This window comes from Kribbella solani (assembly GCF_014205295.1).
GTDB lineage: Bacteria > Actinomycetota > Actinomycetes > Propionibacteriales > Kribbellaceae > Kribbella > Kribbella solani.
The window spans coordinates 4,294,542-4,352,212 of sequence record NZ_JACHNF010000001.1; the positions used below are offsets into that span (position 1 = coordinate 4,294,542).

The following is a 57,671-nucleotide window of genomic DNA, read 5'->3' on the forward strand; positions in this document are numbered from 1 at the left end:
GGCAACCCTCCGCCGCCATCCGCCCCAAACCGGTTTGGGGCGGATGCCGACGTAGAGCGGGGAGGGTTGTGCCCCTGCAATGGGCAGTTAGGCACCCCAAACCGGTTTGGGGGGGGTAACGGGTGGGGGTGCCGGCTACGGCGGCTGGGGTCGCGGAGTGCTCGGTTTGCGGGCCGGGCTGCCGGGGTGTCCCGTTTGAGCTGGCCGGCCGATGGCCGGGGCGTCACGTTTCGGGCTAGCGGGTCGGGCCGCCGGGGATGTCGCGTCTGGGGCCAGCGCCTCGATCAGTTCTTGCCTGGTCGCCGGCTCGTCCGGGCGTGGTTTGGACGCCGCCCGGTCGCGGGATCGCCGGGTCGTTCGCGAACCTCGCGGCCGGATCGTTCGCGACGGATGCGGCCGGATCGTTCCCGGCGGACGCGCCCTGCTCCGGAAGCAGGTCCGCCGGGTTCGGCGGGTTCACCTCGAACGTACGGACCGCTGCCATCGTCTGATCGCCCAGCCCCGCCCCGAACCGCTCCGCCTCGCGACGCACGTGGGCGTCGGCGCCTTCGAGCCGCCAATCGGCCAGCCGGGCAGGAAGTTCGTTGAAACCCTCGGTCAGCATCGTCACGATCGCTGCCTTCGCCGCGGGCCGGCTCTCCGGCGGGATCGACGACCGCGCCATCATCGTCTCCGCGGCCGGCCCCATCACGGCGTCCGGCGACCCCAGCTGGTCGTTCCGCAGCCCGGTATCGGTGTCGGCATGGTGCTCCACCCGGTCCACGAGCCATCGCGCCACGATCGCCTGGATATCGTCAAGCCGTTCATCTGCCACGAGCGGCAGCGTAGCGGCCGGGCGAGTCAGCGGCGTTGCGGCCGACGTCACAGGCAGCGAGGCCTACTGACGCGTAGGCTGCCGGTTCATGGGAGAGACGGTGAACATCCACACCACCGCCGGGAAGCTCACGGACCTCGAGCACCGGCTGGACGAGGCCGTACACGCCGGGTCGGAGCGGGCGGTCGAGAAGCAGCACGCGCGCGGCAAGAAGACCGCCCGGGAGCGGATCACGATGCTGCTGGACGAGGGTTCGTTCTCCGAGCTGGACGAGTTCGCCCGGCACCGGTCGACCAGTTTCGGCCTGGACGCGAACCGCCCGTACGGCGACGGCGTGGTGACCGGCTTCGGCACCATCGACGGCCGTCAGGTGTGCGTGTTCGCCCAGGACTTCACCGTCTTCGGCGGCAGCCTCGGCGAGGTGTTCGGCGAGAAGATCGTCAAGGTGATGGACCTGGCGATGAAGATCGGCTGCCCGCTGATCGGGATCAACGACTCCGGCGGCGCGCGGATCCAGGAGGGCGTGGTGAGCCTCGGCCTGTACGGCGAGATCTTCCGCCGCAATGTCCGTGCCTCCGGCGTGATCCCGCAGATCTCGCTGATCATGGGCCCGTGTGCCGGCGGCGCGGTGTACTCCCCAGCGGTGACCGACTTCACCGTGATGGTGGACGAGTCGTCGTACATGTTCATCACCGGCCCGGACGTGATCAAGACCGTCACCGGCGAGGACGTCAGCCAGGAGGAGCTCGGCGGTGCCCGGACGCACAACACCAAGTCCGGCAACGCGCACTACCTGGGCAGCGACGAGGAGGACGCGATCGAGTGGGTGAAGGCGCTGGTCGCGCATCTCCCGCAGAACAACCTCGAGGACCCACCGGTGTACGACGCGCCGGCCGATCTCGAGCCGAACGAGACCGATCTCGCGCTCGACACGCTGGTACCGGATTCGCCGAACCAGCCGTACGACATGCACGCCGCGATCGAGGCGGTCGTCGACGACGGCGACTTCCTCGAGGTGCACGCGCTGTTCGCGCCGAACCTGGTCGTCGGTTTCGGCCGCGTCGAGGGCCGCCCGGTCGGCGTGGTCGCGAACCAGCCGATGCAGTTCGCCGGCACCCTGGACATCGACGCGTCCGAAAAGGCGGCCCGCTTCGTCCGTACCTGCGACGCGTTCAACCTGCCGATCCTGACCTTCGTCGACGTCCCCGGCTTCCTGCCCGGCACCGATCAGGAGTGGAACGGCATCATCCGCCGCGGCGCGAAGCTGATCTACGCGTACGCGGAGGCGACCGTGCCGATGATCACGGTGATCACCCGGAAGGCGTACGGCGGCGCGTACGACGTGATGGGGTCGAAGCACCTCGGCGCGGACATGAACATCGCCTGGCCGACCGCCCAGATCGCGGTGATGGGCGCGCAGGGCGCGGTGAACATCCTGCACCGCCGCGAACTCGCCGCCGCCGAGGACGTCGACGCGCGCCGCCAGGAGCTGATCACCGAGTACGAGGATCACCTGGCGAACCCGTACGTGGCGGCCGAACGCGGTTACATCGACGCGGTGATCAAGCCGAGCGAAACCCGCGCCGAAATCGTCCGCGCACTACGGCTCCTCCGCACCAAACGCGACACCCTGCCGCCGAAGAAGCATGGGAACATTCCCCTGTGAAGATCATCAAGGGCGATCCCACGCCGGAGGAGCTGGCTGCTCTGGTCACGGTCCTGGCTGCCCGCGCCGGCACGCCCGGGCCCAGCCCGGATCCGCAACGGGCCAACAACTGGGCCACCTACTGGCGCAACGCCCGCCAGCCGCTCCACCCCGGGCCCGGCCAATGGCGCGCGTCCGCCCACCCGTAGGCCAACCGACCCCTACCAGGCCCCCGGCCAACCGTCGCTCGCCGCATTGCCCCGCCCGGTCCAGGTGCCCCGCCCGGTCCAGGTGGTTCGGCCGGTCCAGGTGGTTCGGCCGGTCCAGGTGGTTCGGCCGGTCGAGGTGGTTCGGCTAGTCGAGGTCGTTTGGCTCGTCGAACCAGAGGTCGGCGGGGACCCGGTCTTTGAGCTCGCCGAGCAGTTGGTCGGCGCCGCGGAACATGGCGGCGCCTAGCGGGATCGCGCACCCGTTCAGACCGAACACGACAGTGGGTTCGTCGCCCTGGCCGCGCATCACTCCGGCGACCTGGTCCCAGCGGACCTCGTGCACGCCGTCCTCGTCCCGCAGCACCAGCGCGTCGTTCGTACGCACCCACTGCATCGACCGGCTCGCCTTCACGAAGGCGCGCGCGACCATCGGCGGCTTGAAGGCGCGGCCGGGCGGAAGCTCCGCGATCACGGGACAGGTGGACGCGCGCGTGAAACCGGCGTCCGCCCAGAGCTCCGCGGCGCCGTCGAACGCATACCCGATCGCGGTCGGCAACGCCTCCTTCAGTACGGCGGCGATCTCCCCCGCTGCACGTTCGCCAAGCGGTCCCTGTCGAGCGGCGGGCACTCCGGTTCGCCGAACCTGCTGCCCATCTCGTTGGCGAACGTCCTGCGCAACTCCGGATCACCGGTCGCGAGCTGCTCGCCGACCCGGTCGAAGTGGTAGCTGAGCTCCGCCGGCGTCGGTCCGTTCTCCGCGAGGTCGGTGAGCGCCTCGACGACCGCGCGCGACACCGCGGCCTCGCTGCCGTCACGTGCCTCGGCGTACACGACCCAGTCACTCGTACCGTCCGGACCGGCAATCAGGTCGGCCGCGACCTCGTAGCTGTGCCCGCCGACGTGGCGGCACTGCTCCTCGATCCGGTGCTGGAGCACCTCCATCGCCAGGGTCGGCAACCGTACGTCGCCGTCGGGCGGCATCGTGAGCAGGACGCCGGCCGCGGGGATCGCGAACTCCACCACTGCCGGACCGTCGAAGGACCGACCCGCCGGCAACACCCGGCTCGGCGCCGGGCCGGACGGCAGCTCCAGCGCGAGGTTGTCCGGGAGCGGACCGCTCACCTGCAGCACCGCGTTCGCCGGTACGAACCACTTCCGCGCGAATGCGATCAGGTGCTCCGGCTTCAGGCCGTCGTACCCGGGTCCTTCCAGCCACTCGAGTCCGGGACCCTTGGCGCCGTACCGCACGTTGAACAGCATCGCGACCACCGGGTGCGCGGCTGCTCCCTCCTCGGCGGTCAGCACGCCGGCCTCCAGCTTCAGCCGGTCGATCGGTGGGTCGGCGAGCCCGCGACATACCCGGTCGAGGAACTCGCCCACGCGCGCCGCCGAACCCGAGGCGACGAAGGTGGTCGTCATCAGGTCGACCTCGGCGTTGACGTCGATCGGCAGGTCACGGACGCCGTGCATCACCAGATGCTCAAGCGCGTGCGCGACACCGATCGTACGCAGCGTCTCGTCCCGGGCACCGACGGCGAACGTCAGGGTGACGTCGGTGTGGTCCTGCTGGCCGGGGTGCCGCAGCACCCGCACGCCATTGATGTACTCGCTCACCCGCCGAACGCTAGCTGGTCAACCCCGTCGACAGCACCACGGTCACTCATCACGCCGCCCCGGCCACCCGACGCTGGACAACTCACCCCGGTCAGCCTTGCCCGACGGCTCGCCCGGTCCGCCCCGCTGGACGGCTCGCCCGGTCCGCCCCGCTGGACGGCTCGCCCGGTCAGCCCTGCCGAACAGCTCGCCCGGTCAGCCTTGCTGGGCGGCTTGTCCCGGTTGGGCGTTGCCGGCTGATCTGGACTGTCCGGCCCGGTCCACCTGCGCAGCCTGCGCGCCGCCACCCGTCGGCGCGGCATCTGCCGGGCCTTGCCCGGGCTCGGCGACCCCGATCCGTGGGTCCATGATCCGCGCCTCAGGCGCCCGCTCCGGCTCAACCCGCGCGTCGAGCGCGAGCTCCTGATGCGCGATCAACTCCGCCGCCAGCGTGGCCACCCGGCGCCCACCATCGGCCGATTGCGCGGCAGTATCGACGTCGTGCGTATGCACCATCCCGGTCCCCTGCACCTGCCGCAGCCTCGCGAACTCCGTACGTATCAACTCGGACACCTCCCCTTCAAGCGCGGCGTACGCGCCGGGATCGTCCTCGAACAGCTCAACCATCCGATCCGACCCGCGCATCATCAGCCCAGCAGCAACCTCAGGCGTCTTGTGCGGCGGCGCGTTGTTCAACCAGTGCAACGTACGCTCGCCCGACATCCCCGCCCGCCGGCCAACCTCCTCCGCGAACGCGTACCCGGCAGGCGCCTGATCATCAACCCGCGCCAGCAACTGCTGCCGCTCAGCCGAATCCGCCTCCGCCCACCCCAACGCGAGGTACTCGGCAGTCCCACCAGGCACTTTCCCGCTGCCTTCCAGATCACGAAGTACGCGGTCATAATGCGCGGCCGTCCACGCGGCCGCCACAGCCGTCTTCATCCCGGCGTCCCGTACCTCACGCACGGCCGGACCGTTCAGGTAACTCCGGGATTCCGCCAGCTCGGCCACGGCCCGCAACGCACCGATCATCGTGCCCCGCCGGATGTTCCGGTAGTCGTACTGCTCCTGGCGCCGCGCCTCGTCACCACGCGCGCGCAGCCCGATCCGCTTCCCCACCCCCGGCGCGATCAGATCCTTCAGCGCGCGATGCTCCTCCGCGCCGAACACCGGAATCCCCGGCCCACCCGGCCCCGACGTGATCACCCCACGCCGCTCGGCATCAACCCGGGCCCGATCCATCGTGGTCCGATCCGGCTGCCCACCGCCGTAGAACTTCCCGACCTCACGCATCGAAACCTGCAGTTGCCGCATCAGCTCGTCCACCTTCTGATGCACGAACGGCAACCGACTGACGCTCAGCCCACGATCCATAACCCAACGCTTCCAGCCAACCAGCTCACTCCCCCAGCCCAGAGCTCACCTCACCAACAAATTCACCCACCGTTCAGCCCGGCCTTGGTGCTCATACCCGGCGGAAGCGGATCAGTGGGTACAGCGGGGAATCGCCGGTGTTGCGGGGTGGGCCTTGGAAAGTGGTGGCGCTGTCGAGGGCCAGGTCGTGGCGGGCGGCCGCGGCTACCAGGTGGGTGAAGGCGTCCTGGGAGCGACGGTCGTCGGAGCCGCGGCCGTCGGCGTAGCGGGTGGCGTCGGATTTTTCGGTGGTGGTGATGAAGACGCCGTCGGTACGAAGGACGCGGGCGGCCTCGGCGATCACCGGCTCGCTGTCGTCCAGGAGGTGCAGCAGCCAGACCGCGACGACCGCGTCGCAGCGGCGGTCGTCGATCGGCAGCCTGGCCGCGTCCGCGGCGGCGACGTGGCCCGGGAGGCGTACGTGGGCGTGCTGGAGCATCGCCGGTGACAGGTCGACGCCGTGCACCAAGTTGCCCATGGCAACCAGCTCGGCGCCGACAATGCCCGTACCGACAGCGAGTTCGAGTACGCGGCCGCCCTTGGGCAGCAGCGCGTCGACCGCGCGGGCGGCGGCTTCGGCGCGGGCGGAGCCGCCGCGGGTGTCGTCGTACGCCGCCGCGACCGCCTCGTCGTACCGATAGGGCGCCGTGGTTGTCCACAACTCCGGCCAGGCGATGCCGACCTCGGCGAGCATCCGGCGCAGCAGCGGCAGCGACAGGCCGACGACGTTGTGGTAATCGCCTTCGATCGAGCTCACGAACGGTCCGCCGAAGCCGTCGACCGTGAACGACCCGGCCACCACCAGTGGCTCGCCGGTGGCCACGTACGCGTCGATCTCCGCGTCGGTCATCTCCGCGAAGTGCACCGTCGTCGATGCGAGCTCGCGCAGTTCCTGCTTCGACGCGGTGTCGATCAGGCAGTGACCGGTGTGCAGTACGCCGCTCCGCCCGCGCATCATCCGCAATCGCTCGCGGGCAACCTCCGGCGTACCAGGTTTGCCGTACGCGACTCCGTCGAACTCCAGCACCGAGTCACAACCGAGCACGGTCGCGTGATCGGTCAGGTTCGCGATCACGGCCCGCGCCTTCAGCGTGGCGAGCAACCGGGCCAGCTCGCCCGGGCTTTCCGCGGTGATGTGGTCCTCGTCGACCCCGGACACGATCACGATCGGCTCGATGCCCGCGCCGCGCAGCGTCTTCAGCCGCGCCGGGGACGCCGACGCCAGGACGAACCTCACAGCTTCGCCAGCGCCCGGCGCAGTGGGTCCAGACCGATCGACCCGAGGTTCAGCGCGTCCCGGTGGAACGCGCGCAGATCGAACGCCGATCCCTTCCGCCGCACGGCTTCCTCGCGCGCCTGCAGCCAGATCCGCTCGCCGACCTTGTACGCCGGCGCCTGCCCCGGCCAGCCGAGGTACCGGTTCAGCTCGGCCTGCAGGAACTCGGTCTCCATCCGGCAGTGCGCGCGCAGGAACTCGAAGCCGAGCTCGGCGTTCCACCGCTCCCCCGGCCGCCAGCCGAACGGATTGTCCCGCGGCACTTCCAGCTCCAGATGCATGCCGATGTCAACGATCACCCGGGCCGCCCGGAACCCCTGCGCGTCCAGCATGCCGAACCGGGCACCCGGGTCGTCCAGGTAGCCCAGCTCCTCCATCAGGCGTTCCGCGTACAGCGCCCAGCCTTCGCCGTGGCCGGACACCCAGCAGGCGATCCGCTGCCACCGGTTCAGCAGGTCCGTACGCAGCATGGTCTGCGCCACCTGAAGGTGATGCCCCGGCACGCCCTCGTGGTACACCGTGGTGACCTCGCGCCAGGTGGCGAACTTCTCCACGCCGGCCGGCACCGCCCACCACATCCGGCCCGGGCGGGTGGTCAGGTCCTCGCTCGGCTGGGTGTAGTAGATCGACCCGTCGGAGGTCGGGGCGATCATGCACTCCAACGTACGGATCTCGTCGGCGATGTCGAAGTGCGTACCGCCCAGCTCGACCACGGCCGAGTCGGACAGCTGCTGCATCCAGTCCCGGAACGCTTCCTTGCCGTGGATCGTCCGGTCCGGATCGTCGTCCAGCAGCGCCGCGGTCGCCTCGATGGTGCGGTCGCCACCGTTCAGCCCGGCGGCGATCTGCTCCATCTCGGACTCGATCCGGGCCAGTTCCTCCCAGCCCCAGGCGTACGTTTCCTCGAAGTCGATGGACGCGCCGAGGAAGTGCCGCGAGGCCAGCTCGTACACGTCGCGGCCGCACGCGTCCCGCTCCGGCGCGCGCGGCGCCAGGTCGGTGGTCAGCCACTCCCCGAACTGCCCGAACGCCTTCCGCGCCGACGCCGCCGCGGCCTCGACGGCCGGCTTGACCGGCCCCTCCGGCGCCTGCGCGGCCAGCCCGGCGAAGAAGTCGTCGCCGTCGGCACCGGTCCAGCTGGCGATCCGCTCGGCCAGCCCGTGCACCTGCCGGACCGCCGAGACCCGGCCGTGGTCCGCCTGGTCGAGCAGGGTCTCGCGGTACCCGTCGAGGGTGGTGCCGAGCTGGTTCAGCCGGATCGCGACGTTCTCCCAGTTCTCGGCGGTCGCGGTCGGCATCAGGTCGAACACCTGCCGCAGGTACGCCGGGACCGACGAGATCGCGTTCAGCTGGTACTGCGGGACGCCCGCCTCGTGCCGCTCGAGCTCCAGCCCGAGCCGCTCCAGCAGCGCGTCCTTGGCGACCTCCTCACGCGGACTGCCCGGCTCGATCGTGCCGGCCTCCGCGACGGTCCGCCGGATCAGCTCCGCCGGCGCCTCGAATCCGGCCGGGGTGTAGTCCGGCAGCTCGTGGTCGTGGCCGGCGACACCCATCTCGGTCGCCGCGATCGGGTCGAGGACGAAGGACTGCTCGAGGTACCGGTCGGCGAGCTGGTCGATCGGGCTGGTCGGCGTACTCGCCGAGCTGTGGACATCGGTCACCTGGCCGACCCTACCTGCCGGGCCGTCCGGAACTGACCTGATTGTTGCCGATACTGTGGCGGTCGCGGTATCGCACTTTTGCTTTCGCTGTTGAGCTATGAGAGGACCGGCGTTGAGCCAGCCACCCTTCGGGCCCCCCGGCCAGAACCAGCAGTACCCGCCGTACCAGCCGGGGCCGCAACAGGGTCAGCCCGCCGGCCCCTACGGTCCGCCACAAGGTCAGTACGGGCCGCCACCGCAGGGTTCGCCGCAGCCTGGGCAGCCCCAGTACGGACCTCAGTACGGACCGCCTTCGCAGGGCCCCGGCTTCGGCTGGGGCCCGAGTTTCGGTGGTCCTGGCGGACCGGGTGGTGCCGGTGGTCCTGGTGGGCCGGGGTGGCAGCCGCGGCGGCCGCGGAAGAAGTCCAAGGCCCCGCTGATCGTGATCCTGTCGCTGGTCGGCGTCGCGGTCGTCGGCGCCGGCCTCATCGGGATGCTCCGCCAGGCAGCCAAGAGCGAGACGCACCCGCCGGTGATCCCGACCCGGTACACGCCGAAGCCGACCACCGAACCGACCGGCGCGCCGACCGAGGAGCCGACCTCGACCTCGACCGAGTCGCCGACGTCCGAGCCGAAGGTGAACGACGCGACCGTCGTCTCCAAGAACGCGATCTACAAGGTCGGCCAGATGCGTACGGCGAACTGCCGCGAGCCGAAGGTGCGGCCGACCAACGCCCGCAACGCCGCCGCGTACTGGGCCGCGATCAAGCCGTGCCTGGACCGGTCCTGGGGGCCGTTGGTGACGAAGGCCGGCTACAAGTTCCAGCCGCCGTCGATGTCGTACTGGTCCGGTAGCAGCACCACCACCCCGTGCGGCAGCGGCGTGGTGAACGTGCCGTTCTACTGCTCCTCCAACAACAACCTGTACATGAAGGTCGACGTCTTCGTGAAGTCGTACACCCAGTACCCGGACGCGGAGTCCAAGGCGTACGCGCGGATGTGGTACACCCGGTCCGTCGCGCACGAGTACGGCCACAGCGTGCAGAACATGACCGGCATCCTGCAGGCGTCGGACAACCTGCGCTACGAGCTGAGCGACTACGACGACCGGCAGCGCCAGACGCGCCGGATGGAACTCCAGGCGAACTGCTTCGCCGGTGTGTTCCTGGCGATGAACAAGAAGAGCTACCCGATCAGCGGTGAGCTGCTGTACGTCTGGAACAAGTGGGTCGTGACCGCGGGCGACAAGCCGGAGGACGGGGACCACGGCAGCGTGGCGAGTCAGCAGCGGTTCATGGGTACGTCGTTCAAGACCGGGAACCCAGCCAGCTGCAACACCTTCGCGGTGTCGCCGAGATACGTCAGTTAGCTAGCTCCGGTGGCGCCACCTGGCGCCAGGAGTCGGCCAGGATGTCGTGCAGTTCGTCGGCGTCCTCGAGCGCGGCGAGGCGGGCCCGAACCCAGTTCGAGCCCGCCTCGTGCTTCGGTACCCAGAACTTCTCCGGCTCCGCCGCGATCAGCTCGTCCCGCTCCAGCCGCGGACAGCGCACCGCGAACGAGCTCTGGTCGTCCGGCACCGTGACGAACATCCGCCCGGCCACGTCGAACGTCGGGTGTCCCCAGCGCTTCTTCTCCACCGTCTCCGGGAAGGACAGGGCGATCCGGCGTACGTCGTCTGCGTCCAGCACGGTCACACTGTAGATCGTCCACGTCCGGGCAACAGCAGGGCGACCAGTGCACCGACGGCGACCACCGCCGCGCCGGTCCAGACCGCGGGTACCAGTCCGTCCGCGTACTTGGCCGGCGACTCGTACGACCCGGCCGACGCGAACACCGAGGCCAGTACGGCGACACCCATCGCGACACCGACCTCGCGGATCGTGTTGTTCGTACCGGATGCGACACCGCGATCAGCATCGGCCGCACTGCCCATCACCACGCTCGCACCGGGCGCGAACGTCAGGCCCATGCCGACACCAGCCAGTACGAACGGCACGACCAGGTCGGCGTACTGCATCGTGGGCGAGGTGATCAGTGCGATCCAGCCGAGTGCAACGGCCAGTAGTACTTGTCCGGCCGTGATCAGTGTGCGCGCACCTACGCGGTCGACGATCAGTCCGGCGATCGGTGCGACCACCAGCGGCGCGGCGGTCCACGGCAGCGTACGTACGCCGGACTGGTACGGCGAGTAGCCCTGCACGACCTGGAAGAACTGCGCGAGCAGGAACACCGAACCGAACACACCGACCGCAAAGGTGAACGAGACCACGTTCACCACGCTGAACGAACGGACCGAAAACAGCCGCAGCGGCAGCATCGGCGCGGCGGTCCGGCGCTCCCAGCCGATGAACGCGGCGAGCAGGACGACACCGGCGACCAGCGTGCCCAGTACGCCGGCGGAGGTCCAGCCGTCGTCGGCGCCGTGGATGACGCCCCAGACGATCGACAGTACGCCGCCGGCCGCGAGTACCAGGCCGGCCAGATCCAGCTTCTTCGCCGTACCCTTCGACTCGGTCAGGACGCGCGCGGCGAGCAGCACGGCGGCCACGCCGACGGGGACGTTCAGCCAGAAGATCCACTGCCAGTTCAGCCCGTCGACGACAGCGCCACCGACCACCGGGCCGACCGCGACGCCGAGGCCGGAGATCCCGCCCCAGATGCCGATCGCCGCGCTGCGCTGCTTCTCCGGTACGGCGCCCGCGAGCAAGGTCAGCGACAACGGCATCACGGCCGCCGCGCCGACGCCCTGGACCGCCCGGGACGCGATCAGCATCCACGACTCGGTCGCCAGCGCGCAGGCGGCCGAGGCCAGCGTGAACAGCGCGATGCCGGCCAGGAACATCCGCCGCCGGCCGAGCCGATCGCCGATCGCGGCCGCGGTCAGCAGCAGCGCCGCGAACGACAGCGTGTACGCGTTCACGAACCAGGCCAGGTCGCCCAGCGACGCGTTCAGTTCGGACTTGATCACCGGCAGCGCGTTCGTCACCACCAGGTTGTCCAGCGTGACCATGAAGGTCGGAATCCCCACCGCGGCGAGCACCACGCCCAGCCCACGAGGCCCACGGCCCGGCTTGGGTTGCTGCCCCACGTCCCTGCCGCCGAGAGCGGTCGCTGTCATCTCGCACCCCTTGTTGTAATTGACTGATAACAAGCTCGATCACGAGAGTATGCATCGACTGATAACATGTCAAGGGACGGAAGGAGAGCGGATGGCGACCAGGGTCAGACTGACCGCGAAAGAGCGTGGCGACGAGGTACTGCGGGCGGCCGTCCGCGCCTTCGCCGCGACCGGCTACGAAGGCACCAAAACCGACGAGATCGCCCGGCTGGCCGGGGTCTCGCAGCCGTACGTGATCCGGCTGTTCGGCAGCAAGCAGCAGCTCTTCCTCGCCGCCGTCGAGTCCGTCTGCGCGCGGATCGAACAGATCTTCCGCGAGGCGGCCGAGGAACGCCCTGACCTGGAAACCCTCGGCCGCAACTACGACCGCCTACTGGCCGAACCCGAACTGCTCCGGGTCCTCCTGCACAGCTTCTCCGCCAGCAGCGACCCCATCATCGGCGACTGCGTCCGGCACCGCTTCGGCAGCATCTACGCCCTGGTCCGCGACCTCACCGGCGCCACCCCTACCCAAGCCCGCGAATTCCTCTCCGCCGGCATGCTCCTCACCGTCATGTCCGCCATGCAGGTAATCGGCCCCAACCCCATCCCCCTCCCCTGGTCCCAAGAACTAACCCAAACCTTCGGCAACGGCTAGTCGTGGTTGGGGGATTGGGTGGTGGTCAGCCAGATGGTGGTGGCTGTCAGGAGGGTGGCCGTGGTGGTTATTGCCAGGGAGCCGGGGAGGTTGGCGTGGTGGATCAGGGCGGTTGCGAGGGCTGTGGTGGGGGCTAGGACGGCGGCGATTGTGGTGGGGAGCCACCAGCGGCGTAGGGACTTGGGGGTCAGGCGGGCGTAGGACGGGAGTTGTGCGGTGAAGGCGGTTGCCAGGTGGAGGACTACTAGGGCTACCGCGGTGATGGCCACGCCGGCGGTGAGGGTGGCTGGGGCTCGGATCAGCCAGCCGATGGCTACTACCAGCAGGAACATCAGGCCGGCGAAGGAATCCGGTAGGACGACGGTGGTCAGCAGGAGAGGGACGCCGAGGATCGGTACCAGGTCCAGCTGGTCCCAGGGTTGGATTGCGGGTACGACCAGCGCGATGGTGCCGGTCGCCGCGATCACCAGGCGTGCGTAGACGACGGCACGACCGGATGAACGTACCTGCGCCAGCCAGACCGTGATCTTTTCTGATGCTGTCATGAGCGGATCCTCGGGGCGGCAGAGAGGCGGGCGGCGTCGCGGAGGACTTCGTCCAGGGTGCCGGAGCCTTGCCAGGGGACGGTGGGGACGCCCAGGTCGCTGAGGCGGTCCAGGTCGCGGCGGCGTTCCAGTAGGCGCAGGCGCCAGGCGAGCGGCCAGGAGCGGGCGTCGTGGGCTGCTGGGTCCAGCACTGTGGCGATGTCCGGTGGAAGCGTGTCGACCGCGATCACGGTGCAGCCGGAGTGTACGAGCGTGACGATGTAGCCGAGCATCGCCTGTCGTAGCAGTGGACTGAGTACGAGCACCAGGCTGTCCGAGCGGACCCGGTTCCGCCGCGCCAACTGCTCTTCGTCCTGCTGCCGGCTGCGCCGATCCGCGTGTACGAGCGTGTCCAGGATCCGGCGCAGGTGCCCGCGCCCGCTGCCGGAGCGTACGCCCCGGAACACGCTGCCCGTATCGATCAGCCGCACCCGGTCGCCGTTGCGCAGGTAGTGTTCGGCGATCGCGGCGGCCGCGCGGACCGCGGTGTCCAGGCTGCTGGATCGCCCGTCGATCCCTTCGCTGATCCCGATTTCGCCGCCGGTGTCGACCAGGATCACGACCTCGGTGTCGCGGTCCGACCAGGTCGAGGTGACGTGCAGTTCGCGGGTCCGCGCCGAGACCGCCCAGTTGATCCGCCGCAACCGGTCGCCGGTACGGAACGGGCGTACGCCGGCCAGCTCGGTCCCCTCACCCGGACGCCGGGACCGGTGCAACCCGACCAGCCCGGCCGGCCGCGGCACGGCATCGACCGCTTCGAACCCTTCCCGCAACGGCAGCGTCGTCACGGCTTGCGGCTGCGCGGACAGCACCGGGATCCGGTACGCGCCGAGCGCCGACGTCGCGACAACCGTGGGTCGCTCCAACGACCGCAGTCCCCAGCGTTGCGACCGGACGCCGACTTCCAGCGTCACCTCGCCGGCGGCGACCGGCCCCGCGATCGCGGCCTGCGGTGGGTCGTACTGGAACCAGGCCGTCCGCGGCAACGCGGCCACGATCAGATCGATATCCGGATCAGCACCCGAAGGAACGCGCAGCCGGTACGTCGTCGCCTGCCCTTCGAACAACACGTCCGCGTCCAGCTCGGTGCGTACCTCCGGTTGCTCACGCGGCCGGAAGAACCGGCCCCACGCCGCCAGGAACGCCAGCGGCAACCCGAACACGGCCGCGTCCGGCCGTCGCAGCAGCACGGCGGCGCCCAGCAGCACCGCGGCCGCGCAGATCGCACGGATCTGCGCGTGCGTCGGACGCCACTTCATGCTTGCGCCGCACCGACCACAGTGGGCGGCGCGGCGACCGTACCGAGCACGGTGCGAACGACCGTCGCCCCAGTGACCTCGTGCAGCCACAACTCCGGCCGTACGGTGATCCGGTGCGCCAGCGCTGCAACCGCTACCGCCTTCACATCCTCCGGTACGACGTAGTCGCGACCGTTGATCACTGCGTACGCCCGCGCGGTCAACAGCAACGCCAGCGAACCGCGCGGAGACGCACCTACTAGTACCTGCGAGTCCCGGCGAGTAGCGGCTGCGAGATCAACGCAGTACTGACCGACTGTGTCGTCGACTGTCACTGTCTCAACAGCACGTTGCGCAGCAAGCAGTCCGGCGGCGTCAGTCACCGCGTCTACTGTCTGGTCCTCGCTACGACGACTCATCCGGCGGCGCAGCACCTCCCACTCCTCTGCAGGCGTCGGGTACCCGAAGCCGATCCGCAGCATGAACCGGTCGAGCTGAGCCTCCGGCAGCGGGTACGTGCCCTCGTACTCCACTGGGTTGGCTGTAGCGAGTACGTGGAACGGAGTGGGCAGTGGGAACGTCTGGCCCTCCACGGTGACCTGGTGCTCCTGCATCGACTCCAGTAGAGCCGCCTGCGTCTTCGGTGGCGTCCGGTTGATCTCATCCGCCAGCAACAGCCCGGTGAAGATCGGTCCGGGCCGGAAGACGAACTCCGACTCCTTCTGGTCGTACACGAATGCACCGGTCACATCCGACGGCAGCAGGTCCGGAGTGAACTGCACGCGGCGGAACTCCAGCCCGAGCGCCTGCGCGAACGATCGCGCGGCCAGTGTCTTCGCCAGCCCTGGGTAGTCCTCCAGCAGCACATGCCCGCCTGCCAGCACTCCAGCCAGTACGAGCTCCAGTGCCTCGGCCTTCCCGACCACTGCCTGGCTGACGCGGTCCAGCACCCGCCGGCTCAGCTCCGACACCTCAGCCAGCGTCAGCTCGCCATCAGTCACAGATTCCCTCACAGGTTCTCGATGGTGTGGATCGCGGCCTCGATGTCGCTGAGGGACGCGGTGCGTTTGTCGTCGCTGGTGATCAGCTCCCAGAGCCGGTCGCCGGTGATCGCCCGTGCCCGGTCCGGCTCGCGCTCCGGGTCGACGCCGTGGCGGTGTACGAGCCGGTCGGTGGCCAGCTCCAGCAGCAGCGGCCGGACTCTGCGGACGAACGTCTGCGAACCCTCACCGGCTCGTCGCTCCCGACCGGCCTCCTGCACCCAGGTGGCAAGGAACTGGGTGCGGTTGTCGTTGGTCCGCGTCCGTAGCGCGGCCAGCTTCTCGTCGTGCCGGCCGGGCCAGCTCGTCTCCATTACCTCCGGCAGTACGAGCCGGATCGCCAGCGACGCGATGCCGATGCCAAGCGCGGCCGCCACGAACCACAGCGGGCGCGGCGCCATCCCAGCCAGTGCGAAGATCACGACCAGCGCCAGGCTGACCAGTACGGCGATGCCGACGTGTTGCAACAGCAGCTTGTACGGCCAGGGCGAGCGCTTCTTCTTGACCTCCGGCAGCGGTCCCTTCTCCTCCAGCGGAGCCCACCGGTACGAAGTCATCGCACCGTCTCCGCCCCGGACTCCTGCCCGCCCGGCGCCGCCCGTTCGGCGCTAGCCGCCAGCTCGTCCCGGAGGCTTTCCAGGGCGGCCCTAGCTTCGGTGCGAGCCTGCTCGGTGGAGCCGTGGGTCGAGTAGCGCGCCTCGCGGTACAGCTCCCCCAGCCGGACCAGCTGCGGCTCCGAGATGCCGCCGATGCCGAGCACCCGCACGGTGAACTCGGCCGGCGTCTCCGACGCTTCCCGCGGTACGCCGGCCGACGCGGCGGCATCCTCCAGCGCGACCCAGCACGCAATCACCGCATCGGTCGCCGTACCCGTGTCGATCCGCGCGAGCCCGCTGTCCACTGCCTCGGCCAGCCGCTCGGCCTTCACCCGCTCCCAGTCCGTACCCTCAGGCTCTGCCTGTGGAAGCTGCACCTTCCGGATGAGCCGGTAGAGCAGGAGGCCGAGCAGCACCGCGGCAGCCGCGATCACCAGGTAGATCAGCGCCTGCCACAACGACCTCAGCCAGCCCGGCATCTCGGTCTGCTTGATCGGTCGGCCGGACCGTACCGGCGGTGGCGTCTGCGCCGACTGGGTCGGCGTGAACGTCGGCAGCGGTTCCGGGCCGGCTTTCAGCGTGCTCTCGCTGACCGGCCGGACCGGTCCGCTCGCGGACGCGAGCACGACGAAGCCGGCCGCCACGACCCCCACCAGCAGGACGGCGGCCACCGTCAGCGCGCCCCGGCGCTGCGTCTGCATCTCGGCAGGCTACCCCCTCAAAAGCCCGTGTCGAGGAAGGGAAGCCGGATTGTGGAAAACGCTTCCGACGCGACCGCCAGCGCACCCGCCGTGTGCTCGTCGACCAGACCGGCCCGGCCGAGCCCGGCCAGCGACGGCCGGCCGAGGTACACGGCGGCCAGGTCGCGGACGTGCAGCGTGAGGTCGGCGTCCCGCGAGGCCTGGGTGCAGGCGGCGCCGTCCGGCCCGCCGATCAGGTGCCAGCGACCCGCGTTCCAGGGCAGGAAGTCGTCGATGACCTCGATGACCACGTCCACGTCTCGCGCGTACGTACGCCCGGCGAGCGCCGCGGCGACGTCGACCGTCCGGAGCCACAGACCGTCCCGGGTGGTCGCCGACGGCGCCCGCGGGTCGAGCAGCAGGTCCAGCAGCGGGTCGTCCGACGGGAGCGTGTCGCAGCGCGTCTCGCTGAGCAGGTCCGGCTCGAGCAGGTAGCGCCAGAGCGCCGCATGCGAGGCGAGATCGGCCGCGTGCACCCGCTCCACGTTGACGTACGCCTTGTCCGCGCGCCGCGTCCGGTAGTACGCGAAGCCGGTCAGCTCACCGTCACGCTCGGCCACGACACAGCGCAGCTTCGAGGCGTTCCCGGCGTTGCTGGACATCGACGTGCCGATCTCGGCCTGCTGCCAGGTCTCGTTGTGCTGGAACATCCCCGGCTGCTCCAGCGCCAGCTTGTTCCGCAGTCCGGCGCAGCGGGCCAGGTACTCGCGGGCGTCCACGAAGCGGATGCGTACGTCGTCGATGCCGGCCACTGGCCGCAGCGCGCGGGATGCCTTGGGTACGACGACGGCCTGGTGATCCGTCGCGAGCCCGTACCCGAACCGGGGGTAGATCACCGGCTCGCTCGCGGTCAGCCCCGCCAGCGGTTCACCGGCCTCGTGCAGGTCGGTCAGCTGCGTATGCATCAGGTCGCGCAGGATGCCGCGCCGGCGGTGGGTCGGCCGGACCGAGACCATCGACACGCCCGCCATCGGCAACTGACCGCCGGGCACCGACACCTGGAGCGAGAACGAGCCGGTGTGACCGACGAGCTGGCCGTCGTCGACCGCGGCTGTGCTCCGGTCGAACTCCATGACGCCTCGCACGGCCTCGTACTGCTCGTCCGTCCAGGGCGCCGCGAACGCCAGGTCCAGCAGCTCTACCAGCTCTTCCCACTCACTTTTGAACCGCTCGATCTCGATCGTCATGTGCACTGCCTATCAGACGATCGGTGTCCGGCACCTCCGACTTTCGGCTGGCCGATCGGCGGCGCGAGGACTGGACTGATGAAAATCGTTTTCATATACTGTGGCTATGACCGCCCGAGCGAAAACCCCGTTGTCCTTGCTGGTGGGGCTGTCCACGACGTTGCGCGAGCCAGTACTGGAAGCGATGACCGACGCCACCACAGTGGTTGTGTCAGTGGACCAGGACGAGCTGCCCGGCCGTGGCGTACTGGGCTGGCGCGTGTCCGACAGCTCTGGTCCGATCGACGCCGGCGAATTCACGGTCGGCGACAACTGCGGTGCGTGCCAGCTGATCGAGTCACTGATGCCATTGCTGGAGACACTGGTCGACCGCGGGCACTGGGACCACCTGGTGCTCGCAACACCACCTGCGATGGAGGCGCGGCCGCTGGTCAGCACACTGGTCTCCGTACTGCCTGAGATCGTCGTAGACACGGTTACGTGCGTTGTAGATGCAGTACTACTGGTCGAGCAGTTGTCCGGTGACGAGCTACTGGCTGAGCGTGGTCTGGCACTAGGCCTCCCCGATCGGCGGAACGTTGCGGAACTGACCGCTCGCCAGATCGAGTACGCGGACGTGTGCGTACTCGCCAACGCGCACCGCACGACCAAGCTCGAGCGGCTGGAGCACCTGTTAGTACATCTGAACCCACGGACCAGTGTGGTGACAGCGGACGCTACTGGCGTACCGACTGGAGCTGTCGCGCGCACTGCACGGTTTGACTTCGACGCTGCCGAAGCGTGGGCCGGTGAGCTAGCGCCGTCCGACCGCGTACAGCCGAGTGACGACGGTGTGACCACGGTGCTGTGGCGGTCGACCAGACCGTTGCACCCGGCGCGGCTGAACGACGCGCTGGAAGACATCGTCGATGGAGTAGTGCGCAGCCGCGGCGTGGTCTGGCTGGCGAACCGCCCGACCCAGCGAGTGCGGTGGGAGTCTGCCGGCTACAGCGCGTCCCTCGGTACGCTCGGCGAGTGGTCGGACTCGAACCACCTTGCCGAATGCACTGTCGTCGCAACAGGCATGGGACTGGACCCGGCCCGGCTGCAAGCAGTCCTCGACGCGTGTCTACTCACCGAGTCCGAGCTGGCCACTCTCGACTGGAGTAACCTGGACGACCCGTTCGCCGGAGTGTTCTGACCGACCGGAGCGTTAACCGAACAGTGGGAGCCGGCCGGCGTGCGGGCCGAGCATGTCCAGGTCGTCCTCGTCCAGCGGCAGGCGGCCGGTCGCCTTCAGTACGTACGTGGTGGTGTCCCAGCCGATCACGTCCCACGCCTCCGGACCGAACAGGCCGTCCAGCGTCCGCGCCGTGACCTGCAGACCCTCCGGGTCCGGCTCGGGCGCATCCGGCAGCCCGACGATCAGGTCGAGGTGATGAACGGTTGCCTCCAGCACCAAAGTCGCGACGAAGTCGGACGCGTCCAGGACATGGCCCTGGGTCTCGATCCGGTGCCCGTTCGCGGACGTACCGGCCGCGGCGGCCCGGACTGCCGCCTCGGACACCTCCCGCCAGTGCTGCACGAGCACACCGGGCCGGCGGTACGCGGCGGCGATGTTCTTGACGAAGCTCGTGTCCGACTCCGGTCCGGGCGGGAAGTCACGCCAGTACGAGACGAAGTCCCGGTCCGGCTCGGCAACGGCCGGGCTGGCGAAGGCGATCAGCGCCCGCTGCGCGTCGTACAGAAGATGCACCAGCAGCGGCCCGACCGGCATCCCCGGGCAGCGCGTCTCCAGCGCGAAGTCCGCGTCGCTCAGCCCCTGCACCGTCTGCGTCAACCGCCCGTAGACCCGCCCCAGCGTCGCCGCCAGCCCCCGCGGCAGCGCGCCGCGTTCGGGTGCCTTCATTCCCGGCCTCCTCGATGTGCTCCTCCCCGAAGGTAGTCCGCACCCGGCCGGGGCACCAACCCAGGATCTAGACCGGAGGTACGCCGTGGCGCTTGTGGCTGAAGGTGCGGTCCTTGGACTGGGCGGCGGCGAGCCGGGCGATCAGGTCGGCGCGCAGGTTCTCCGGCTCGACGATCGCGTCGATGACCAGGTCGGCGGCCAGGCGGAGGATGTCGATGTCGGTCTCGTACTCCTCCCGCAGCTTGGACACGTACTCGACCCGCTCGGTCTCGTCCGCGATCTCCTGGATCTTGTTGTAGTACACGGCGTTGATCGCCGCCTCCGGGCCCATCACGGCGATCTTCGCGGTCGGCAGCGCGATGCACGCGTCCGGCGAGAAACCGGGTCCGCACATCGCGTACAGCCCGGCGCCGTACGCCTTGCGGACGATCACCGACACCGTCGGCACGGTCGCCTCGGAGACCGCGGTGATCATCTTCGCGCCGTGCCGGATGATCCCGGCCCGTTCGACCTCGCTGCCGATCATGAAACCGGGTACGTCGCAGAGATAGACGAGCGGCACGTTGAAGGCGTCGCACAACCAGATGAACCGCGCCGCCTTGTCCGCCGAGTCGACGAACAGCACGCCGCCCTTCACGGCCGGCTGGTTCGCGACGATGCCGACCACCTGCCCGGCGAGCAGGCCGAACCCGACCACGAGCTCGGGCGCGTACGCCGGCTTGATCTCGAAGAACGTGTCCGCGTCCAGCACCGCGTCGATCACGTCGTGGATGTCGAACCCGACGCTCTCCTCGGCCGGTACCAGCTCGCGGGTGAAATCGCGGCCGGCGTCCGTGGCGTCGTACGACGGTGGGCGGGACCGCCACGAGCCGGGCAGGTAGGAGAAGTACTGCCGGGCCAGCTCGATCGCCTCGGTGTCGTCGCTCGCGAGCAGATCCCCGCAGCCGGACACGCTGGTGTGCATCCGGGCGCCGCCCATCTCCTCCAGCGTGACCTTCTCGCCGACGACCATCTCCGCCATCCGCGGCGAACCCAGGTACATGGACGCGTTCCCGTCGACCATGATCACCAGGTCGCAGAAGGCCGGGATGTACGCGCCACCCGCCGCCGACGGACCGAACAGGCAGCAGATCTGCGGCACCTTGCCGGACAGCGCGACCTGGTTGTGGAAGATCCGGCCGGCGCCGCGACGGCCCGGGAACAGCTCGACCTGGTCGGTGATCCGGGCGCCGGCGGAGTCGATCAGCCAGAAGATCGGCAGCTCGTCGCGGAGCGCGACCTCGGTGATCCGGACGATCTTCTCCACCGTCCGGGCACCCCAAGAGCCCGCCTTCACGGTCGGGTCGTTGGCGACGATCAGCCCCGGCCGGCCGTCGATCAGCGCCCGGCCGGTGACCACGCCGTCCGCGGGCAGCCCGGGGTTCAGCGCGTTCGCCAGCTGCGCCTCCTCGACGAAACTACCCTCGTCGACGAGCAGCGCGATCCGGTCCCGTACGTACAGCTTGTTCTGACTCTTGAGCTTCGCCGCGGCCTTCTCCGGCGGAACCAGGGTCGCCTCACGGGCAACCTTGACCTCGGTCCAGTGGTCGTGGGTCATACGGTCATCATTCCACTGGGAGGCCGAGTGACCGGGCAATCAGCATGCGCTGTACTTCGGAGGTGCCCTCGCCGATCTCAAGGATCTTGGCGTCGCGGTAGAACCGGGTCACCGGGTATTCCTCCATGAACCCGTACCCACCGAACACCTGGGTCGCGATCCGCGTCGCGGTCACCGCGGACTCGGTCGCGTACAGCTTCGCCACCGACGCGGCCTGCTTGAACTCGGCCACCGACGCGCCGGCGTCCTTCAGCGCGGCGGCCCGGTAGATCAGCAGTTCGCTCGCGTCGGCCATCACCTTCAGGTCGGCGATCTGGAACGCGACACCCTGCTTGCGGCCGATCGGTCCGCCGAAAGTCTGCCGCTCGCCCGCGTACTGGACCGACAGCTCCAGGCAGGCGCGGATGCAGCCGAGCGCGACCGCCGCGATCGCGACCCGTCCGTCGTCGAGGGTCGCCAGGAACTGCCCGAAGCCCTTCCCGCGCTGACCGAGCAGGTTCGCTTCGGGTACGCGGCAGCCGACGAACGACAGCGGGTGCGTGTCACTCGCATGCCAGCCGAGCTTGTCGTACGCCGCTTCCGCCGTGAATCCGGGCGTACCGGCCGGGACGATGATCGTCGAGATCTCCGCCTTGCCGTCCGGCTTCGTGCCGGTCCGGGCGGTCACCGTCACGCACGACGTCATCGCCGAGCCGGAGTTGGTGATGAACTGCTTCGACCCGTCGATCACCCACTCGTCACCGTCCAGCACCGCGCGGGTCCTGGTCGCGCCGGCATCCGATCCGGACTCCGGCTCGGTCAGCCCGAACCCGGCCAGCCGCCGGCCCGCGACCAGGTCGGGCAGCCAGGTGGCCTTCTGCTCGTCGGTGCCGTAGGTGAGGATCGGGTTGATGCCGAGCCCGACCGCCGCCTCGAGCGTGATCCCCATCGACTGGTCGGCCCGGGAGATCTCCTCGATCGCCACGCACAGGCTGGTGAAGTCACCGCCGGCGCCGCCGTACTCCTCCGGCGCGGTCAGCCCGAACAGGCCGAGCGCACCCATCTTCCGCACGACCTCGACCGGGAAGTAGTGCTTGCGGTCCCACTCCGCCGCGTACGGCGTGATCTCCGCCTCGGCGAACTCCCGGACACTGTGCCGGAACTCCCGATGCTCCTCGGACAACTCGAACATGCCGCACTCCTCCGTGCTTGACGCTTACGTAAACGTAAAGCACGCTGGCAGCATGCACAAGGCTGCGCGGACCTGGTCGATCGCCGAACTGGCGGCCGAGTACGAGGTCACCCTGCGCACCATCCGCTTCTACGAGGACCGCGGGCTGCTCACCCCCGAACGCCGCGGCACGGTCCGCGTGTACCACCCCCGCGACCGGATCCGGCTGGCGCTGATCCTGCGCGGAAAACGCCTCGGCTTCTCGCTCGACCAGATCGCCAAGATCGTCGACATGTACGACGCCGAGCCCGGCGAGGAGGGCCAGCTGGTCTACCTGCTCGACCAGATCACCCACCGCCGCGCCGAACTCGAACAACGCCGCCAGGACATCGACCAGACCCTCGCCGAACTCGCCGAAGTAGAGTCCCGCTGCCACGCGGACCTCCACACCCTCCGCACCACCCAACCACCCACGGAGGCGTGAACCTCCCCCACCACCGCGGCACCCCCGCACCCCCGCCGACCGCCATTTCAGAGGTGAACGTCCCCGCTTGCCCGTTCACCCCCGGCATGCGGGTGGTGAACGGACAAGCGGGGAGGTTCACCTCTCAAACGGCGGCGGTGGTTGGGCCGGACAGGTCGGCGGTCGCCTCGGACGCCAGCTGGCTGTCCGGCTCGTACGCGGTGACCGTGTAGGCGGACGGGATCGCCCGGCCGGCCGGACCGGCGACGCGCTGCCGGTACGTCACCCCTGGACCGATCGGGCCCCCATCGAAGAACCGGCTACGTGCGCTTGCGGCGCCCGTACACCCAGTAGGCGATCGGCGCGGCGCCGACCGAGTTCACCAGAGTGATGACGACCGCCCAGAGAGCCTTCGGGCCCTTGACCCCGGCCGCCGGCCGACGGGCCAGATCCACCAGGGCAGCCACCTTGAGTACGCCCTCGACGGCCGCGCCGATCACGATCAGCCGCTTGTACCTGGGGCTCAGGTCGGCCCACTTCTTCCCGCTCACCCCACCACGATGCGCCCCGGCGGCCGGGATCCGCAAGCACCCACGCTCACTGTGCGTACTCGCGCCAGTTGCTGTGCTTCGTCGAAGCGGTGGAGGGCGAGGGTTGCCAGGCGAGGGTCGGCGCCGAGCGGGGCGGCGACCGGGTACGGGCCGGCCAGGCGGCGGGTGCGGTCGGCGAAGAAGCCGGGCGCGAGTAGGTAGGTCGCGACGGCGAGGCGGGGGCCGGCGCCGGCGTGGCGGGGGTTGGTGTTGGCGAGGCGGGGGTTGGTGTTGGCGAGGCGGGGGTTGGTGTTGGCGAGGCGGGGGTTGGTGTTGGCGCGGTGGTGGTTGGTGTTGGCGCGGTGGGTGTTGGCGCGGGCGAGGACGGATTGGAGGGGTTCGCCGGCGCCTGAGAGGTAGCCGACGGTGACTGGGCGGTTGATGCGGGCGCTCAACAGCTTGGCGGTTTGCTCGCAGTCGCGCAGGGCGCGGGGGTCGGAGGAACCGGCAGCGGCGAGCACCACCTGCTCAACAGGCAGCTCCTGATCAACAGGCAGCTCCTGATCAACAGGCAGCCCGGCGACATCAGGCAGCTCGGTGGCATCAGGCAGCTCGGTGGCATCAGGCAGCTCGGTGGCGGGGTGCTTGATGAGGCGGGTGGTGAGGCGGTCGGCCAGGATGTCCGCGACGACTGGGTCGGGTCCAAGGGCTGGGGCGGTGTGGATGCGGTTGTGGCGGTCGGCCTCCGCAGCTATGTCGACGTACACGTGATACCCGGCACTCAGCAGCAGCGGCACCACAACTGCTTCATCAGCATCGGTGCTGATCCGGCGTACGAGAGACGGCAGCGCTGGTTCGAGCAGATCCACGAACCCCAAGGAGATCGCCAGCTCCGGCCGCTCCACCGCCATCATCCGCACCAGCTCATGCACCACCCGGATACCAGCCGGATCAGCAGTCCCATGAGCAACCGCAACCAGATCCGCCGTGGAGGTCACGTGCGTACTCCGGCCGGCTCGGTGGACAGGCGGTAACCGCGACGAACAACTGTCCGGATCAGTTCTGGCTGCCCGACTGCCGTGCGAAGCCGGTTGACTGTCACCTCTACCGCGTGGACATCCTCCGCGCCAGGGAGAACAGCCAGGAGCTCTGGCCGCGAGACCACATCACCACCTGCCGCGACCAGTGCAGCCAGTACGGCACGCGGTCCGGGACCGAGCGGGAGCACAGCACCGTCCAGCACCGCGGCCCCGCCCCGGATCACCAGTAGCCCGAACTCGGTCTCGATCGACCGCGCGTTGTCAGCCGTCAACCGGTCGGTGACGATCCGGATCAGCGCACCCAACCGGTACCGGTCCGGCACCAACGGCTCCAACCCCAACGCGACAAACGGTCCGGCGGTCACCGGTCCGACACACGCGTTCAGCACCCGCCCAGTACGCAACGCCGACACCAGTGCGTCGTACTGCCCGCCCAACGCCGCCGCGTCGAGCATCGCCTGCGCACCCGGCGCGGACGTGTGTACGACGGCATCGACCGTCCCCGCGCAGAGCTGACCGATCATCCGCTCGACCACCACCGGGTCCGGCGCCGGCCCCCATCGGTACACCTCCAGCCCGCGTACGGACGCGCCCGCCGCCCGCAGCGCGTCCTGCAGCGCCGGGTCGGACAACCCGTGCAGCTGGACGACGATCTTCCGTCCACGTACGCCCTGCGCGCGCAGCCAATCCACTACCTCGGCCGTCGTCTCGGACCGCGCCGACCAGTGCTCGACCAGCCCGGCGGCCCGGATCGCGCCGCGTGCTTTCGGGCCGCGAGCGAGGATGCGGGACTGTTCGAGCGTGCCGAGCAGCTCCGCGGCCAGTCCGGCCGTGTCGGCCGCCTCGATCCAGCCGCGGAATCCGACCGCGGTGGTGACCACGACGTCGTCCGGCGGATTCGCGATCACCCGCCGGGTCGCCTCGATCAGCGCCTGGTCGTCCGCGACCGGCACGATCTGCAACGTCGGCGCGTGCACGATCTTCGCCCCACGCCGCTCGAACGAGGCGATCAGATCCTCCGCGCGCCGATGCGCCGTGACCGCGATCGTGCAGCCGTTGAGCGGTCCGGACCTGGTCATCACCGCGACCGTACCAAACCGTTTGGTATGGCTGGTGCGGTATCACAACGTAGGACGACCACCTGCCCGTCGACCAGTTCCACCGGATACGCCGGCAGCACCACGTCCGGATCGTCCAGACACACCCCGGTCCGCAGATCGAAGACCTGCTTGAACATCGGCGACGCCACCGTCGGTACGTCGCCCCGGCTCCCGACGATCCCCCGGGCCATCACGTTCGCCCCACTGAACGGATCTTGGTTGCCGACAGCAAACACCTCCCCCGCGTGCGTACGGAACAAGGCGATCTGTACGTCCCCCAGCAACGCGGCGGCACCGCGCTCCGGCAACAGCACGTCGTACGCGCAGACCGTGGTCCGGCCAACCGCCGTGATGCTCATCCGCGAACCTCCAATCGGGGACCGGCCAGCAGGACCGGCTCGAGCTGGTCGCGCTCGGACGACGAGGCCGGGCGCGGCTGATTGCGCTCGACCACGTACCGCAGGTCGGCGTCCGGCTGATCCGGTGCGTTCACGAACGACACGAACCGTGCCAGTTTCGCCGGATCGTTCAGCGTCGCCTGCCATTCGTCCACGTACGAGTCGACGTGCAATGCCATCGCGGCATCCAGATCGGCCGCGATGCCGAGGCTGTCGTTCAGTACGACGTCGCGGACCTGATCGAGCCCGCCTTCGAGCTCCCGCATCCACACCGACGTACGCTGCAACCGGTCGCCGGTGCGAATGTAGTACATCAGGAATCGGTCAACGGCCCGGAACAGCTCTTCGTCGGTCAGGTCGGACGCGAGCAGCTCGGCGTGCCGCGGCGTCATCCCGCCGTTCCCGCCCACGTACAGGTTCCAGCCCTTCTCGGTCGCGATCACCCCGACGTCCTTGCCGCGCGCCTCGGCGCACTCCCGCGCGCACCCGGACACGCCGAGCTTCAGCTTGTGCGGCGAGCGCAGCCCGCGGTACCGCAGCTCCAATGCGATCGCCATCCCGACCGAGTCCTGCACGCCGTACCGGCACCAGGTCGACCCGACGCACGACTTCACCGTCCGCAGCGCCTTGCCGTACGCGTGTCCGGACTCGAACCCGGCATCCACCAACCGTTTCCAGATCGCCGGCAGCTGCTCGATCCGCGCGCCGAACAGATCGACCCGCTGCCCGCCGGTGATCTTCGTGTACAGCCCGAAGTCGCGCGCCACTTCGCCGATCGTGATCAGACCGGCCGGCGTGATCTCACCGCCGGGGATGCGCGGTACGATGGAGTACGTCCCGTCCTTCTGCAGATTCGCCATCACGTGGTCGTTGGTGTCCTGCAGCGCCGCGCGCTCGCCTTCGAGGACGTGACCGGCCGGGTCCAGACTGGCCAGGATCGACCCGACCACCGGCTTGCAGATGTCACAGCCGCGCCCGCTGCCGTGCCTCTCGACGATCTCGCTGAACGTCCGCAACCCGGTGACGCGGACGACGTCGAACAGCTCGGCCCGGGACAGCGTGAAGTGTTCGCACAACGCCTTGCTGACCTCGACCCCGGCCTTGCTGAGCTCGGCGTTCACGAGGTTCTTGACGATCGGCAGACAGGAACCACACGAAGACCCGGCCTTGGTCCGGCCGCACACCGACTTGAGGTCCGTGCACCCTTCGTCGCGGACCGCACACCGGATCGTCCCCGCGGACACGTTGTTGCACGAGCACACCGGCGCATCGTCGGGCAGCTCCAGCCGCACCGGCGCGGCGCCTTCCGGCAGCAGGAAGGCGGCCGGGTCCGCGCCCAGCTCCCGGCCGACCATCGGCCGCAACCCGGAGTACGCCGACGCGTCGCCGACCAGGATGCCGCCGAGCAGCGTACGGGCGTCGTCGGACAGCACCAGCTTCTTGTACACGCCGGCGACCGGATCCGCGTACACGATGTCCAACGCGCCTGCGGTGGCACCGAACGCGTCGCCGAAACTCGCCACGTCCACGCCGAGCAGCTTCAACTTGGTCGACGTGTCCGCGCCCGGGAAGGTCGCCTCGCCGCCGAGCAGCCGGTCCGCGACGATCTCGGCCATCGTGTACCCGGGCGCGATCAGGCCCCAGACCCGCCCTTCGATACAGGCGACCTCGCCGATCGCCCAGACGCCGGGGACCGACGTCCGGCAGGCCTCGTCCACCACGACGCCGCCGCGCTCGCCGAGCTGCAGACCGGCGGCGCGGCCGAGGTCGTCGCGCGGACGGACGCCGGTCGCGAACACGACCACATCGGCCGGCAGATCGGGGCCGTCGGCAACAGCCATCGCACGGGCCGCCCCCTGGGAAGTGAGTTTGACCCGCTGGCACTGGGTCGCGGTCAGTACGTCGACGTCGAGTCCTTCGATCAGCCGCGCCAGCGCGGAGCCGCCGCCCTCGTCGACCTGCAGCGGCATCAACCGTGGCGCGAACTCGACAACCTTGGTCGCGGCACCGAGCGCCCGGAGCGCGCCGGCCGCTTCCAGACCGAGTAGACCGCCGCCGACCACGACCCCGTTGACCTGCTTGCCCTCGGACCTGAGACGCTCCACGTACACACGGAGTGCTGCTACGTCATCAACGGTCCGGTAGACGAAACAGCCTTGTGCGTCGTTGTTCTTGACCGGTGGGATGAAGGCGGACGAGCCTGTGGCCAGTACCAGTTCGTCGTACGCGACCTGTTCACCGCGGGCCGTGGTGACTGTTTTGGCGGTGGTGTCGATCGCGGCGACCTGGACGCCCTTGCGGAGGTTGACCGCCGGGTCGTTCCACAGGTCGGGGTCGCCGAGGGACAGGTCCTGTGGGTCGCGACCGGAGAAGTAACTGGTCAGTGCGACCCGGTCGTACGGCAGCCGCGGCTCCTCGGCGAACACCGTGATCCGATGGCTGGTACTGGTGTCGCGCTGGCGGAGGGCCTCTACCAGCCGGTGGGCGACCATGCCACCGCCGACCACCACCACGTGCCTGGCCTTGCTGAGCTCTGCCATCGTCGCCCTCCTGCTGCTCGGGACTGGTTCGGTCTCGCCACGCCGGAGGCGGTCGAGCAGTTCACCGACGGCGCCGGTGCAACTGCCGCACCCGGTCGTCGCCCGGGTGGTGGCGGCGATGCCGTCGACGCTGTCGGCACCCCCACGCCAGGCCGCCTCGATCGCGGCCCTGGTGACCCCGTTGCACCTGCACACGGTCCCCACTCGCTTCGTCGGTACGACCGGCGGCGCAAGCAGCCCGTCCGCGACAACCGGGGTCCCCCGGTCCGCCAGCAGCACCAGCTCGGCCGCTACGTCCGGTGCGCCTACTACGACCGCTGACTTCACCACACCGTCCCGCAGCACGGCCCGTACGTACCGGTGCTCGTCCTCGAGCCGCACTACTTCCCCGGCCTCGTCCTGTGCGCCCAGCACCAACACGTCCATCCCACCTGCTGTAACGCGAACCACCTCGACCACCGGCACCGGTGTGGGCAACTCAGCGGTCGGAGCGGGCTGGTTGACGGTCAGCTTCGGCTGGTTGCCGGTCGGCGTGGGCTTGGTAGTCAGCGTGGGCTTGGTGGTCGGCGTGGGCTTGGTGGTCGGCGTGGGCTCGGTGGTCAGCGTGGTTGCCAGGGCTTCGGCGTGGGACCAGGCTGCAGCGACTGTCCCGGTCCGGCGACCACCTACTTCGGCGCAGTCGCCTATCGCATGCACTCGCGGGTCATCCGGACTGGTAAGTGTTTCGTCCACCACAATGCCGTCGCGGACAGTCAGACCATCCGCCAAACCAGTCCGCGCTCGTACGCCACATGCGACGACCAGCAGCTCCCCGTACACCTGTCGCCTGTTCTTCAGCTCAGTGTTGAGCAGTACCTCCACGCCGAGCTGCCGGACTGCCCGGGTCACTCGCCGCCCGGCGGAAGCCCGGATCGTCTTGTCCAGCAGGGTTTCCCCGTCATGTACCAGCGTCACCGCGACACCACGCTCTCGCAGCGCGCAAGCAGTCTCGACTCCCAGTACGCCGCCGCCAAGCACTACAGCTCGCCGTACCTGCTTGACGGCAGCGACGATCGCCTGTGCATCCGCTGCGGACCGCAGTACACACATCCCATCCGCCGCGACCAGCTCGGCGGGTACTACTGGCGCGGCGCCGGTCGCGAAGACCAGGTGGTCGTACAGATGCTCACGGCCGTCCGCATCGGTCACCACCTGTCGTACGCGGTCCACTGCAACCGCAAACGCGACCGGCTCATCTCCTAGTACCACCTCGCTCCGGCCGGCGATGTACTCGGTCAGCCGACTCCGGTTGTACGACGGCTCGTCGCCAAGCACAGTCACCTCGTACGAGGGCAGCAACGAAGCCAACCGCCGGCCGGCCATGCCACCGCCGATGATCACCACCTTCACGCGGACACCTCCGCCACCGGCAGACTCGCCGCACTGACCTGCACCGCGCAGGCCTTGAACTCCGGCATCCCCGACACCGGGTCCAGTACGTCGTTGGTCAGCTCGTTGACCGCGCCGACTCCACCGAAGTGGAACGGCACAAACACCGTGTCCGGGCGTACGTCAGTAGTGACCCGCGCAGGCAGCACCATCGAGCCACGCGCCGTACGCAACCGCACCGGGCGACCGTCCGCGATCCCCAGCTGTGCCGCGACCCGCGGATGCAGCTCGGCGAACACCTCCGGCTCCGCCTCCACCAGCTCCGGCACCCGACGCGTCTGCGCCCCACTCTGGTAGTGCTGCAGCAGCCGCCCGGTCACCAAGTACATCGGCGCACCCGCGTTGAGATCATCCGCCACCGGCCGGTGATCGACCGGAACCACCTGCGCTCGCCCGTCCGGCGTAGCGAACCGATCCGCGAACAGGCGCGGCGTACCTGGATGCTCTACGTGCGGCACCGGCCAGAACAGCGCCTCACCGGCGTCCAGCCGATCCCAGGTGATCCCCGAGTAGTCCGCCCGCCCACCAGCACTCGCCAGCCTGAGCTCCTCGAACACCTCCTGCGGGTCTTTCGAGAAGCCCGCCACCCCTAGCCGATCCGCCAGCCCAGCGAACACCGCGAGATCACTGCGTACCTGGCCGGGCGCTGCTACTGCGGTACGACGCCGCAGCACCCGCCCTTCGAGCGATGTCATCGTGCCGTCTTCTTCAGCCCATTGCGTCACCGGAAAGACCACATCCGCGAGTAGCGCGGTCTCCGACGGTACGACGTCAGCCACCACCAGGAGGTCCAGTGCAGCCAGCCGATCCCGTACCGATGCGAGGTGTGGCGCGGACACGAGTAGGTTGCTCCCGTGTACAAGCAGCGCCTTCGGGCCGGCGTCCGTGCCTAGGGAGTTGATCAGCTCGACCGCACTCTTCCCAGGGCCAGGCAGGTCCTCCGGGCGTACGCCCCAAACCCCTGCCACGTAAGCACGTGCGGCCGGGTCCGAGATGCTCCGGTAACCAGGGAGCTGATCGGCCTTCTGACCATGCTCCCGACCGCCCTGACCGTTCCCCTGCCCGGTGATGCACCCGTACCCGCTGCCGAGCCGCCCCGGGAGGCCTAGCGCCAGTGCGAGGTTGATGCAGGCAGTGACCGTGTCGGTGCCCTTGCTGTGCTGCTCTGCACCACGTCCGGTCAGGATGAACGCACCAGCGCCGCCGTGCACCGGAGCGGCCGCCGCCAAGACCCGTGCGGCCCGGCGGATCGTTGCTGCGGGTACACCGGTCACCCGCTCCGCCCGCTCGGGCCACCAGGCGGCTGTGGACCGGATCAGTGCATCCGGATCATCGGTACGCTCCCGCAAGTACGCGGTGTCGGCCAGGCCCTCCTGCAACACCACATGAGTGAGTGAAAGCACCAGCGCCAGGTCCGTACCCGGCGTCGCCTGCAGGTGGAGCGCACCGGACAGTGCCGCTGTCGCCGAGCGGCGCGGGTCGACGACCAGCAGCCCGCCTGCGTCCCGTGCACTCTGCAGATGCGCTACGGCCGGCGGCATCGTGTCGGCGAGGTTGCTACCAACGAGCAGCACCGCACCGGCACCACCCAAGTCCGCCAGCGGGAACGGCAGGCCCCGGTCGATGCCGAACGCCCTGTTCGTCGCAGCCGCCGCCGACGACATACAGAACCGTCCGTTGTAGTCCACATTCGCCGTACGCAACGCCACCCGCGCGAACTTGCCGAGCGCGTACGCCTTCTCGTTGGTCAGTCCACCACCACCGAACACCGCCACCGAATCACGCCCGTACGCCAACTGCAGCGACCGAATCCGATCAGCTACGAAGTCCAGTGCGGTGTCCCAGCTCGCCTCCACCAGTACGCCGTCAGCGTTGCGGACCAGCGGCGTGGTGAGCCGGTCCGGCGCTGTCAGTACGTCAGGAGCTGTCCAGCCTTTGCGGCACAGTCCGCCTTGATTGGTGGGGAAGTCGCGCGGCCGTACCTGCAACGCCCCTGGCTGCTCAACCAGGTGCGTTGCGCACTGCAGCGCGCAGTACGGACAGTGCGTGGCTACTGGAGTCACACGCGCTCCCGGCTGAGCGGGCCACCCTTGCGCAGGTAGCAGAAGTACGTGACGAGCAGACAGAGCACGTAGAAGCCACAGAAGACGTACAGCGCCGGGATCAGTGAACCGAAGTGGCTGGTGGACATCGCGAACCCACGCGGCACCAGGAAACCGCCGTACGCGCCGACCGCCGACGCGATCCCGATGCACGCCGCCGCCTCCCGCCGCGCCCGGCCCGGGTCGTCCGGCGTGGTGAGCCGGAAAACAGCCGGGATCATCCGGTACGTCGACCCGTTCGCGATCCCGCTGGCGACGAACAGGACCAGAAAACTGCCCAGGAACGCCGCGAAGCTCTCCGCCTTCAGCGCGAAAACGGCGGACAGGATGCCGAGACCCATCACCACGAACGAGCACACCGTCACCCACGCGCCGCCGACCCGGTCGGCCAGCTTGCCGCCGAACGGCCGCGCGACCGACCCGACCAGCGCCCCGAGGAAGGCGTAGTGCGCCGGCGTGACGTCCACGAAGGTGGTCTTGATCAGCAGCGGAAACGCCGCGCCGAACCCGATGAACGAGCCGAACGTGCCGATGTACAGGAACGAGATCACCCAGGTGTGCGGCCGCTTCGCCGCCGCGATCGACGTGCGGAACGACGAGTTCGCCACCGACAGGTTCGCCATCGCCTTCCAGGCCCAGACCGCGGCCAGCGCGATCAGCGGCAGCCACATCAAGCCGGCCCGGTTCAGCGTCAGACCGGCCCCGGCGACGACGATGATCGGTACCAGCAATTGCACGACGGCGACACCGAGGTTCCCGCCGGCCGCGTTCACGCCGAGCGCGAAGCCCTTCTCCTTCTCCGGGTAGAAGAAGGAGATGTTGGTCATGCTGCTGGCGAAGTTGCCGCCGCCGACGCCAGCCGTCGCCGCGACCAGCGCCATCAGCCAGAACGGGGTGGCCGGCTGCGTCATGAAGTACGACAGCCCGACCGTCGGTACGAGCAGCAGCAACGCGGAAACCACCGTCCAGTTCCGCCCACCGAAGCGCGGTACGGCGAACGTGTACGGCAGCCGCAGCGTCGCGCCGACCAGACTCGGCAACGCGACCAGCCAGAACAACTGGTCGGTGCTGTAGGTGAAACCGGCTTTCGGCATCGACACCACGACGATGCTCCACAGCTGCCAGACCGAGAAGCCGAGGAACTCGGCGAAGATCGACGGCCACAGGTTCCGGCGCGCGACCGCCCGGCCCTTACCGGCCCAGAAAGCGCTGTCCTCCGGATCCCAGACGTCGATCCAGCGCCCGCGCCGCGGCGCCTCGACCGTACCGACCGCGCCGCTGCCGTCGCGGTGCGCGACGGCGGCCTGTCCTGCCTCGAGCGTCATCGCAAGTCTCCGATCATCCGGCCCCACTGATTAGGCCTGGAACGTATGACCGGGGTGTTTCCGCGTAGTCATCTTGTTGTTACGCCGCCGAAACGGCTCCCGCACACCGGTCGCGGATGAGTGAGAGATCAACCGGTAGTGTCGTCGTACCGACGGCGAGGGGACGATCGTGAAGCGGTGGATGTGGCGGACGGGGATCGCCGCGGTACTGATCATCTGGCTGGTGCTCGGCTCGCTCGGCGGCCCGGCCGTCGGCAAACTGAGCGAGGTCCAGCAGAACGACAACGCCAACTTCCTGCCGAAACAGGCCGAGTCGACCCAGGTCGCGAACGAGGGGGCCAAGTTCACCGACTCCAAGACCCTGCCGTACTTCGTCCTGGTCGAGCGTGACTCCGGGATTACCGCCGCGGACCGGGCCAAGGTCGCCGCGTTCGTCGCGAAGATCCCGGCGCTGGACCTCGGCGCCGGCAAGAAGCTCAGCGACTACCTGGTCGCGCCGATCGGTCCGCCGGTGCCGTCAAAGGACGGGAAGGCGTTGCTGATCACCGTACAAACCAACAGCGACCGCGCCGACGAGGTGATCAAGCAAGGCGAGACCGCGCTGTACGCCGTCGCGGACTCATTGCGCACCGACATCAAACAGGACCTCACCCCGACCGGACTCCAGGTGTACGTGACCGGTCCTGGCGGTGTGTTCGCCGACTTCGTGGTCGCGTTCAGCGGGATCGACGGCATCCTGCTCGGCGTCGCGCTGGCCGTGGTGTTCGTGATTCTGCTGATCGTGTACCGGAGCCCGATCCTGCCGATCGCCGTCCTGCTCACCGCCGTGTTCGGGCTCGCGCTCGCCGCCCTGGTGGTGTACCCGCTGGCGAAGCACGGCGTGCTCCAGCTGAACGGGCAGAGCCAGGGCATCCTCTTCATCCTCGTCGTTGGCGCGTCCACCGATTACGCGCTGCTGCTCGTCTCCCGTTACAAAGAGGAACTGCACGACTACGAGAGCAAGTACCAGGCGATGCGGGTCGCTTGGCGGGCATCGATCGAGCCGATCGCGGCCAGCGCGGCGACCGTCATCCTCGGTCTGCTCTGCCTGCTGCTCTCCCAACTCGGCAGTACGAAGGGCCTCGGACCGGTCGGCGCACTTGGTATCGCCGGAGCATTCGTCGCGGCGATGACGTTCCTGCCGGCGATCCTGCTCGCGTTCGGGCGACGGATCTTCTGGCCGGCGATCCCGCGCCTCGACCACGTACACACCCGCGACCAGGTCGGCGGCCGGCGGCTCTGGGGCCGCATCTCCGGTCTCGTCGGGCGACGCGCCCGCCGGGTCTGGGTCGTGACCGCGCTGGCGTTGCTGGCCTGCGCCGCGTTCCTGCCGACCTTCAAGGCCAGCGGTACGTCGCAGGAGGACCTGTTCCTGAACAAGGTCGAATCGGTCACCGGGCAGGAGCAACTCGGCAAACACTTCGACGCCGGCGCTGGTACGCCGGTGGAGATCCTCACACCGGTCGCAAAGGCCGACCAGGTCGTACAGACCGCGACGAAGGTGAACGGGGTCGGCGCAGCGTCCGCTTCGGCGGCTCCCGGCGTACCGCCGAAGGTTGTCGACGGCAAGGTTCTCGTCCAGGCCACCCTGACCGTACCGGCCGACTCACCAGACGCCACGCAAGTGGTCAAACACCTGCGATCCGAGCTCGACAAGGTCAGTCCGGACATCCTGGTCGGCGGCAACACCGCGATCAACCTCGACGTACTGGACGCGTCGCAACGCGATCTGCGCGTCATCATCCCGACCATTCTCGCGGTCATCTTCGTCGTACTCATGCTGCTGCTGCGCTCGCTCGTCGCCGCCGTACTCCTGGTGATTGCCAACGTGCTGTCCTTCGGCGCCACCATCGGCGTCAGCGCACTGGTCTTCAACCACCTCTTCGACTTCCCCGGCGCCGACCCAGGCATCCCGCTCTACGCCTTCGTCTTCCTGGTTGCCCTGGGCATCGACTACTCGATCTTCCTGATGACCCGGGTCCGCGAGGAATCCCACACCGAAGGCACCAGACCCGGCATCCTGATCGGCCTCGCCGTCACCGGCGGCGTCATCACCTCCGCCGGCGTCGTACTCGCCGCCACCTTCTCCGCGCTGGCCGTCCTCCCGATCCTGTTCCTGGCCCAGATCGCCTTCATGGTCGCCTTCGGCGTCCTCCTCGACACCACAGTCGTCCGCTCCCTGCTGGCCCCCTCCCTCGCCCACGACCTGGGCCGAAGAGTCTGGTGGCCCAGCAAACTCAGCCGAGCCGGCGACTAGGCACCCTATTCTCGATGGATGGAGACATTTCAGGGCACCATCGAGGTCAGTGACAGTGGCGGGGCGTGGGTCGAGGTTCCGGGCGAGGTGATCGCGGCGCTCGGCGGTGGCGGGCGGATCGCGGTACGAGCCACGTTCGACGGAATCGAGTACCGCGGGTCGATCGCCTCCATGGGTGGATGTATGGCGCTCGGAGTACTGAAGAGCATCCGGAGCCAACTGGGCAAGGCCGGCGGCGATCCCGTGACGGTCACCGTGGAGTTGGACGGCGACGCCCGGACCATCGACGTACCCGACGACCTCGCCGCGGCCCTGTCCACCGCCGGCACCCGCGAGACCTTCGACAACCTGAGCTACAGCCACCGCCGCGAACACGTAAACGCAATCAACGCCGCCAAGAAGCCAGAAACCCGCGAACGCCGCATCACCAAGCTGGTAGAGACACTGACCAGTTCTTGAGCCTTCAGCCCGTCCGGCGTACCTAAGAACAGGTAGTGGTCACCCCCCGAAACCTCCCCTAGGCGCAACCACCCGACGAAACCGTCCATAATTCAGACCACTACCTGTCCTTAGGTACATGAGAGCGGTTCGACGGAACGCGGCCGGGCGGGTTGTTTCGTTGGTTGGTAGTTCGATGGGTCCGGTGGCGCTGGCGTTTGCGGTGTTGGAGGCGGGTAGCCCGGGTGGGCTCGGTGTCGTGCTGGCCGCGCGGATGGTTCCGATGTTGTGCTTCTTGTCACGCACAACTACAACCTGCTGCTGATCGGCGTGCTGAGCGCCGCGAACGGTGTGCTGGATGCGTTCACCTCGCCGGCACTTCGCGGACTGGTGCCGGAGCTTGTCCCGGTGGACCAGTTGCGCAAGGCAAACGCGCTCGTCAGTTCAGTGCGGAACGGGACCAAGATCGTCGGCCCGGCGCTCGCCGGCGTACTGGTCGCCACGGTCGGAAGCGGCACGGCGATCGCCATCGACGCCGTCAGTTATGTACTCGCGGCAGCGCTCCTCGGACGGCTGCACGTGTCGACGTCAATCGCACCGCGGCGGCCGGGTGTACTGGCTGAGGTCCGGCGCGGCTGGAAGGAGTTCCGGCGTATCCGCTGGGTGTGGGCGGTGACCGTATCGTCCGCGCTGATGAACCTTGCCCAGGTCGGTGTCTGGCAAGTCCTCGGTCCGGAGCTGACCGGTCAGTCCGAATTGTGGGGCGCTGTACTGAGCGTACGCGGCGCCGGTCTGCTCGTGATGAGCGCGCTGATGTACCGGTTGGTCATCCGGCGTCTCCTGGCTACCGGACAGCTGTTGAGTGCGCTCGGCGCGCTCCCCCTCTTTGCGCTCGGTTTCGGTGTGCAACCGGGTTGGTTGCTGATCGCGGCGTTCGTGGCCGGCGTCGGGTTCTCGATCTCGGGTGTCGCATGGGAGACGTCGTTGCAGGAACACGTCGACCGGGGGATGCTTTCCAGGATCTCGTCCATCGACGAGTTGCTGTCATTCGTGGCGATTCCGGTCGGGATGGTGGTGGTTGGGCCGTTGGCGGCAGTGTTCGGGGCCGGGCGGGTCGCGGTGGTTGCCGGGGGCTGCTATCTGTTCGCGGCTTGGAGTTCGCTGCTTTCCAAGGAGGTTCGTGGGCTCAGGGGCGTTTGAGGTTTGCGAGTTCGGTGCGGTTGGCAACTGAAAGTTTGGTGTAGATGTGGGCGAGGTGGGTTTTGACGGTGCCTCGGCTCATGAAGAGGCGGTCGGCTATTTGGGGGTTGGTCAGGCCTTCAACAGCTAGGTCCGCGACCTGGTGTTCGGTGGGGGTGAGGCTGGGCCAGCCAGAGGACGGGCGGCCGCGGGTGCCCCGGGCCCGGCGAGCGTAAGCGACCGCCTCGTCGAGCGAGAGCACCGGCACTGCGAGCGGCGGAGCGGGCGCCAGGGGCGGAGCGGACGTCACGGGTGAGGCGGAGGTCACGGGCGGAGCGGATGACAGAGGCGGAGCGGATGTGACGGGCGGAGCGGATGTCAGGGGCGGAGCGGATACAAGGGGCGGGGTGGCGGTGGGGCTGGGGAGGCGTAGGGTTCGGCGGGCCTCGCTTGCGGCGATCGACAGGCGGCTGGCGTCGGTTGGGCGGTTGGTGTGATCCGCCAGCAAGGCGAGTGACTCCAGGCTGTCGATCAGGTACGTGCGCAACCCATGCTCCACCCGGATGGTGAGTGCCTGGTGGAGAAGGTCCGCCGCGTGATCCGGCTGCTCCTTGATGGCAGCACGGCCCTGCTGGTCGAGGGCGTCGGCGAGGATGCGCGGCAGGTCGTACCGGCGGGCTTGTTCGACGGCGCGTTCGAGTAGTTCGGCTGCTTCGCTCGTACGCCCGGTGGCCTGCAGCGCGGCGGCGACGGTCGGCATCAGCATGGTGGGTGCGAAGGTCCCCGCGAGCGGGCTGTCCGGCGCGGTGTCGCGGGCCATCCACTCGATCGCGGTGTCGTACTCCCCGTCCCAGAAGGCGATCAGCCCCATCACCTGACCGAGGTTGGGTACGACTGCCCCGGCCGTCTCCGCCAGCTCGAGCAACGGGCGCATCAGCTCGCGGGCATCGTCGAGCCGGCCGACGCGTGCGAGCACCGTCGCCAGCTGACCACGTGCCACCCCGACGCGATGGAAGTCGGCAAGCGGTTCCGCAGCGGCGAGTGCCCGCTCGGCGGTCGCGACTGCCTCCTGCGGCGAGCCGGTGCTCAGCAGGCTCTCCGACCACACCGTCAGCACGGTCGACGCGATGCCGCGCTCGCCGCTCGTGACCAGGCCTTCCGCGACCAGATCGAGCAACGGCCGCAGCTCGTCGTGCCGGTCGCGAAGCGCGAGGAGTACGCATTGCAAGGCGAGGTTCGCGTTCCGGGCCGGTTCGTCGCCGATGCCCGCTGCCAACCGCCGGCCTTCGGCCGTCAGCTCCCACGCCTTGCCGAAGTCGGTGAAGAACTCGCCGACCGCGACCAGCGCGAGAAACAGTGATCGCAGTCGACCATCACCCAGCTCGGTCGCGAGCTCGAGTCCGCGACCGGCCGCGTCGTACCCGAACGGATCGACGGTGTCCGCGACCGTCGCGTACCCGTACAGCAAACGGGCCTGCAGCAACGATCGGTCAGTTGGCGCGCGTTCGATCGCCCGGCGCAGGTACCCGATGCCTTCGTTGCCGGTCGCTTGCAGGTTCCACAACCAGCGCAGCGCCGCCGCCAACCGCCGGCCGCGCTCGGGATCGGCCGCCGCCAGACCGTGTTCGAGAGCGGCGCGGAAGTTCTCCCGGTCCGGCTCGATCAGGCCGCGCCAGGCGTCACGATCCTTGTCCAGCAAGGGTTCCGTGGCCTCGGCGACCCGCAGGTAGTGGTCGAGGTGCCGGTCCCGCGCCGGGCCAGGATCGGTCAGCCGCGTACCGGCGTACTCGCGGATCGTCTCCAGCAACCGGTACCGGCCACCCTCCGCCACCACAAGCGATTTGTCGACAAGCCGCGCGAGGACATCGCGTACGCCGCCGCAGACCGCCGTCGCTGCTTCCAGCGTGAATCCGCCGGCGAAGACCGATAGCTGCCGGAAGACCGCGCGCTCGTCGGCGGCGAGGAGATCGTGACTCCAGTCGATCGACGCGGCCAGGGTCTGCTGCCGGGCCGCGACGCCGCGAACGTTCCTGGTCAGCAGGCCGAACCGGTCATTCAGGCCGGCCTCGATCTGCTCCGGGGTGAGCGTACGCACCCACGCTGCCGCCAACTCCAGCGCGAGCGGCGTACCGTCCAAGCGGACACAGATCGAACGAATCGCCTGCTCTGATTGGGGAAACTCCACGCGGGCACGTTCGAGGAACAAGGCGCGGGCCTCGTCCGGAGCGAGGGCGGGTACGCGCCAGATCGCCTCGCCGGGGAGGTCCAGTGGTTCGCGGCTCGTTGCCAGTACGGAGATCTCGGGGCAGCCGGTTTGCAGCGCGAGCACGAACTCCGCGACGCCGTCAACGATCTGCTCGCAGTTGTCCAGGCAGATCAGGGCGCGGTACGTACGCAGCTGGCCGAACAGCAGGCGGTCGCCGGGCTCGACGAGCAGACCGATGGCGGCGGCGACTGCTTCCGGGAGTTGGGCGCTGTCGGTGATACCGGAGAGGTCGACCCACCAGACGCCGTCGGGCCAGCGTTCAGCCAGTTGGGCGGCAGTCTGGGCGGCGAGGCGGGTCTTGCCGCTGCCGCCCGGGCCGGTCAAGGTGACGAGGCGGTTGGCGGAAAGTTGGGTACGGAGGGCCGCGACCTGGGTCTGGCGGCCGACGAAGCTGGTGAACATCACCGGTAGGTTGTTCGGAACACCGTCGAGCGAACGCAACGGTTCGGCGGTCGCGGTCAGCTCGAAGATCCGCTCCGGGGAGCCCAGGTCCCGCAGCCGGTGCACACCGAGATCGGACCTCGCCGGAACGGCTTCCGGGTCGCCGGCCTCCTTGAGGGCGGCGGTTGTGGTTGCGGTGAGCAACGTTTGGCCGGGGTTCGCGACCGCCAGCAGGTGTTCGGCGTGGCGGATCGCGAGGGTCGCCGTCGGCGCGGTGTGTAGCGCGATTCGCAGCAGTTCGCCGGCCGGTACCTCGGATGCTGCCGTACGAAGCTCCCGCGCCGCGCCGATCGCGGCCACCGGGTCGTCGAAGACGAGAACCGGCCGACCAGCTTCCAGCAGCTCGCCCGGCAACTCCGCCAACAGGCCGGCCAGCCGCGCGTATGCCGGCGCACTCGCCGCCCCGGCATACGCCGCCACCAGCACCGTCACGCCACCCACGTCATCACCCAACCCGCGTCATCACCCAACCCGCGTCATCACCCAACTCGCGCACCCCGCTCACGCCACCACCCGATCCAACCCGCGCACCCGGCCCACGTCGCGTACCTGGTACACCCCGCCTATGCGCGTCAGTGTGCCACTCGCCGGTGTGGGGTCGCCGTTGTCGACTGTATTCGCTACCCTCCGGGGCAGGGGGTCGAGGAAGTGAGGAGCCGATGGCAGACACCGCACAAACCGACCACGGACGATTCGCACTGCCCACGAAGAACCTGCCCGCGCCGCAGGTTCGCGACCTGCCCGAGCCACCCAGCAGCACCTGGAAGATCATCGGCCCCGGCATGGTCGGCGCCGGCGTCGGCCTGGCCTCGGGTGAGTTCATCCTCTGGCCGTACATCTCCAGCCAGGTCGGCCTGGTGTTCCTCTGGGGCGCCGTCGTCGGCGTCGTGATCCAGTGGTTCCTGAACATGGAGATCGAGCGGTACACGCTGGCCACCGGCGAGACAGCGCTGACCGGCTTCAACCGGTACGGGAAGCACTGGGGACTGTTCTTCGCGATCATGACGTACTTCGCGAACCTCTGGCCCGGCTGGGCGACGAGCTCGGCGAGCATGCTGACCTACCTGTTCGGCGGCGGCGACCCGCGCTGGATCGCGATCGGCATGCTGCTGCTGATCGGCGCGATCCTGACCCTCGCCCCGGTCGTGTACGTGATGCTGGAGCGGCTGATCGCGGTGAAGATCGCGGCCGTCGCGCTGCTCGTCATTCTCGCGCTGGTGTTCGCGATCCGCGGCAAGACGTACGGCGCGCTCGGTGACGCGGTGACGAATCCGCAATTTCCCGCGGAACAGCTCGGTTTCGCGCTGGTGATGGGCGCGATCGCGTACGCGGGTGCCGGCGGCGGCCAGAACCTGGTGCAGAGCAACTGGATCCGGGACAAAGGGTTCGGCATGGGCGTGCACGTGCCGCGGCTGACCTCGCCGGTGACCGGTGAGACCGAGGCCGATCCGACCGCGAACGGCTACACGTTCACGCCCGACGACGCCAACCTGGCCCGCTGGAAGCGCTGGTGGAAGTTCGCGAACATCGAGCAGGCGGCGACCTTCGTCGCGATCACCGTGCTGACGATCGCGTTCACCTCCATGCTTGCCCACGCCACCTTGTTCGGCGACCCGAACGTCAAGAACAACATCGGCTTCCTGAAGATCGAGGGCACGACGCTGCAGTCCCTGGTCGGCGGGTGGTTCGGTTACCTGTTCTGGGCGATCGGCGCGTTCTCGCTGTTCGCCGCGGCCGCCGGGATCGTCGACTACACGTCCCGGCTGACCTCCGACATGATCAAGGCCCGGTACCTGCGGACGTCCCGCGTCACCGAGTCCAAGCTGTACTTCTGGCTGGTCTGGGGGCTGGTTGCCTTCGGCATCATCGTCCTGCTCGCCGGGGTCACCCAGCCCCTCGTCCTGCTCGTCATCTCCGCCTGCACCGCGGGCACGATGATGTTCGTCTACTCAGGTCTGCTCTGGTGGATGAACTCCCGGGCGCTCCCGCACGCGATCCGGATCCCGGCCTGGCGCTCGGCCGTGCTCTGGTTCGCGTTCCTGGCCTTCGGCTGCCTGGCCGTCTTCACCATCATCGACCAACTGAAGAAGCTGTAGGCGTCGCCGACACTGCCCGGCCCTGGCGCAAACCGCTCAGGGCCGGGTTGGAGCTGTTCAGGGCTGCGGTGTGGCTGCCTGTAGGTACGCGACCGTGGCGTTCTCGGCGTCCGTGCGTCGCGTGATCGACGCACCGGCGCGGTCGCGGACCGTGCGGTACACGTCGACCGACGCGTTCAGCGCGCGCAGGCAGTCGGCCTGGTCGGCGGTCGCGACCGTCGCGCGCAGTTCCGGTACGAGCTCCGGAACCAGCGTTTCGAGGCGGCGTACGCCGGCCGGGCGGGACGTACGCCCGTACCCGGCGAGTGGTGCGATCGCGGCCGATCGGATCATGCCAAGGGCATCGATCGCCTCGAACAGTTCGCCGCGCTGGATCTTGACGGCGACGTAATGCACCCACACCCAGATCCGGTCCTCGATCCACTGCGGATCGACCTGCGGCCACCGCGCGGCCGACTCCTTGAACACCCGGTCGACACCGTCGTCGCGCTGCCACAGTACGACGCCGTCCTCGACGCGATCGTGCAGCTCGTCCATCGTGACGAACTTCAGATCCACATGCGCCAACGGCGGGCCGTACAGCGCGATCAGCAGCCGCGGTTCGCCGACGTGCTCACCGGTGAAGCCGGCCAGCAACTTCCCGGCTCGCCCGGCAAACTCCTTGGCCTCCGCGAGGCACCCCGCCTGTCCTTCCGGTGTGCACACCAGCACCAGATCGAGATCCGAGTACTCGTCGCCGGTGCCGGTCGCGACCGAGCCACCGGCGATGACGGCAACGATCCGCGGATCCCGCTCGGCCTCGGCCAGCACGCTGTCCGCCAGTCCCCGCAGGTGCTCCGGCACCTGAACGCCGACCATGTTCATACATCCTCCTTGGATCAGGTCAGCAGGCCAGCGTCGCACATCAGGTGCTCCGAAAGCGAACGAGTTACCGGCGCGGGCCGTACGCCTCGGGGGCGCCGTTGGCGGTGGTGAAGAGCGAATAGACGGAAGTGGTCGCGGTGAGGAACAGGCGGTTGCGTTTCGGGCCGCCCCAGGTGAGATTGCTGACGGTTTCGGGGACGAGCAGCTTGCCCAGCAAGGTGCCGTCCGGGTGGTACACGTGCACGCCGTCGGCGGCCGACGCCCACACCCGGCCCTGGGTGTCGAGCCGGATACCGTCGAAGAGACCGTTGCCGCACTCGGCGAACAACTCGCCGCCGCTCAGCCGGTCGCCGTCGACGGTGAAGACGCGGATCGTCGCCTCGGCGGAATCGGTGATGTAGAGCAACGATTCGTCCAGCGAGAAGGCAAGACCGTTCGGGCGGTTGAAGTCGTCCGCGACGCGGGTCAGCCGGCCGTCCGGCGAAACTCGGTAGACGTGGCAACCACCGGTCTCGATCTCGCCTTGGTACCCCTCGTAGTCGGAGTCGATCCCGTACGCCGGGTCGGTGAACCAGACCGAGCCGTCGCGCTTCACCACGACATCGTTCGGGCTGTTCAGCCGCTTGCCGTCGTACTCGTGGGCGAGCACGGTGATGCCGCCATGGTGCTCGGTCCTGGTCACGCGGCGGTTGCCGTGCTCACAGCTGATCAGGCGGCCCTCGGTGTCGCGGGTATGGCCGTTCGTGTTCCCGGCCGGCTGGCGGAAGACCGAGACCTGGTACGACGTCTCGTCCCAGCGCAGGATGCGGTCGTTCGGGATGTCGCTCCAGAGCAGGTACCGGCCGGCCGGTGAGTACACCGGACCCTCGAGCCAGCGCCCGCCGGTCCACAACCGCTCCAGCCGGCTGTCACCGTGGACCCCGTCGAATCGGTCGTCGAGCTTCTCCCAGACCGCGGGTGCGGTTCCGGCCAACGGCTCGGGAATTCCCGTCATCACGACTCCTCGCGAACTCGGCTGCACGCTTTCCCGCCGAGCCTATGTGTTCACCGTTGAACTCGCCTCGGTTGGACCTCTGGGTACGGGAAGATGTGCGCGGCGCCGCAACGGGGGCGCTGAGTACGGCGCCTCAAGTGATCGTGATGTGGAGACATCCCCTTGAAGCTTGACACCGTTCGTGAACAGAAGGCGATCGAGAACCTGACCAACAGGCTGACCGAACCTTTGCCGACCTACATACTCCCGAAGACATCGAAACCGCGATCCGCACCGCCCAGAACACCTTCGAGGGCGATCCGGTCCGCGACTACGTACCGATCCTGATCGAACGCATAGTCCGTGCGGAGCTCGCTCCCAAACCCACCCAGGAAACCCCCGAAGCCCGAAAAGCCAAGTGGACCAGACCGGCCGTCACACTGGGGGCAGGTGACGGACAGAGTGAGTCGGGCGGCACCGCACTCCCCGAGGCGCATGCACAGCGCGCTGATGAAGGGGGTGAGGGCCCAGCCGACGCGAAGGCAGCCGGTGGTGGGGCGCAGGCAGCCGGTGGCGCGAAGGCGGCCGGCGGTGGCACGGAGGCGGCCGGCGGTGGCACGGAGGCGGCCGGCGGTGGCACGGAGGCGGCCGGCGGTGGCACGGAGGCGGCCGGCGGTGGCACGGAGGCGGCCGGCGGTGGCACGGAGGCGGCCGGCGGTGGCACGGAGGCGGCCGGTGGTGGGGCGTTTGGTGCTTGGCGGCGGCGGGTGGGGGTGATGCCGGTGGTTGTGACTGGGGTGTTGGTGGTGGCTGTGGTGGCGACTGTGGTCGTGGTGCGGAGTGGTGGGGACGTGCAGGCGCAGCCGGCACCCGGAGTGGTGACTGTTGGTGGGGTGGTGGGGTCGGAGAAGCGGGGGTTCTTCGCGGACCCCGACGTGCAGGCGGCGCTCGCCAAGCACGGGCTCGCGGTGAAGATCGACACCGCCGGATCGCGTGAGATCGCGACCTCGGTCGACCTCGGCAAGTACGACTTCGCGTTCCCGTCCAGTACGGTCGCGGCCGAGCGCATCCTGCAACCAGCGTCCGGCCGCCCAGCGGTCACCGGCAAGAAGTACGCGGTGTTCTCGTCACCACTCGCGATCGCCACCTTCCAACCGATCGTCGACCTGCTGTCCGCCGCCGGCATCGCCCGGCAGGTGAACGGCACCTGGTACTTCGACGTCCGCAAGTACGTCGACCTGGCGAAGGCCAACTGGCGCTGGACGAACATCCGCGGCAACACCACCTACCCGGTGAACAAGCGGATCCTGATCACCACCACCGACCCGCGCACCTCGAACTCGGCGGCGATGTTCCTGTCGATCGTCAGCTACGTCGCCAACCACGACACCGTCGTCCAGAGCCCGGCGGACGAGCAGAAGGTACTGCCACTGGTCGCGCCGCTGTTCGTGAACCAGGGTTACACCGACAGTTCGAGTGAGGGCCCGTTCGACGACTACCTGGCGCTCGGGATGGGCAAGTCGCCGATGGTGAACATCTACGAAGCACAGTTCGTCGACGCTGCCGTACAGCACAAGCTGAAGCCCGGCATGGTGCTGATGTACCCGTCGCCGACCGTGCAGTCCAAGCACACGCTGATCTCGCTGAACCCGAACGGCGAAAAGCTCGGTGACCTGCTGTCGACCGATCCGGAGTTGCAGGAGCTGGCCGCGAAACACGGTTTCCGTACTGCCGACGAGACCCAGTTCGCGGGCGTCGTCAGCCGGTACCAGGTCCCGGTCGCGAAGGACGTGATCGACGTGGCCGACACGCCTACGTACGACACGCTCGAACGACTGCTCGACGCGGTCTCCAAGTCCTACCGCTGACCCGGGCAGGCGTGCAGTTCGACAGGTAGTGTCCGGCAGCTGGGTAGTGCACCTGAGCGTGAGATCACGCACGTGTACGGCGTCTCGCCGGTGCACTACCTGTCCGGCGGTACGGCAATGTGAGGAACACCCTGTCCTCCTGAGCGGCCGGTTGACCCTAGACTCGGGCCAGCCGAAGGGAGCAGTCGTGTCCGACCGCAAGCAGATCACCAAGGTGCTGGTGGCCAACCGGGGCGAGATCGCCGTCCGGGTGGTCCGGGCCGCCGCCGATGCGGGGCTGGGCAGCGTCGCCGTGTACGCCGACCAGGACCGGGACGCCCTGTTCGTCCGGCTCGCCGACGAGGCGTACGCGCTGGACGGCTCCACCCCGGCCGACACCTACCTGAACATCACGAAGATCCTGGACCTGGCGGCCCGCTCCGGCGCGGACGCCGTCCACCCGGGGTACGGCTTCCTGGCCGAGAACGCCGAGTTCGCCCAGGCCGTACTGGACGCGGGCCTGATCTGGATCGGTCCGCCGCCGTCGGCGATCGACTCGCTCGGCGACAAGGTGAAGGCCCGGCACATCGCCGACAAGGTCGGCGCGCCGCAGGTTCCGGGTACGCCGGACCCGGTCGCCGGCGCGGCCGAGGTGGTCGCGTTCGCCGAACAGTACGGCCTGCCGATCGCGATCAAGGCCGCGTACGGCGGTGGTGGCCGCGGCATGAAGGTGGCCCGGACGATCGCGGAGATCCCGGACCTGTTCGAGTCGGCGACCCGCGAGGCGGTCAGCGCGTTCGGGCGCGGCGAGTGCTTCGTCGAGCGGTACCTGGACCAGCCGCGGCACGTCGAGACGCAGTGCCTGGCCGATGCCCACGGCAACGTTGTGGTGGTGTCGACGCGGGACTGCTCACTGCAGCGCCGGTACCAGAAGCTGGTCGAGGAAGCGCCGGCGCCGTTCCTCACCGACGCGCAACTGGAGACGCTGTACTCGGCGTCGAAGAAGATCCTCCGTGAGGCCGGGTACGTGGGCGCGGGCACGTGTGAGTTCCTGGTCGGGCAGGACGGGATGATCTCGTTCCTCGAGGTGAACACCCGGCTGCAGGTCGAGCACCCGGTGTCCGAGGAGGTCACCGGGCTGGATCTGGTCCGGGAGATGTTCCGGATCGCCCAGGGCGAGGAACTCGGGTACGACGATCCGGTGGTGTCCGGGCATTCGATCGAGTTCCGGATCAACGCCGAGGACGGTGGGCGTGGGTTCCTGCCCGCGCCCGGGACGCTGACGCGGTGGCACGCGCCGTCCGGGCCGGGGATTCGGCTGGACGGTGGGTACGACCAGGGCGAGACGGTGCCGGGCGCGTTCGACTCGCTGGTGGCGAAGCTGATCGTCACCGGGCGGGACCGGACCCAGGCGCTGGAACGGTCCCGGCGGGCACTCCGCGAGTTCGTGGTGGAGGGGATGCCGACCGTGATTCCGTTCCATCAGGCAGTGGTTTCGGATCCGGCGTTCGTCGGGACGGACGGGTTCCGGGTGCACACGCGGTGGATCGAGACCGAGTTCGACAATCAGCTCACGCCGTACGACGGGCCGGTCGCGGAGACGGCCGAGGAGGCCGAGCGGGAGAAGGTGACGGTCGAGGTCGGCGGGAAGCGGCTCGAGGTCGTACTGCCGGCTGGCCTGGGCGCGCTTGCCGGCGCCGCTGGTGGCGGGGCCGGTGGCGCGGCGCGGAAGAAGCCGGCCCGGCGCGCCGGTGGGTCGAAGGGTTCGGCCGCTTCCGGTGACTCGCTGACGTCGCCGATGCAGGGCACGATCGTGAAGATCGCCGTCGAGGAAGGCGCCACGGTCGCCGAGGGCGACCTGATCGTCGTCCTCGAGGCGATGAAGATGGAGCAGCCCCTGAACGCCCACAAGGCAGGAACGGTCACCGGCCTGACCGCCGAAGTAGGCGCCACCGTCTCGGCCGGCGCCCCCATCTGCGAAATCAAGGACTGACCGAAGCGGGGTGCCACGGTCGCGTGGCACCCCGGCTCTTGATCAGTAGCTCTTGGTCAGTAGCTCTTGGTCAGTAGCTCTTGGTCAGTAGCTCTTGGTCAGTAGCTCTTGGTCAGTAGCTCTTGGTCAGTAGCTGAGCGTGCCCTTCACCGAGTAGCCGCCGTTGCCCGACTTCGGGTGCAGCAGCATCACGAAGCACGTCCCCTTGGGTACGTCGGTGGCGAGCTTCTGGGTGGACGCCTGCTTCGTGAAGACATGCCCGTCCCCCAGGTCACGCCCGCTGTCGCACTCCTCGATCAGCACCTCGGTGGCCTTCGGCAACGTACTCAGCTGCAGCGTCACGTCCCCACCCTGCGCAACGTACGCCCCGCCGGTGCTCCAGTCCTTGCTGGTCAACAGATGCGTGTACGGCTGCCCACTCTTGACCGGCGCCGCCTGCGCCGCCAACGGCGAGACCACCAGCGCCGCCCCACCAACCACAACCGCCCCAACCCGCATCCAGCTCTTCATCATCCATCCTCCATTGCATACTCGGTATGTGGATACCGAGTATGCCCGAACGGAGGGTCACCAGTCCAACGCCCTCAGTCCTGCCCACGGTCATTTGAGTGGTTAACCCCCGCGCACGCCCCTTCACCACCCGCCTCCCACCGGTGAAGGGACACGCGCGGGGGTTAACCACTCAAATGGCCCCAAGCCGGGAGTACCTCCAGCCGCGGGGGGGGGCGGCGATTCTCCGCCGCGGCGCGCGGGTTAACAGGTAGTTCTCAGGTTGACGCTGTAAGTTCCGTCCAGGCATTCCGGTGAGGAGGGTTCCTGCATGTCCAAGAAGACCCATCAGCAGCAGTTGGCGGCGCGCAAGGCCAAGCGGCAGGCCGAGCGGGACGCCGAGCACCGCCGGCAGCGGCGGAATCTGGCCATCACCATCACGGCGGTCGCCGCGGTGGTCGTGGTGATCGTCGGGGTCTTCGTGGTGGTGGGGAACGGTGACGGCAACAAGCCGGCCGCGGCGGGGCAGCCGTCGAACACGCCGTCGGCCGCGGACCAGTCGGCAGCCGGGCCGGACAACAAACCGGCCAGCATCCCGACCGCGCTGGCGCCGGCTCCGAAGCGGCCGAAACCGCTGGCGGCCGAGGTGAGCTGCACGTACAAGAAGTCCACCGAACCGGCCAGCAAAAAGGTGAACCTGCCGGCCGACGGGATGACGAAGGCGTCCGGTACGACGAAGGTCAGCATGAACACGTCGATCGGCGATCTTCAACTCACGCTGGACAGTTCGCTCGCACCGTGCGCGGTGAAGAACTTCCTCAGCCTGGTCGGGCAGAAGTACTTCGACAACACCAAGTGCCACCGGTTGACGGTGGGCGAGGGCTTGCAGGTGCTGCAGTGCGGTGACCCGACGGGCACCGGGTCGGGCGGGCCGGGCTACAGCTTCAACGACGAGGTGTTCCCGACGCTGAAGTACGGCCGCGGCACCCTCGCGATGGCGAACGCCGGCGCGAACACCAACGGCAGTCAGTTCTTCATCGTGTACGGGGACGCGTCCGGGTTGACGCCGCAGTACACGGCCTTCGGGACGATCGACGCGCCGAGCCTGAAACTGATCGACAAGGTCGCCGAGGCAGGCGTGACGCCACAGAACGGCCCGCAGGACGGCACGCCGATCATCCCGGTAGACATCAAGACAGCAACCGCTGCCGCCTGAGAACAGGCTCAGGCGAGCAGGTGGTACCTCGAACGCGGCCAGGCGAGTAGGGCGTGTACTTGGGTGATGCCGGACTGCTGGAGCAGTTCGACCGAGCCCTCGTGGAACTTGTAGAGGTTGGTCGACGGGTCCCGCAGGGTGGTCCAGGTGGAGTCGGCGTACGCCTGCATCGCCTTGCGGTACCTGGAATCGGGAGCGACCGAGTCCAGGATCAACAGGTTCTTGAACCAGATCGAGTTGAACGCCGCGCCTTGTTTCGCAAGGATTTCCGGGGTGTTGTAGAACGCCAGCGACGCGTTCGCCACCGACTTCGCGTCCCGCAGGTACTTCGCGTCACCCGTTGCCTTGAACAACAGAACACCGGCCCCGAGCATCACGCCCTGGTTGTAACTCCACTGCGTCTTCTCGACCTTTCCGGCCAGGTCGATGTGGTCCCAGTACAGACCGTTCGGCGCGAGCATGCAGTCCTGCGCCCACTTGTACATCCGCTGCGCCCAGGTCAGGTACGACCGGTCGCGGGTCAGCAGGTACAGATGTGCGCCGAGCTCGGCACCCGGCCCGTTCGAGATCGTGTTCCGGTCCTGGCTCCACGGCGCCTGGGTCCAGTACACGCCGCCGGCGCACGGATGCGACGGGTCCGTGTCCCAGCCGTGCACGACCAGCGCGAAGATGTCCTTGGCGCGGGCGAGCGCGGCGCGATCACCGGTCCGCTTGTACCGCTGGATCAGGTTCAGCCCGATCCACTCGTTGTCGTCGTAGAACTTGTCGCCGCCTTGACCGTTCGGCGGCCGGACGTACGAGTCGTACCCGGTCGGCGTGGTGCCGGCGTTCCAGTAGTACTCGTACGCGGCCAGCCGCCGATCGGCCTCCGCGGCACCGGCCCGGCCCGCGCCCGGTACGCCGGCCAGGTCCTCCGCGGCGATCGCGGCCTGCGAGTACGGCCAGACGTACGAGTACGGGTTGGACTGTGTGTTCGGGTACTCCTCGAGCAGCAGGCCCTTCCCCGCGTCGAAGTACTTGTTGATGGCGTCGTACGACGCGCGCGCCCGCGCTGCCGCGGTCGGGTCGGTCCCCGAACCGGCGTCGGCGGTGGCCACGTTCAGCGTCCCGAGAACGGCGACCGCGAGTGCTCCCGCGGCCAGACGAGTTGATATACCAAATTTCCTGCGCATCGACCTGCTCCTCCTGGGCGGTGGCGGTTGACAGCGATGTCAAGGTTCTAACCGGCCCAGCGATGCGGCGTCAATGGCTCAGCGAGAAGCCGCTTCGTCAACATTAATTGGTATATCAAGTGCGCGCGGCGGGAAGCTGATCCAGCCGGACCGGAGGTGCAGCCGAATCCGTACCTGGTCCGCGCTCAGCACCCGCGTCCCCTTCGAGCCGACGGCCTGGATGGTCAGCGCCCGGCCGCCGCCCGGACCCACGCCGGTCCGCTTCAGCACCCGCAGACTGCGGATCGATCCGACGTCGAACGTCGCCCGCAGGTCGGCCGCGGACCGGGTCACGGTCCAGGTGACGTTCGGGTTCCCGTTCCGCGGGTACGCGTCCCAGCCGTCCGCTTTGAGCAGTTGGTACGGCGCGTCGCCGGGCGCCGTCGCGCCGCCGTTCGAGGACGAGAACTCCGCGATGATCGGCTTCCCGTTGTACAACCGGATCTGGCCGGCGGTGGCCGCGATCGCCTTGTTCGTCGAGGTTTCCTCCGAGTCGTACCCGCCGTACACCTGGCAGGACGTGGTGTCGCACAGGTCGTACGCCCGGCCGGACGCGCGGTTCCGGTGGTACACGGAATAGGTGCGCGCGGCAACGGACTGGGCTTGCAGCGCGGCCGGTTTCCAGCTGGTGATGGCTTCGCGCGGGACGACGCCGCGCAGGTACAGCTCCAGCGGCAACACGTTCACGGTGTCCAGATGGTTGCCGGAAACATCGATCGCGCGAAGGGCGCCGCGATACTTGCGGACGGCACCACTCGGCAGTACCAGGCCGATCACCGGCGCGCCCTCGAACTGCGCCATCCCGGTGAACGTCTTGTAGAGCGTCCACTTCTTCGTCTTCGCGTCGTACGAGCTGAGCCTGGTCCCGTGCTCGCCGTTCGGGTCGATCGACCACTGGTCGCGCGTAGTTGCTCTAGGCAAAGGATAGACCTTGCCGGTGGCAAGCGATCGGACCTGCAGGCCGCTGACCGCGCCGACCCGGACGCCGTCGGTGGTGTCGGCGCTGATCCGGACCCGGATACCGCCGGTCGCCTTCGCGGTCGTCGTGCCCGGGTAGTAGAAGTCCAGGATCTGCTTGACCGACTTGCCGGCGATCGCCGCGCCCTGCGCGCCGTACTGCGACATCCCACGGCCGTGACCGAACCCGCGGCCCGCGATCGTGGTCGCCGGGTCGGCGGTGGCGGCCGGATCGATCTCGCGGGCCTGCGCGGTCGCACTGATCACCGTGGACGACAGGACGACCGCGGCGATCGCACTTTTCCTCATGATGCTCTCCCGTAAACAACGCTGACTTGGCGGCTACCGCGGTCCCAGACGAGCCAGCCGCGCTGGAACTTCTGCCGGGAACCGCCCGGCACCCGGTACGCGTCGGTGATCGGCAGTCCGAGCCGGGCACTGCCCGCGCCGAGCCGCCGGTACCTGGTCCGGAACGCGCCCTCGGTGGAATGCGGGCCGGTGGCAACGGAATGGAAGACGTCCCGGGCGGCGAAGTATGTCGCCCAACCGGTACGCGTCGGATGCTCGCCCCAGAACGGCTGGCCGACGGTCCGGAACCCGATCCTCCGCGCGTACTGGTAGATCGGGGTACTGAAACTGCCGCTCATCAACGTGTTCACGCGCTGCTTGAGCCAGCCGAGTTTGTTGTACAGCTGGGTTCCCGGGCAGTCGGTCGCCTTGGTGTCGCGATGCCCGGACACGGTGTGCAGCCGGCTGCCGTCGAGGACGATCGTCGCCAGCGGCGAGCGGTAGTTCGCATCGAGCTTCCAGGCGATCAGGCGCGCGGTGGACTCCAGCATCACCGGCGGCGGCGCGGCCTTGTCGAAGTTCCCGATCAGCGCGACACCGAACGAGTCGGCATTGAAGGACGCCGTGTGCGCGCCGAGCACCGGCCACTGCGCGCCGCCCGCGCGACCCTCGAAGATCCGGCCGAACCGGTCGATCAGGAAGTTGTAACCGACATCGCACCAGCCGCGGCTCTTCACGTGGTACGCGTAGATCGCGCGCATCATCGCGGCGACCTGCGTACGCGTGTAGTCGTTGCGATCGGCGGTGTGGTGGACGAAGGCCGCCTGGACGGTGGTCGTGTACTTGGGTCGTACGCAGTCCGCGCCGTTGTGCGCGCGGAGCCGCTCGTCGGCACCCCAGCGGCGACGGCTGACCATCAACGGCATCGGGTACGGCGCCCGGCTCGCCTCGGGCCCGATCTCCTGCGACCGCGGTTCGCTCGATTGCGCGGCCAGGTCGTCCTCTGCATCAGTTGCCAATACACCTGGCTGGATCAGGACCACCTTCGCGCCCTCGACCGTCGTACCGGCGGTGGTGACCGCGCTCGCCTCGACCCCGGTGGCGTCCCCGACCCATAACGGTTCGGTACCACCACGCTGGATTCCTTCGGAAACCAATGGATCTGGGCCGTGCCCGTCCTCGACGTGCAGGTCCTGCCAGCCGGTCCACTTGCCGCCGCGCTCGACCCGAACCTTGGCGACCACGCCTTCTGCACCTTCGGGCCAGGTGACGCCGACCATTCCATACGGTTTGGTATGGGCCTGCACGGATGGTCCGTCGAGCGGAATCTCTTGGTACGAAGGGATCTCGCCGGTTTCCGGCGGTGCGGCCGTGGCGGCCGGGGCGTGCGGTGCCGGGACCAGAGCAGCCGCCGTGAGTACGAGCGGGAGCAGTCGCGCGGTCTTGCCCATGAACAGCCTTCCGGCGGGGGACGGACGGACGCTGGGCGGCGCGACTCCTCGATTATGCGTTGCCCAGGACCGCTTTCCCGGCATTTCCGGCCGATCGGTCACCCTGCGTGGCGTCCGCACCTTGAGGGATTGGATAGGCTCGGTCCAAAGAGCCCCCGAGAGAGGCCCGACATGACACTCATCCTGATCATCGCCGTGGTGGTGATCGCGGTTCTGGCGTACCGGTCGTACCGTCGGACCCAGCTGCAGAGCAAGCAGCAGCACGAGATCACCGCTGCCGAGCTGGAGGCGGTGAAACGGACCGCCGACGAGGACATCACCCGGTTCGGCGAGGAACTGCAGGACCTCGACCTGGAGATGGTCGGCAAGGACCTCGGCGACGGCGCGCGGCAGGACTACCAGCGCGCGCTGGACGCCTACGAGTCCGCCAAGCAAGCGGTCGGCGAGGTCACCCAGGCCGACCAGATCAAGCACGTGATCGAGATCCTCGAGGACGGGCGGTACGCCGCGGCCTGCGTGAAGGCCCGGGTGAACGGGGAGCCGCTGCCGCAACGCCGGCCGGCCTGCTTCTTCAACCCGCAGCACGGCCCGTCCGTCGTCGACGTGATGTGGTCACCGCCCAGCGGCGCGCCGCGGGAAGTCCCGGCCTGCGCGGCCGACGCCGAGCGGGTCCGGGCCGGCGCCGAGCCGGACGTCCGCAAGGTCATGGTCGGCCCGCAGCGGGTGCCGTACTGGGAAGCCGGCCCGGCCTACTCGCCGTACGCGCAGGGCCTGTTCGGCGGTCTCGGCGGCGTGATGACCGGCATGTTCATCGGCACGGCGCTCGGCGGCATGTTCGCCGGCGGCGGGTACGGCGACTACGCGGCCGGCTACCAGGACGGGATGGCCGACGGTGGTGACGGCGGCGACGGTGGTGGAGGCGACGGCGGAGACGGCGGCGACGGGGGCAGCGACTTCAACCCGTTCGACGGCGGCGACGGCGGCGGCTTCGACTTCGGCGGCGACTTCTGATTGATTGACCCGTAACTGACGCGGCCCCGGTAACCAGGTGGTTACCGGGGCCTTGTCATGTGGTCACTCGCCGAACAGCGGCGGCTGACCCTCGGCAGTACTGAGGAAGTAGACCGGGTCCTTGAACGTACCCGGGACCTGGCCGAGCCCCTTGATCACGGTGGCCGTTCCGTTGGCGTGACCCACGGCGTACAAGAAGGCCGTGCCGGTGTCCTTGTCGATTGCCGTCAGCAACGTACTTTGCGTACCGCACTTCTCGGCGACCAGCGACTCGAACTTCTGCCAGGTGGACGTCCGTACCTGCTTGACGATCGGCTTCATCGGCGACGTACGCGGAATCCGGATCGTGTACAACGCGCCGCCGCGGGTGTTGGCGAGGAACGTGTCGTAGGTCTGCGTCTCGCTGATCAACGCCATCGTCTTGACCGAGGCGAAGCCGGACGCGACCTCGCGGTGCCCCTTGACCCAGCGGTACAGGTCACCGCTGCCGCCCTTCAGGCCGTACAGCGCGCCGGCCGTCACCGTCGAGCCGGGCGCCTTCTGCCAGAGCGACTCCTCCACCGTGATGAAATTGCCCCAGCCGGAGCCGATCTTCTTCAGGCCCTTCGGGGGTGCGCCGGACAGGTCGGAGTAGAACGCCGAGTAGAGCGTGTCGTTCAGTACGACCAGACCGGTCGAGGTCGAACCGGCCGGTACCTCAAGGGCCGTGGTCCAGGTCGCGCTCGCCTTCGCGATCCCCGGCGTGAACAGGTGCGGCCCCTTGCCGCGCGTCGCGGTCGGCGGCGTGGTGGCGGTCGCCGTCGTACCCGCGAAGTCGCCGGCGGCGGTGATCGATCCGGCGGTCACCCCGCAAGCGGCGGTGGCCGCGGCACCGGCCGTGGTCTTAGTGGTCGCAGTGCCCGCCGTGGTTGTGGTGCCCGCCGTGGTTGTGGTGCCCGCCGTGGTTGTGGTGCCCGCTGTGGTTGTGGTGCGCGCCGTGGTCGTGGCGATCGCCGGGCCGCCTGGCGCGGCGGCCAGGCCGCCGAGCAGCAGCGCCGAGGCCGCGACCGCGGACCCTCGTTTGAGCTTCGATTGCCGTCAGCAACGTGCTCTGCATACCGCACCGCTCGGCCACCAGCGTCTCGAACCCCTGCCAGGTCCCCGCCCGCACCTTCGTCACCGTCGGCTTCAACCGGGTGTCGGCCGGAATGCGGATCGTGTACAGCGCCCCGCCCCGGGTGGTCGCGAGAAAGGTGTCGTAGGTCTTCGTCTCACTGATCAACGTCATCGCCTTCACCGCGGAAAACCCGGCGTACTGACGCGGGTTCTTCCAGCTGGTCCAGCGAAACAGCACGCCGTCGTTCCGCATCCCGTACCGGGCGGTGCGCAACGTACGCCCCGATCCCCAGACGGACTGCTCGACCATCGTGAACTTGTCCCAACCCCCACCAACCGGATTCGGATACACGTACAGCTGGCCGGTCATCTCGTCATACCCGTACGACACTTGGTAAAGCCGCGATCCCAGCACGACGTACGCATCCGTCGCCCCCGCATCCCACCGCCAGGTAGAACTGATCCGCGCCGCCCCCGCCGCAAACAAATGCGCCCCACCCACAACCTTCGAACCAGGCGGCGCCCCCGCCGAGATGTACGTATCAACCACATCGCCCCGCCCCGAAACCCCCTCCAACTGCATCTTGCAAGGCCCCGCAACCCCAGCCCCCACAGCCCGAGGCCCCACCGCCCCCACCGCCCCAGCCCCCACCACAGCCAACACAACAGCCCCGGCCCCCACCAACCCCAATAGACCTTTCACACCACCCCCGATGCACCCCCAACCCCAAAAGTTGCGGCCCGATGATCGACCGGGCACTCCGATCTTGACCTCATCGTCGCTGTCAGTGATAGTCAAGTAACCGGCGAGATTCGACATGAGGAGAAATTTCATGCAAACTCCGCTGACGTCCCCCGACCTGGCCGTACGCTTCTGTTGCAAGGACCCGGGATCGAAGAGTTCAGACGACTGCCCGAGCTTCTACTCGACGAATCAGGGGAGCTGGGTCGTCCAAGGACAGGCACTGGGAGCCGAAGTCGGGGCTCAGCTCAGGGGCCTGAAACCAGAAGAGACGTTCCTGGAGGTTCCGCAGGCACTCGTCGACCGGTTCGTGCACATGTACGTCGAGGAGAACTATGGAATCGATCTCCGTTCAGCAACGCCGGAAGCTGATCACGCAGACGCGCCGTCAGCTCAAGCTGGAACTGCGGGATAGTTATCAGGTCGACCAACAGGACCTCGAAGCCTGGCGCGCGGGCGACCACGCCGCACTCGAAGCCTCTTACGGCACCTGGCGAGACGAGGTCGCTGCCATGACCTCGGCCGGCCGTACGCTACGCCGGCTGCGGGTGGTGTCCGAGCCGCTGTCCGAGTACCAGCAGATGGCGGTTCGATTCAGCGGCGCCGCGGTAGACGCCGGCGAGAACCTTCGCTGGCTCCCGAGACGCCTCACCTCGACCGTCGCCCTGCCTGGAAACGACTGCTTCGTGCTGGACGAGAAGCTGGCGATGTTCAATGTGCTGGACGGTGACAACGACCGATTCGAAATCCAGCTCTACGACGACCCCAGGGTCGTCGCCTTCTGTCTGAACGCCTTCGAAACGGCATGGTCGCTGGCCACCCCACATTGCGAGTACCGGGCCGAGGAAGTGTCACGGCTGCGTTGAGCGACGGAGCATCGGGGGCCCGCAAGTCGTTCGGCCTCAAACTACGAGACCTGCGACGGGACGCCGGCCTGAGCGGCCGGGAGTTCGCCCGAGCGACCGGGCTGCACAACACGAAGATCTCCCGGATCGAACACGGCCGGCAGTACCCGTCGGAAGAGGACATCCGCCGGTGGTGCATTGCCTGCGGAGTCGCCCGCCGGATCGACGAGTTGATCGCGATCCATCGCGAAGTCGAGCAGATGTGGAAGGAGTACCGCCGCGATCTGCGCAAAGGTCAGCGGCATGTGCAGGAGCGTAGCGGCGAGCTGTACGCCCGTACTGGACTCCTGCGCGCATACGAGGCGATCGTCGTGCCTGGCATCCTGCAGACAGCCGGGTACATCCGTGCCGTGCTGACCATCAACGCCGAGCTCCACGATCTGCCGCTGGACGAGGTGGCGGGCGCCGTCGAGGCCAGACTCTCACGCCAGGGTCTGCTGACCCGTGGTGATGGCACCAACAACTATTCATTCGTCATCGAGGCCAGCGTTCTGAGCAACTGGTTCGGCGGCGCCGATGTGATGCGGGATCAGCTGAATTTCCTCGAGGCCGCCACTCGCCTGCCCAACGTCGCACTGGGGCTGATCCCGCCCGGTCATCGAACCATCTGGGGCGGTGAGTG

50 protein-coding genes and 1 pseudogene (1 of these 51 only partly in view) are annotated in these 57,671 nt (G+C 68.6%); 17 read left to right on the plus strand and 34 right to left on the minus strand.

Features of this window, described 5'->3' with window-relative positions:
• Positions 1-235 precede the first annotated feature (235 nt).
• Complete coding sequence (locus HDA44_RS19495; RefSeq protein WP_184836450.1) at positions 236-814, minus strand: hypothetical protein; 579 nt, start codon at positions 812-814, stop codon at positions 236-238.
• Positions 815-902: 88 nt separating this feature from the next.
• On the opposite strand from HDA44_RS19495, the gene HDA44_RS19500 reads away from it, so the two are divergent.
• Complete coding sequence (locus tag HDA44_RS19500) at positions 903-2,480, plus strand: acyl-CoA carboxylase subunit beta (protein ID WP_184836452.1); 1,578 nt, start codon at positions 903-905, stop codon at positions 2,478-2,480.
• On the plus strand, positions 2,477-2,668 hold the full coding sequence (locus tag HDA44_RS19505) for an acyl-CoA carboxylase subunit epsilon (RefSeq protein ID WP_184836454.1): 192 nt from the start codon (positions 2,477-2,479) through the stop codon (positions 2,666-2,668). The genes HDA44_RS19500 and HDA44_RS19505 overlap by 4 nt, the downstream gene beginning before the upstream one ends.
• A gap of 145 nt (positions 2,669-2,813) precedes the next feature.
• Here HDA44_RS19505 and HDA44_RS19510 read toward each other — a convergent pair whose 3' ends face one another.
• From HDA44_RS19510 to HDA44_RS19530, 5 genes are all read right to left on the minus strand, one after another.
• On the minus strand, positions 2,814-3,296 hold the full coding sequence (locus HDA44_RS19510) for a hypothetical protein (RefSeq protein ID WP_184836456.1): 483 nt from the start codon (positions 3,294-3,296) through the stop codon (positions 2,814-2,816).
• Positions 3,233-4,282 carry a peptidase M16 family protein gene (locus HDA44_RS19515; protein WP_184836458.1) on the minus strand — a complete coding sequence of 350 codons (1,050 nt, stop codon included), beginning with the start codon at positions 4,280-4,282 and terminating at the stop codon, positions 3,233-3,235. The genes HDA44_RS19510 and HDA44_RS19515 overlap by 64 nt, the downstream gene beginning before the upstream one ends.
• Before the next feature lie 195 nt (positions 4,283-4,477).
• The gene (locus HDA44_RS19520) at positions 4,478-5,635 is read right to left on the minus strand and encodes a hypothetical protein (RefSeq protein ID WP_184836460.1); all 1,158 of its coding nucleotides are present in this window, start codon (positions 5,633-5,635) and stop codon (positions 4,478-4,480) included.
• A 91-nt stretch (positions 5,636-5,726) separates the two neighbouring features.
• The gene (locus HDA44_RS38605; RefSeq protein ID WP_184836462.1) at positions 5,727-6,911 is read right to left on the minus strand and encodes a Maf family nucleotide pyrophosphatase; all 1,185 of its coding nucleotides are present in this window, start codon (positions 6,909-6,911) and stop codon (positions 5,727-5,729) included.
• Entirely contained in the window at positions 6,908-8,611 is a 1,704-nt protein-coding gene (locus HDA44_RS19530) for a DUF885 domain-containing protein (protein ID WP_337906151.1), read from the minus strand. Before HDA44_RS19530 ends, HDA44_RS38605 begins: the two co-directional genes overlap by 4 nt.
• A 112-nt stretch (positions 8,612-8,723) precedes the next feature.
• On the opposite strand from HDA44_RS19530, the gene HDA44_RS19535 reads away from it, so the two are divergent.
• Entirely contained in the window at positions 8,724-9,959 is a 1,236-nt protein-coding gene (locus tag HDA44_RS19535; protein WP_184836464.1) for a neutral zinc metallopeptidase, read from the plus strand.
• Here HDA44_RS19535 and HDA44_RS19540 read toward each other — a convergent pair.
• The gene (locus HDA44_RS19540) at positions 9,952-10,278 is read right to left on the minus strand and encodes an MmcQ/YjbR family DNA-binding protein (protein WP_184836466.1); all 327 of its coding nucleotides are present in this window, start codon (positions 10,276-10,278) and stop codon (positions 9,952-9,954) included. The genes HDA44_RS19535 and HDA44_RS19540 overlap by 8 nt on opposite strands.
• Positions 10,279-10,280: 2 nt before the next feature.
• Positions 10,281-11,708 (minus strand): DHA2 family efflux MFS transporter permease subunit, encoded by a 1,428-nt coding sequence (locus HDA44_RS19545; protein WP_184836468.1) that lies wholly within the window; start codon positions 11,706-11,708, stop codon positions 10,281-10,283.
• A gap of 91 nt (positions 11,709-11,799) precedes the next feature.
• Here HDA44_RS19545 and HDA44_RS19550 point away from each other — a divergent pair, with 91 nt between their 5' ends.
• Positions 11,800-12,345: a TetR/AcrR family transcriptional regulator gene (locus HDA44_RS19550; RefSeq protein WP_184836470.1), complete on the plus strand. Its 546-nt coding sequence runs from the start codon at positions 11,800-11,802 to the stop codon at positions 12,343-12,345.
• Here HDA44_RS19550 and HDA44_RS19555 read toward each other — a convergent pair.
• From HDA44_RS19555 to HDA44_RS19580, 6 genes are read right to left on the minus strand one after another with little or no spacing between them, the layout of a single operon-like run.
• Positions 12,342-12,890, minus strand: coding sequence for a hypothetical protein (locus tag HDA44_RS19555; protein WP_184836472.1), 549 nt, complete (start codon positions 12,888-12,890; stop codon positions 12,342-12,344). The two genes, HDA44_RS19550 and HDA44_RS19555, sit on opposite strands and share 4 nt — an antisense overlap.
• On the minus strand, positions 12,887-14,188 hold the full coding sequence (locus HDA44_RS19560) for a DUF58 domain-containing protein (protein WP_184836474.1): 1,302 nt from the start codon (positions 14,186-14,188) through the stop codon (positions 12,887-12,889). Before HDA44_RS19560 ends, HDA44_RS19555 begins: the two co-directional genes overlap by 4 nt.
• Positions 14,185-15,180, minus strand: a complete 996-nt coding sequence (locus tag HDA44_RS19565) for an AAA family ATPase (protein ID WP_337906152.1) — start codon at positions 15,178-15,180, stop codon at positions 14,185-14,187. The genes HDA44_RS19560 and HDA44_RS19565 overlap by 4 nt, the downstream gene beginning before the upstream one ends.
• Positions 15,177-15,764, minus strand: a complete 588-nt coding sequence (locus HDA44_RS19570) for a hypothetical protein (RefSeq protein ID WP_238352492.1) — start codon at positions 15,762-15,764, stop codon at positions 15,177-15,179. Before HDA44_RS19570 ends, HDA44_RS19565 begins: the two co-directional genes overlap by 4 nt.
• Positions 15,761-16,504, minus strand: coding sequence for a DUF4129 domain-containing protein (locus HDA44_RS19575; RefSeq protein WP_184836478.1), 744 nt, complete (start codon positions 16,502-16,504; stop codon positions 15,761-15,763). Before HDA44_RS19575 ends, HDA44_RS19570 begins: the two co-directional genes overlap by 4 nt.
• A 17-nt stretch (positions 16,505-16,521) precedes the next feature.
• The gene (locus HDA44_RS19580) at positions 16,522-17,730 is read right to left on the minus strand and encodes a GNAT family N-acetyltransferase (protein ID WP_184836480.1); all 1,209 of its coding nucleotides are present in this window, start codon (positions 17,728-17,730) and stop codon (positions 16,522-16,524) included.
• 106 nt (positions 17,731-17,836) lie between these two features.
• On the opposite strand from HDA44_RS19580, the gene HDA44_RS19585 reads away from it, so the two are divergent.
• On the plus strand, positions 17,837-18,910 hold the full coding sequence (locus tag HDA44_RS19585; protein WP_184836482.1) for a CobW family GTP-binding protein: 1,074 nt from the start codon (positions 17,837-17,839) through the stop codon (positions 18,908-18,910).
• A 12-nt stretch (positions 18,911-18,922) separates the two neighbouring features.
• Here HDA44_RS19585 and HDA44_RS19590 read toward each other — a convergent pair whose 3' ends face one another.
• The 3 genes from HDA44_RS19590 to HDA44_RS19600 form a co-directional block, all read right to left on the minus strand.
• Complete coding sequence (locus tag HDA44_RS19590) at positions 18,923-19,618, minus strand: maleylpyruvate isomerase N-terminal domain-containing protein (RefSeq protein WP_184836484.1); 696 nt, start codon at positions 19,616-19,618, stop codon at positions 18,923-18,925.
• 67 nt (positions 19,619-19,685) lie between these two features.
• Positions 19,686-21,215: an acyl-CoA carboxylase subunit beta gene (locus tag HDA44_RS19595; RefSeq protein WP_184836486.1), complete on the minus strand. Its 1,530-nt coding sequence runs from the start codon at positions 21,213-21,215 to the stop codon at positions 19,686-19,688.
• A 7-nt stretch (positions 21,216-21,222) separates the two neighbouring features.
• Positions 21,223-22,386, minus strand: coding sequence for an acyl-CoA dehydrogenase family protein (locus tag HDA44_RS19600; protein WP_184836488.1), 1,164 nt, complete (start codon positions 22,384-22,386; stop codon positions 21,223-21,225).
• A 52-nt stretch (positions 22,387-22,438) separates the two neighbouring features.
• Here HDA44_RS19600 and HDA44_RS19605 point away from each other — a divergent pair, with 52 nt between their 5' ends.
• Positions 22,439-22,849 carry a MerR family transcriptional regulator gene (locus HDA44_RS19605; protein ID WP_184836489.1) on the plus strand — a complete coding sequence of 137 codons (411 nt, stop codon included), beginning with the start codon at positions 22,439-22,441 and terminating at the stop codon, positions 22,847-22,849.
• A 124-nt stretch (positions 22,850-22,973) separates the two neighbouring features.
• Here the strand turns inward: HDA44_RS19605 and HDA44_RS19610 are convergent, their stop codons facing one another.
• From HDA44_RS19610 to HDA44_RS19645, 8 genes are read right to left on the minus strand one after another with little or no spacing between them, the layout of a single operon-like run.
• Positions 22,974-23,114 (minus strand): hypothetical protein, encoded by a 141-nt coding sequence (locus HDA44_RS19610; RefSeq protein ID WP_184836491.1) that lies wholly within the window; start codon positions 23,112-23,114, stop codon positions 22,974-22,976.
• Between the two features lie 34 nt (positions 23,115-23,148).
• Positions 23,149-23,379, minus strand: coding sequence for a hypothetical protein (locus HDA44_RS19615; RefSeq protein ID WP_184836493.1), 231 nt, complete (start codon positions 23,377-23,379; stop codon positions 23,149-23,151).
• Complete coding sequence (locus HDA44_RS38140; RefSeq protein ID WP_184836495.1) at positions 23,376-24,356, minus strand: CbiX/SirB N-terminal domain-containing protein; 981 nt, start codon at positions 24,354-24,356, stop codon at positions 23,376-23,378. Before HDA44_RS38140 ends, HDA44_RS19615 begins: the two co-directional genes overlap by 4 nt.
• Positions 24,353-25,477 (minus strand): uroporphyrinogen-III synthase, encoded by a 1,125-nt coding sequence (locus tag HDA44_RS19625; RefSeq protein ID WP_184836497.1) that lies wholly within the window; start codon positions 25,475-25,477, stop codon positions 24,353-24,355. Before HDA44_RS19625 ends, HDA44_RS38140 begins: the two co-directional genes overlap by 4 nt.
• A complete protein-coding gene (nirD, locus tag HDA44_RS19630) occupies positions 25,477-25,857 on the minus strand; it encodes a nitrite reductase small subunit NirD (protein ID WP_184836499.1) in 381 nt (126 codons plus the stop codon). The genes HDA44_RS19625 and nirD overlap by 1 nt, the downstream gene beginning before the upstream one ends.
• Positions 25,854-29,825, minus strand: coding sequence for a nitrite reductase large subunit NirB (gene nirB / locus HDA44_RS19635; RefSeq protein ID WP_337906155.1), 3,972 nt, complete (start codon positions 29,823-29,825; stop codon positions 25,854-25,856). The genes nirD and nirB overlap by 4 nt, the downstream gene beginning before the upstream one ends.
• The gene (locus tag HDA44_RS19640) at positions 29,822-31,927 is read right to left on the minus strand and encodes a molybdopterin-dependent oxidoreductase (RefSeq protein ID WP_184836501.1); all 2,106 of its coding nucleotides are present in this window, start codon (positions 31,925-31,927) and stop codon (positions 29,822-29,824) included. Before HDA44_RS19640 ends, nirB begins: the two co-directional genes overlap by 4 nt.
• The gene (locus HDA44_RS19645) at positions 31,924-33,291 is read right to left on the minus strand and encodes an MFS transporter (protein WP_184836503.1); all 1,368 of its coding nucleotides are present in this window, start codon (positions 33,289-33,291) and stop codon (positions 31,924-31,926) included. Before HDA44_RS19645 ends, HDA44_RS19640 begins: the two co-directional genes overlap by 4 nt.
• Positions 33,292-33,460: 169 nt before the next feature.
• On the opposite strand from HDA44_RS19645, the gene HDA44_RS19650 reads away from it, so the two are divergent.
• From HDA44_RS19650 to HDA44_RS19660, 3 genes are all read left to right on the plus strand, one after another.
• Positions 33,461-35,587: an MMPL family transporter gene (locus HDA44_RS19650; RefSeq protein WP_337906157.1), complete on the plus strand. Its 2,127-nt coding sequence runs from the start codon at positions 33,461-33,463 to the stop codon at positions 35,585-35,587.
• A gap of 18 nt (positions 35,588-35,605) precedes the next feature.
• Positions 35,606-36,046 carry a YdeI/OmpD-associated family protein gene (locus tag HDA44_RS19655; RefSeq protein ID WP_184836505.1) on the plus strand — a complete coding sequence of 147 codons (441 nt, stop codon included), beginning with the start codon at positions 35,606-35,608 and terminating at the stop codon, positions 36,044-36,046.
• A 267-nt stretch (positions 36,047-36,313) separates the two neighbouring features.
• Positions 36,314-37,225, plus strand: coding sequence for an MFS transporter (locus tag HDA44_RS19660; RefSeq protein ID WP_184836507.1), 912 nt, complete (start codon positions 36,314-36,316; stop codon positions 37,223-37,225).
• Here the strand turns inward: HDA44_RS19660 and HDA44_RS19665 are convergent.
• Positions 37,212-40,364 carry a helix-turn-helix transcriptional regulator gene (locus HDA44_RS19665; protein WP_184836509.1) on the minus strand — a complete coding sequence of 1,051 codons (3,153 nt, stop codon included), beginning with the start codon at positions 40,362-40,364 and terminating at the stop codon, positions 37,212-37,214. The two genes, HDA44_RS19660 and HDA44_RS19665, sit on opposite strands and share 14 nt — an antisense overlap.
• Before the next feature lie 206 nt (positions 40,365-40,570).
• Between HDA44_RS19665 and HDA44_RS19670 the strand changes: the two genes are divergently transcribed.
• Positions 40,571-42,007, plus strand: a complete 1,437-nt coding sequence (locus tag HDA44_RS19670; protein WP_184836511.1) for an Nramp family divalent metal transporter — start codon at positions 40,571-40,573, stop codon at positions 42,005-42,007.
• A gap of 57 nt (positions 42,008-42,064) precedes the next feature.
• Here HDA44_RS19670 and HDA44_RS19675 read toward each other — a convergent pair whose 3' ends face one another.
• Positions 42,065-42,871 (minus strand): nucleotidyltransferase domain-containing protein, encoded by an 807-nt coding sequence (locus HDA44_RS19675; protein WP_184836513.1) that lies wholly within the window; start codon positions 42,869-42,871, stop codon positions 42,065-42,067.
• A 64-nt stretch (positions 42,872-42,935) separates the two neighbouring features.
• On the minus strand, positions 42,936-43,865 hold the full coding sequence (locus tag HDA44_RS19680; RefSeq protein ID WP_184836516.1) for an SMP-30/gluconolactonase/LRE family protein: 930 nt from the start codon (positions 43,863-43,865) through the stop codon (positions 42,936-42,938).
• A 233-nt stretch (positions 43,866-44,098) separates the two neighbouring features.
• On the opposite strand from HDA44_RS19680, the pseudogene HDA44_RS38945 reads away from it, so the two are divergent.
• From HDA44_RS38945 to HDA44_RS19690, 3 genes and pseudogenes are all read left to right on the plus strand, one after another.
• Positions 44,099-44,206, plus strand: a pseudogene (locus tag HDA44_RS38945) (three-helix bundle dimerization domain-containing protein); the annotation flags it as partial.
• Between the two features lie 453 nt (positions 44,207-44,659).
• On the plus strand, positions 44,660-45,712 hold the full coding sequence (locus HDA44_RS19685; RefSeq protein WP_202887445.1) for a hypothetical protein: 1,053 nt from the start codon (positions 44,660-44,662) through the stop codon (positions 45,710-45,712).
• Positions 45,713-45,899: 187 nt separating this feature from the next.
• Complete coding sequence (locus HDA44_RS19690) at positions 45,900-47,684, plus strand: acetyl/propionyl/methylcrotonyl-CoA carboxylase subunit alpha (protein ID WP_184836520.1); 1,785 nt, start codon at positions 45,900-45,902, stop codon at positions 47,682-47,684.
• 126 nt (positions 47,685-47,810) lie between these two features.
• Here the strand turns inward: HDA44_RS19690 and HDA44_RS19695 are convergent, their stop codons facing one another.
• Positions 47,811-48,197, minus strand: a complete 387-nt coding sequence (locus tag HDA44_RS19695) for a hypothetical protein (RefSeq protein WP_184836522.1) — start codon at positions 48,195-48,197, stop codon at positions 47,811-47,813.
• A gap of 307 nt (positions 48,198-48,504) precedes the next feature.
• On the opposite strand from HDA44_RS19695, the gene HDA44_RS19700 reads away from it, so the two are divergent.
• Positions 48,505-49,389 (plus strand): peptidylprolyl isomerase, encoded by an 885-nt coding sequence (locus HDA44_RS19700; protein ID WP_184836524.1) that lies wholly within the window; start codon positions 48,505-48,507, stop codon positions 49,387-49,389.
• 8 nt (positions 49,390-49,397) lie between these two features.
• Here the strand turns inward: HDA44_RS19700 and HDA44_RS19705 are convergent, their stop codons facing one another.
• The 3 genes from HDA44_RS19705 to HDA44_RS19715 all read right to left on the minus strand — a co-directional run bounded on the left by HDA44_RS19705 (position 49,398) and on the right by HDA44_RS19715 (position 53,296).
• Positions 49,398-50,561, minus strand: coding sequence for a glycoside hydrolase family 76 protein (locus tag HDA44_RS19705; protein ID WP_184836526.1), 1,164 nt, complete (start codon positions 50,559-50,561; stop codon positions 49,398-49,400).
• A 78-nt stretch (positions 50,562-50,639) separates the two neighbouring features.
• Positions 50,640-51,866: a SpoIID/LytB domain-containing protein gene (locus HDA44_RS19710; RefSeq protein WP_184836528.1), complete on the minus strand. Its 1,227-nt coding sequence runs from the start codon at positions 51,864-51,866 to the stop codon at positions 50,640-50,642.
• Positions 51,863-53,296 (minus strand): peptidoglycan recognition protein family protein, encoded by a 1,434-nt coding sequence (locus HDA44_RS19715; RefSeq protein WP_184836530.1) that lies wholly within the window; start codon positions 53,294-53,296, stop codon positions 51,863-51,865. Before HDA44_RS19715 ends, HDA44_RS19710 begins: the two co-directional genes overlap by 4 nt.
• 171 nt (positions 53,297-53,467) lie before the next feature.
• Between HDA44_RS19715 and HDA44_RS19720 the strand changes: the two genes are divergently transcribed.
• The gene (locus HDA44_RS19720; protein ID WP_184836532.1) at positions 53,468-54,307 is read left to right on the plus strand and encodes a hypothetical protein; all 840 of its coding nucleotides are present in this window, start codon (positions 53,468-53,470) and stop codon (positions 54,305-54,307) included.
• Between the two features lie 63 nt (positions 54,308-54,370).
• On the opposite strand, the gene HDA44_RS19725 is transcribed toward HDA44_RS19720, so the two are convergent.
• Together HDA44_RS19725 and HDA44_RS19730 are read right to left on the minus strand one after the other, a co-directional pair.
• The gene (locus HDA44_RS19725) at positions 54,371-55,153 is read right to left on the minus strand and encodes a hypothetical protein (protein ID WP_337906161.1); all 783 of its coding nucleotides are present in this window, start codon (positions 55,151-55,153) and stop codon (positions 54,371-54,373) included.
• Positions 55,154-55,190: 37 nt separating this feature from the next.
• Positions 55,191-55,793, minus strand: a complete 603-nt coding sequence (locus HDA44_RS19730) for a hypothetical protein (protein WP_184836534.1) — start codon at positions 55,791-55,793, stop codon at positions 55,191-55,193.
• A gap of 686 nt (positions 55,794-56,479) precedes the next feature.
• On the opposite strand from HDA44_RS19730, the gene HDA44_RS19735 reads away from it, so the two are divergent.
• Both HDA44_RS19735 and HDA44_RS19740 read left to right on the plus strand, forming a co-directional pair.
• On the plus strand, positions 56,480-57,010 hold the full coding sequence (locus tag HDA44_RS19735) for a DUF6879 family protein (protein WP_184836536.1): 531 nt from the start codon (positions 56,480-56,482) through the stop codon (positions 57,008-57,010).
• A protein-coding gene (locus tag HDA44_RS19740; RefSeq protein ID WP_184836538.1) for a helix-turn-helix domain-containing protein crosses the window boundary here: on the plus strand, positions 57,007-57,671 show its 5' portion. The gene runs 193 nt beyond the window's last position; the window shows 665 of its 858 coding nt (coding positions 1-665); the start codon lies at positions 57,007-57,009; its stop codon lies off the right edge, out of view. Before HDA44_RS19735 ends, HDA44_RS19740 begins: the two co-directional genes overlap by 4 nt.

Excerpts from the sequence above, each read along its gene's own strand:
- HDA44_RS19500 (WP_184836452.1), top strand. The coding sequence starts at position 903 with ATGGGAGAGACGGTGAACATCCACACCACCGCCGGGAAGCTCACGGAC.
- HDA44_RS19520 (WP_184836460.1), bottom strand. The coding sequence starts at position 5,635 with ATGGATCGTGGGCTGAGCGTCAGTCGGTTGCCGTTCGTGCATCAGAAG.
- HDA44_RS19545 (WP_184836468.1), bottom strand. The coding sequence starts at position 11,708 with ATGACAGCGACCGCTCTCGGCGGCAGGGACGTGGGGCAGCAACCCAAG.
- HDA44_RS19550 (WP_184836470.1), top strand. The coding sequence starts at position 11,800 with ATGGCGACCAGGGTCAGACTGACCGCGAAAGAGCGTGGCGACGAGGTA.
- HDA44_RS19555 (WP_184836472.1), bottom strand. The coding sequence starts at position 12,890 with ATGACAGCATCAGAAAAGATCACGGTCTGGCTGGCGCAGGTACGTTCA.
- HDA44_RS19560 (WP_184836474.1), bottom strand. The coding sequence starts at position 14,188 with ATGAAGTGGCGTCCGACGCACGCGCAGATCCGTGCGATCTGCGCGGCC.
- HDA44_RS19570 (WP_238352492.1), bottom strand. The coding sequence starts at position 15,764 with ATGACTTCGTACCGGTGGGCTCCGCTGGAGGAGAAGGGACCGCTGCCG.
- HDA44_RS19575 (WP_184836478.1), bottom strand. The coding sequence starts at position 16,504 with ATGCAGACGCAGCGCCGGGGCGCGCTGACGGTGGCCGCCGTCCTGCTG.
- HDA44_RS19580 (WP_184836480.1), bottom strand. The coding sequence starts at position 17,730 with ATGACGATCGAGATCGAGCGGTTCAAAAGTGAGTGGGAAGAGCTGGTA.
- HDA44_RS19585 (WP_184836482.1), top strand. The coding sequence starts at position 17,837 with ATGACCGCCCGAGCGAAAACCCCGTTGTCCTTGCTGGTGGGGCTGTCC.
- HDA44_RS19590 (WP_184836484.1), bottom strand. The coding sequence starts at position 19,618 with ATGAAGGCACCCGAACGCGGCGCGCTGCCGCGGGGGCTGGCGGCGACG.
- HDA44_RS19595 (WP_184836486.1), bottom strand. The coding sequence starts at position 21,215 with ATGACCCACGACCACTGGACCGAGGTCAAGGTTGCCCGTGAGGCGACC.
- HDA44_RS19600 (WP_184836488.1), bottom strand. The coding sequence starts at position 22,386 with ATGTTCGAGTTGTCCGAGGAGCATCGGGAGTTCCGGCACAGTGTCCGG.
- HDA44_RS19605 (WP_184836489.1), top strand. The coding sequence starts at position 22,439 with ATGCACAAGGCTGCGCGGACCTGGTCGATCGCCGAACTGGCGGCCGAG.
- HDA44_RS19625 (WP_184836497.1), bottom strand. The coding sequence starts at position 25,477 with ATGACCAGGTCCGGACCGCTCAACGGCTGCACGATCGCGGTCACGGCG.
- nirD (WP_184836499.1), bottom strand. The coding sequence starts at position 25,857 with ATGAGCATCACGGCGGTTGGCCGGACCACGGTCTGCGCGTACGACGTG.
- HDA44_RS19645 (WP_184836503.1), bottom strand. The coding sequence starts at position 33,291 with ATGACGCTCGAGGCAGGACAGGCCGCCGTCGCGCACCGCGACGGCAGC.
- HDA44_RS19655 (WP_184836505.1), top strand. The coding sequence starts at position 35,606 with ATGGAGACATTTCAGGGCACCATCGAGGTCAGTGACAGTGGCGGGGCG.
- HDA44_RS19670 (WP_184836511.1), top strand. The coding sequence starts at position 40,571 with ATGGCAGACACCGCACAAACCGACCACGGACGATTCGCACTGCCCACG.
- HDA44_RS19675 (WP_184836513.1), bottom strand. The coding sequence starts at position 42,871 with ATGAACATGGTCGGCGTTCAGGTGCCGGAGCACCTGCGGGGACTGGCG.
- HDA44_RS19680 (WP_184836516.1), bottom strand. The coding sequence starts at position 43,865 with ATGACGGGAATTCCCGAGCCGTTGGCCGGAACCGCACCCGCGGTCTGG.
- HDA44_RS19695 (WP_184836522.1), bottom strand. The coding sequence starts at position 48,197 with ATGATGAAGAGCTGGATGCGGGTTGGGGCGGTTGTGGTTGGTGGGGCG.
- HDA44_RS19700 (WP_184836524.1), top strand. The coding sequence starts at position 48,505 with ATGTCCAAGAAGACCCATCAGCAGCAGTTGGCGGCGCGCAAGGCCAAG.
- HDA44_RS19705 (WP_184836526.1), bottom strand. The coding sequence starts at position 50,561 with ATGCGCAGGAAATTTGGTATATCAACTCGTCTGGCCGCGGGAGCACTC.
- HDA44_RS19710 (WP_184836528.1), bottom strand. The coding sequence starts at position 51,866 with ATGAGGAAAAGTGCGATCGCCGCGGTCGTCCTGTCGTCCACGGTGATC.
- HDA44_RS19715 (WP_184836530.1), bottom strand. The coding sequence starts at position 53,296 with ATGGGCAAGACCGCGCGACTGCTCCCGCTCGTACTCACGGCGGCTGCT.
- HDA44_RS19720 (WP_184836532.1), top strand. The coding sequence starts at position 53,468 with ATGACACTCATCCTGATCATCGCCGTGGTGGTGATCGCGGTTCTGGCG.
- HDA44_RS19735 (WP_184836536.1), top strand. The coding sequence starts at position 56,480 with ATGGAATCGATCTCCGTTCAGCAACGCCGGAAGCTGATCACGCAGACG.